A 57,671-nucleotide genomic window follows, 5' to 3' on the forward strand; every position below is an offset into this window, starting at 1 on the left:
TTTCATTGCGCACGGAATTGACCAGCGAGCGCATGGTGGCATCACCGGTCAACGCGGCCGAACCCGTGGCGGCGCCATCGGCCCCGGTGGTTACCTTGGTCTGGGTGTTGATGGTGGTCATCAGCGCGTTGTACGCCGTGACGAAAGACTTGACCGACGTCTTGAGCGTGTCGCTGTTGCTGGTGACTGCCAGGTTGGACTTGCCTTCCTTGACCAGGGTGATATCCACACCACTGATCGCGCCGGTCACGGTGTTGGACGCAGACTCCAGCGCCAGCCCATCGAGGGTGTACTTGGCGTTCTGCGGCTTGGCAATGGTAGACACACCCTGCGCCATGCTCGCGTCGCCCCCCAGCGTCAACTCGGTGCCCTCGCCCATCTTGGTCGACGAGAAGATGAGCCGTGACCCACTGGCATCGGTCACGATGTTGGCCGTGATGCCCTTGGACTGCAGCTGGTCATTGATCGTGTCACGCGCCTGCTGAAGTGTGGCGCCCGCGGCAATGTTTACGCTGTGGGTCGCATTGCCCTGGTTGATGGTCAGGGTCTGGGTTTCACCCGAGTCGTTGACGATTGTCGAGGTCTTTTCATAAATCTGGGTGGAAATTTTCGACGCGGTCGCCAGCTGGGTGACTTCGAGCGCGTAGTTGCCCGAGGAAGCGCCGTCGCCCAGCTTGATCTTGGCGATGGCTTCGTCCGAGGACGAAGAGGCCAGGCCAGAGAAACTCGAAGCGGTGTTGAGCTTGGCGACTGCGGCACGGAACGTTTCGAGCGCGCTCTTGACGGAGCCGATGGCCGAAAGCGAGGTGGTGGCGGTGGTGGTCTGGTTGTTGATCTGGGTTTGCTTGGGCGCCTTCTCGGCACTCGCCAGGGCCTTCACAATGCCGCTGATGTCCAGGCCAGAGCCAAGCCCATTGATGGTCGAGCTTGCCATATCACATCTCCTTTATCGTAACCGCCGGTATTCCGACGAAAAAGCATCCGTGCGCTGGTAAACAAATGCCGTGCCAACTCAAACCTGGGTGCTGAACAACAGGCTGTTGGCGTCTTTTAGGTTTTCCGCAAGCTTTAACGCAGCTTCAGAAGGCAGCTGGCGGATGACTTCACCGCTTTGGCGGGCGATGACCTTGACCACCACCTGGCCGGTGGAGTCATCGATCGAAAAATCCAGTTGTCGCTCCGAAGCCTTGACGAAGTCCTGGATGGCACTGACGGCGCTTTCCAGGTCAGGCCGGGCTACGGGCTTGGAAACTTTGTCGGCGGGCTCGGCCTTGACCGGCTCGCTGGGTGGCCGCGCGCTGGGTGGCGCGTCCGGCGTGATGGCGGCGGGATGGGACAGGCCCAGCTTCATGCTTATATCCACGACTTACACCCTCAAGTGATGAAAAGACGAAAGGGTACGCGAACGTACCCTTCGTCAAACTTAGCCTGCTTTGGCGATTAGCCCAGCAGTTTCAGTACCGAGGACGGCAGCTGGTTGGCCTGGGACAGGATCGCGGTGGATGCCTGCTGCAGGGTCTGCTGCTTGGTCAGTTCGGCGGTTTCCGAAGCGAAGTCGGCGTCCTGTACACGGCTGCGGGCAGCGGTGGAGTTTTCCGAGATGCTGTTCAGGTTGGCAACGGTGCTGTCGAAGCGGTTTTGCACGGCACCGAGCTGAGCGCGCTGGCTGTCGATCTGGGCAATGGCAGCGTCCAGGGCCTGGATCGACTTTTGCGAATCGGCAGCGGTGGTGATGCTCAGGCTCGAAACGGTCGCTTCCTGGGTGATGGCAGTGGTGCTACCTGCGGTCAGGCCTAGGGCTTTCAGACCGGTCCCTTGGCTGCCGTCGGCGATGGTGATGTTCTTGGCCGAGAACAGGTTCAGGGTGTTGTCATCGTTTTTGCTGGCAGTCACGCCGGTGCTGGCGGTGTTGATGGACGTGATGATCGAGTCCAGGGTGTCGCCTTTCTTGAACTTGACTTCGGTGCCGTTCAGCGAAATCGACGTGTCAGCGACCAGTTTAGCTTCGGTGGTGCCTGCGGACAGACCAATCTTGGCCAGAGCACCTTGTCCTTCATCACCTTTACCGTTGGTGAGGCTGATGGCTTTGCCGTCGGTGGAAGTCAGGGTAAGGCGACCATCCTTGAGGGTTGCTGCCACGCCAGTGTTGGTGGTTTCGTCGTTGATGGCGTCGCGCACAGCAGCCATATCGTCGTCTTTTTTAGCGCCGATGGTGGTGCCGTTGATGTTGAAGGAGATGTCGCCAGCCAAGCGATTGATGGGTGTTACAGTCGCAGCGGCCGGAAAACCAGCAGTGTCAGTCGGGTCAGTACCGACAGCAGTGGCGGTAAAGGTAGCCGAGGAAGACATTACGATGTCGCCGTTGGCATCCAGCGCTGCGCTGACACCAGTAGCATTCGCACCGGTGTTAGCGGTGTTGATTTTTCCTACTACAGTGGCGGCAGTATCATTCTCGTCGATTGTGATAGGAGTGGCCGCACCGTTCAAGGTGAGAGCTACAGTCTGGCCAGCAGCGGGAGCTGTGAAGGCCACCGGTGCTGCAGAGTAAGTGGTGGTGCCGGCGGGTGCTACCGCACCGGTAACGACGGCCGACAAATCAGTAGCTGCACCGTCAGCCTTAGCTTCGCTGAACGAACCTTTCAGGCCAGTTGCGCTGATATCAGTCATGCCGAACGAAATGGTTTCGTTGGCGCTAGAACCGATCTGGAAGCCGACGTTCTGGAACGAGCCGTCCAGGATGTTACGACCACCGAAGGTGGTGGTGTTGGCGATACGGGTCAGTTCGCCGGTCAGTGCGGTGAATTCCTGCTGCAGGGAAGTACGGTCGTCATTGCTGTTCGAGCCGTTGGCAGACTGCAGGGACAGTTCGCGCATACGCTGCAGAATGCTGGTCGATTCCTGCATGGCGCCTTCAGCGGTCTGGGCGATCGAGATACCGTCGTTGGCGTTCTTCATTGCCACGCTCAGACCTTTGATCTGGCTGGTCAGACGGTTGGCGATCTGCAGGCCAGCGGCGTCGTCTTTGGCGCTGTTGATTTTCAGGCCAGAGGACAGGCGGGACATCGAAGTACCCAGCGCTTCGGAAGCGCGGTTCAGGTTCTTCTGAACGCCCAAGGAGGTGATGTTGGTGTTGACGGTCAAAGCCATGACGAATTCCTCGTGGTATGGATACTGCGGCTTCCGGCCCTGGCGACAGCCGGGTATGGCCTAGAGAACCTTCGTAATGGTTATCGTCGGATGGCCCGGTTGCTTGAGGGGTTTTTGCAAAAAAAAATGCTGGCATGCGGCCAGCCCTGGAAAATCAAGGGGTTAAGCGCGGAATTTTGGCGTCAAAAAGCGGGTTGGGGAGGTATGAGGGGGATGACGGCGTCTGGAGCGAGTCGAGGGATGGCCTGGCGAACTGGGGGCTGAAGAGGAGGTGGCGAGGGTTCAGGGTATGCAGCTTCGCGTCAGGAAATGTCGGGGCCGCTGCGCGGCCCATCGCGGCGCGAGGCCGCTCCCACAAAGTCCTGCGAACCCGCGAATTCAGGCGTCACGCGGTCGGAGTGGGAGCGGCCTCGCGCCGCGATGGGCTGCGCAGCGGCCCCAGGGTTTGCGCTTAGCAGCTGATCTTGGCACCGTCCGCGATGGGCCTTTAAGCGGCCCTGGAAGTTGGGCTCAACCCATTAAGCACAGGGACCAGCCCGAACAAAGGCAGAACGCCCCTACCCCACCGCGAACACATCAGTCCCGATAAAGAATCGCCGAAGCCCAGGACAGCCCCACCCCAAACCCGCTCACAGCCACCCGCTTCCAGCTGCCGTCGAGCATGTGCTTTTGCAGCAGCAACGGCACGCTGGACGACACGGTATTGCCCGTCTCGAGCATGTCTTTCACGAATTTATCCGGATGATGCTCCTCGAACCGGCGAGCCACCGCATCGACGATCGCCGCACTGCCCTGGTGGATGCAGAACGCATCGATGTCCGACGACTGCAGGCCACTGGCATCGAGCAGCTCGTGCAGATGCGCCGGCACCTTGACCAGGGCAAAGTTGAACACCTGCCGGCCATTCATGAAGAACGTGCCATCGGACACCTTCAGGTGCTCGGCACCCGATCCGTCGGTGCCAAAACGTGCCTCGCCCAGCTTCCAGACTGCACCATCGGCCATCCAGGTAGCCGTGGCCGCGTCGCCGAACAGCATGGTGGTATTGCGATCTTCCGGGTCGACGATCTTCGAATACGGGTCGGCGGTGATCAGCAGCCCGTTCTTCAGACCCGCCGCCTCCATGAAGCCCTTGATCGCATACAGCCCATACACATACCCCGAGCAGCCCAGGGAGATGTCGAACGCTGCCACACGGGTGGACAACCCAAGCTTGCTCTGGACGATGGCGGCCGTGTGCGGCAGGCCTTCTTCATCGCCATTCTGGGTCACCACGATCAACGCGTCGATCGACTGCGGATCGAGGTCGGGGTTGTTGGCGAACAGTGCCCGGGCGGCCTCCACGCACAGGTCGGAGGTTTCCTGCTCCGGGGCCTTGCGTGGCAGGAAGGACGCACCGATCTTGCCGAACATGAACTCTTCGTCCTTGCCGAACTTCGCACCCTGGACGTAGTTGTCCAGGCCAGCGGTGGGCACGTAACTCGCGATACTCTTGATGCCAATCATTCTGGCTTCCCAATGAAAACAGCCAAAGACCACCACTCGATCGATTGAGGGCGCCAAAAACCGGAGCGTCACCGCCTGGGGAGGGGATAAAGCAGAGCCTGCCTGCGCACCGGTAACAAAATGCTGCAACAGCTGCTGCATAGAATACAGGGAAGATGACCGTTTTGACTCATTGGTCACATTGAAATGCAACGAAAGGCAGGTATCGAGGGCGTGGCACGTTGAATTCATCACGCGCCGTGCATGGGGATGTCCCGTCATTGAGGGACAAAGCCGCAGGTTTCAAACAAGCTCGCTTTTGAGGCGCCCGTTGCTGCCAGCGCCATCATTTGAGCGCGCTAACCCAGCAAGGTCACACAATCACAGCAGTGGTCGGTTGCAACGAAGCAGAGCGCGAAGCCTGGCTCCGCGCCCCCGGGCCACTTAAAGCTTATCGAACAAGCTCAACTGCGATATTCGCGCAAATGCCAGCTGAGAGGCTTCGAGCATCGCCTGTTGCAGGGTCAGCTGGATAGTGGCGGTCGCCATGTCGGTGTCGCCAATTGCGCTTTGCGTGCTCTTGTTGGCAAGACCTAGGCTTTCGTTTTCCTGAGCCTGTATCTCAAGCGAATTGGCCCGGGCACCGATCGAGCCTCGGGTGATGTCGATGCGATCACGCGCACTGGCCAGGTTGGAAATCGCCGAGTCCGTTGCGGCCTTCAGAGCAGCCTGCGCTTCAGGCGTATCAAGGGGTTTCTCCAATACGCTTCGCAATTGCCCCAAGGTGTCCAGCGGGTTCTGCGTGCGGTGGGTGTTGGCATTGATGGAGAACTGATCACCCTGGGCCGGCGCCCCGTCGAACTGATAGGTCACACCCGCTACCGTCACGGCATTACCCGCCCCCACGGTGCCCGAGGCAATCGGTTTGCTCTGGGCATCGTAGGGCTGCGCAAAAAGCTGGTACTCGGTGTCGCTGGTGAACCTGAGCACTGCGCCGTTGCTTGGGAAGGTACTGCGATAGGCATCGGGGTCGGTAACGCTTGAGCCTACGACCTGAGAGGTCGAGGGGTTACCTGCACTGCGAGTAGCGGTCAGGGTGTCTGGCTTGGCTTCGAGGGTGAAGACATGCCCTGCCACCACGGCATCAGGATCGTCACCCTCGGCAAGGTTCAGGTTGACCTCGAAATCCACACCCCGCAGCGAGATCATCTTGCCGCCTTCGGTATTGACATCGAACTTGCCCTTGCCAGCGGTTTCGTTGGTGATGTCGTTACCAGCGGCGTCCTTGATGCTGTATTCAGTGGCGCTGGTGAAGGTAACCGTATAAGGCTGGCCCGCAGCGAACTTGTCGCTGTAGGTGTTGGCCGATGTCAGCAACCCACCCGAAAGCAGCACCTTGCCATCATTGGGCGTCGGTGCCTGCAAGGTCGACTGCGTACGGCTGTTGTTGGTGGCCTGGTCGAAAACGCTGAAGCCACTGTCGTTGATGGCCAAATGCAAGGTATCGGATACCTGCAGGCTCATCTGGGTCTGATCGCCCTGATAGCTGTAAGAGCCGTCGGCATTGCGAACATAGGGCGGGGTCGAATTCTTGGACCCTCCAAACATGTAGTCCCCGTTGGCGTCACGGGAATTGAGCAGGCCGAACACGTTGGCCTCGATTTCCTTGATTTCGCTGGCGATGGAGGTGCGGTCAGCGTCGCTTAGACCACCGTTACCCGCCTGAATCGACAGCTCGCTTGCCCGCTGCAGCGCATCGTTGATGGTAGACAGCACGCTTTCCTGCTGCAGCAGGGTGTTCTTGACGGTGGTCATGTTGCCACTGTACTGATCGAGCAACGCGCTTTGCTGTTGCAACAACAGCAAGCGCGCAGCGCCCACCGGGTCGTCGCCTGCGGTCTGAATGCGGGACTTGGAGGTCACCTGGGCCGTGATCTTGGCCAAATCCGAATAATTCTTGGAGTAGGTGTTGGAGCTGGTTTCGTAAAACTGGGCAGTTGAAATTCGCACGATCAGCCTCCTTATAGCGCGTTGATCAAGGTCGAGAACGTTTCTTGCGCCGCCTTGATGATCTGCGACGACGCGGTGTAGTAATGCTGGAACTTGACCAGGTTGGCGGCTTCGTCGTCCAGGTTCACCCCAGAGACGGCGCTGCGGCTTTCACTTGCCGACTTGAGCACCGCGGCCGTTGCAGTGGTATCGATAGACGCTTGACTGGCCTTGGCGCCCACCCGCTCTACCAAGGCGGCATAGGCGGAAGTGAAACTGGTGCCGCCACCGGAATTGGTACCCACGGTCGATTTGGTCTGCAAGCCCAGCAGGGCATTGGCATTGCGGTTATCCGCCTTGCCATCGACATTGAACGACAAGGTAAAGCTGTCGTTGGTCGCCGGGCTGCCGCCGATGGTGGTTTCCAGCGCAAAAGTGCGCGGATTGCCGCTGGGGTCGAGAATCGGGTTGCCCGATGCATCACGCATCGGTATCGACAGCGAGAGCTTATTGTCCTGCCCTGGCACCACGGTCCCGGTGCCGATCTGCGCGCCCTTGGCATCGAACAGCTTGTAGCCCTGGGACCCACCGCTGGCTGCGTCGAACACCACGCGCACCGGCATGGCGTCCTTGATCGCCTGCTGCGTCAGGGCCGTGTCGGCACCGCCATAGATATCCAGCGCTTGTCCAAGGTTAGGTTGGGTGATAGTGCCGGTGCCGCTGTTGCCGCTGCCGACGGCAGCGCTCACTGGGCCGGCGAACGCCAGCTTGTTGGCATCGGAGAGCACTGTGGTGATACCGGTGGCGGCCGAGCGGGTAGGAATCACCTTGAAGCTGTCGCCGGCGGCCAGCGCACCACCCTTGAGGGACAGGCTAAAGCCATCGATGACCGGCGCAGGGTCTGCATTGAGGTCGAACGAGCCCATGTCGGTGCCGTCGGAGCGGCGCACACTGTACTGATTGCCGCTGATGAACTTCACTTCGTAGTCGTAGGTGCTCAGGGCGCCGCTGTTGGCAATGGTGACATCGAGGTTGCCCGAGCCTGCGCTGTTGTTCGACGAGGCCAGGCTGCGCTGGGCGATGGCACTGGCGCTGTTGATGCTGGAGAACAGCGAGCTGCCGAACTGGCCATTGGCGTCCAGACCCTGGCCCAGCTGGCTGTTGATGCTGTCGGCGACGACCAGCGCCACGCGGCCCAACTCGTTCATCGACGGCGTCAGCACGTCCTGGCGGTAGCGCAACAGGCCACCGATGGTGCCGCCGGTGGCTACCGAGGTCACGTCCGAGCTGAACGACTCGTAATTGATGCGCAAGGTCGCCTGGCTTTTGTCGGCCACCCCCGGCTGAACCGACAACGGGTTGGACCTGCTCCCGGTCACCAGCGACTGGCCGCTGCCCAGGATCACATCGTAGTTGCCTTCACGCTCCTGAACGGTCACGCCCACCAGTTCGTTCAACTGGCGCACAGCCTCGCTGCGGGCATCGAGCAGGTTGTTGGGCGTGCTGCCGGTGCCGCTGGCGGCCACGATCTGCTTGTTGTATTCGGCGATGCTGCTGGTGAGCTTGTTGACCTGCCCCGCCAAGGTATCGAGCTGGGAGTTGATGACATCGTTCTGCTGGGTCAATTGGGTGCTGACAGCATTGAAACGGTTGCTCAAGGTCTGCGCCTGGGTCAGCAACAGTTGCCGCGAGGCCACATCGCCGGGCTTGGCCGCTGCGGTTTGCATGGCCGAGAAAAACGCAGTCAGTACCGAGCTGATGCCGGTATCCCGGTCAGCCAGCAGCTTGTCGACACCGGTCACCTGGTCACGGAATGCCGTGGAATCGGCTTGCAGGGACGTCGCCGTCTGCAACTGATTGTCGAGGTAGGCACTGTAGATACGGCGCACGTCTGCCAGCGTGGTCCCACTGCCCAGAAAACCTGCGCCCATGTACTGCGAGGCGCCGGCCACTTGCATGGCCTGCTGGCGCGAATAGCCGCTGGTGGCGGCGTTGGCGATGTTGTTACTGGTGACCGACAGGTGCGCCTGGCTGGCACTCAAGCCACTCAGGCCGATCGAAATCAGGCTCGACATGATTTAGTCCTTTCAAAGGTTCGTGGTGCTGCCAGCCATGGCGTATTGCGGTGTCTTCTGCATTTGCTGGGCGATGCTGATGATTTTCTTCGCATAGCCTGGGTCGGTCGCGTAACCGGCCTTTTGCAACTCGCGTGCAAACTGCTCAGGGTTATCGGCCGACTTGACCGCTTCTTGATAGCGCGAATTGTTCTGCAACAGGCTCACCAGGTCGTGGAAGCTGTCCTGGTAGGAGTCGTAGCTGCGGAACTGGGCGGTTTCCTTGACGAACTGGCCGTCGCGGAATTCGCTGGTGATGGCCCTGGCCTGCTCGCCCTGCCAGTTACCGGTGGCCTTGATGCCGAACAGGTTGTGGCTGCTGCTGCCGTCGCTGTTGCGCATGACCGACTTGCCCCAACCGGTTTCCAGCGCAGCCTGGGCGACCAGGTAGCGCGGGTCGATACCGATGCGCTTGGCGGCCTGCTCGGCCATTGGCAGCATGGTGGCGATGAACGAATCGCTGTCGGTGAAGGCCTTTTTCGGTGCCAGCGGCGGCTGGGCGATGGCACGGCCGGTAATGCGCAGCCCGTTCTCGGGCACGGCAAAGGCCTTGGCCGGCTGCTGGCCGTCGCGCACGGGGGCTGCGGGGGCCGCGCCGACGGGCGCCGTGGCCGCAGTAGGCACGATGCCGGCCAGCAGGCGGTCGGTAAGGCGGCTGGGCAACGCCAGACGCCGCGCATTGAGCGCGGCGACGTCGTTGCGGGTGCTGGCCGCTTGGGTGGCGTGGACCGGGTCTGCGACCTTGCTACCCCACAACACCGGGCCGGCCTGGCCACGCGGGAACGGGCTGGTATTGGCGGCGGCGCTGCGGCTTTTGGTCAGCTGGCGTACCAGCACATCCTGCAGGCCGATACCGCCACCCTCGCGGGACATGCTCACCGACAACTGCTGGTCGTACATGTCCCGGTACTGCTTGACCGTCTCGGTGTTCATCGGGTTGTCGTCGGCCAGGACATCGCTGGCCTTGCGCGAGGCCTTGAGCATCTCGCTGATGAACATCGACTCGAACTCCTGGGCCACCTTGCGCACGTTGGCTTCGCTGTCGCGATCACCGTGCTTGAGGGCATTGAGGCGGTTGAGGTCGGTGAAGGCACCGCTGTCGACACTGCCGGAAACCAGGCTCTTGCTGTTCATCGACGCCGTCCTCAGATCACGATCAGGTCGGCCTGCAAGGCGCCGGCCTGTTTCAGGGCTTCGAGAATGGCCATCAGGTCACCGGGCGCGGCGCCCACCTGGTTCACCGCCCGGACGATTTCATCCAGCGTGGTACCCGGGCCGAACTTGAACATCGGCTTGGCTTCCTGCTCGGCATTGACCCGCGAGCGCGGGACCACGGCGGTCTGGCCATTGGAGAGCGGGCCCGGCTGGCTGACGATGGGGTCTTCGGTGATGGTCACCGTCAGGCTGCCGTGGGTTACCGCCGCCGGCGATACCTTGACGTTCTGGCCGATGACGATGGTGCCGGTACGCGAGTTGATGATCACCTTGGCCACTGCCTGGCCCGGGTCGATTTCCAGGTTTTCCAGGATCGACAGGTAGTCCACCCGCTGGCTGGGGTCCATCGGCGCGCTCACGCGCACCGAACCGCCATCCACGGCCTGGGCCACGCCAGGGCCGAGCAGGTCGTTGACCTTGTCGACGATGTGCTTGGCGGTGGTGAAGTCGGGGCGGTTGAGGTTCAGGGTCAGGGTGTTGCCCTGGTTGAAACCGCTTGGCACTGCCCGCTCGACGCTGGCGCCGCCCGGGATACGGCCGGCAGACGGCACGTTGACGGTGATCCGCGAGCCGTCGCGCCCTTCGGCATCGAAGCCGCCCACCACCAGGTTGCCCTGGGCGATGGCGTAGACGTTGCCGTCGATCCCCTTGAGCGGGGTCATCAACAAGCTGCCCCCACGCAGGCTCTTGGAGTTACCGATCGACGACACAGTGATGTCCACCACCTGCCCTGGCTTGGCGAAGGCCGGCAAGTCGGCATGCACCGATACTGCGGCAACGTTCTTCAACTGCACGTTGCCCGATCCAGGCGGCACCTTGATGCCGAACTGCGACAGCATGTTGTTGAACGTCTGCACGGTGAAAGGCGTTTGCGTGGTCTGGTCGCCGGTCCCGTTCAGGCCGACCACCAGGCCGTAGCCGATCAACTGGTTGGAACGTACGCCCGAGATGCTGGCGATGTCCTTCAGGCGCTCGGCTTGCGCCGCGCAGGCGCAGGTCAGCAGCAAGGTGGCGGTGAGCAGTTGCCTCAGGTTGAGCATGGTCAGGGTACTCAGAAGGGCCAAAGCGGGCTCATGAAGAAGCGGTCCAGCCACCCGGGCTGGCTGGCATCGGCAAACGAGCCGGTGCCGGAATAGGTGATGCGCGCATCGGCCACCCGCGTGGACGGTACGGTGTTGTCGGTGGCGATGTCGTCGGCGCGGATGAGCCCGGCGATGCGCACCAGCTCTTCACCGGTGTTCAGGGTCAGCCACTTCTCGCCGCGCACGGCGATGATGCCATTGGGCAGCACTTCGGCCACGGTGACGGTCACCGAGCCGGTCAAGGTGTTGCCCTGGGTGGCCTTGCTGTCGCCCTTGGTGGTGCGATCACCGCTGTAGCCGGCATCGAGCGACAGGTCGCCGCCGCCGAACGGGTTGTTGGTGTTCGGCCTGGCCCCGAACAGCGACGACAGGCCAAGGCTGGCCTTGCTGTTCTTCTGGATCTGGGAACCTGCGTTTTTGCTGGCCGAGGTGCGCTCGTTCAGGGTGATGGTGATGATGTCACCCACGCGGAATGCCTTGCGGTCGCCATACAGGTTCTGCTCGAAACCGGCCTGGTAGATCGAACCGTTGTTGGCCGCTGCCGGCAAAGGGGTGCGCGGGAGCACCGGCGCATAGTACGGGTCGTTGGGCTTGGCCGCGGGGGCGACGCAGCCTGCAAGCAACACCGCACCGCCCAGGGCGAAAACGGACAACAGACGATTCATGATGCATACCTCACGGGTGCTACGGAAGTTGCTGGGATCACAGCTGCTGGGTAACGGTCTGCAGCATCGAGTTGGCGGCAGAAATGACCTTGGAGTTCATCTCGTAGGCGCGCTGGGTGGTGATCATGTTCACCAGCTCTTCCACGGTGCTGACGTTGGAGTTCTCCAGGGTTTGCTGCAAGGTGGTACCGAAGCCGTTCAGGCCCGGGGTGCCGACCTGGGGGGCGCCGCTGGCGGCCGTTTCCAGGAACAGGTTGCCACCGATGGCCTGCAGGCCCGCCGGGTTGATGAAGTCGGCGGTCTGGATGTTGCCGATCACCTGGGCGGCCGGGTTGCCGGCGGTGGTGATCGATACGGTACCGTCCTGGCCGACGGTGAAGGTCTGCGCGTCGTTGGGCACGACGATGGCAGGCTCCAGGGCATAGCCGTTGGCGGTGACGATCTGGCCATCGGAGTTGAGGTGGAAGGTGCCGTCACGGGTGTACGAAACCGTGCCATCTGGCTGCAGGATCTGGAAGAAACCGCGACCATTGACCGCCATGTCCAGCGGGTTCTCGGTGGTCTGCAGGCTGCCAGCCACGAAGCTTTTCTGGGTGCCGACAATGCGCACGCCAGTACCTACCTGCAAGCCGGAGGGCAGCTGGCTGTCCTGGGTGGACTGGGCACCTGGCTGGCGACGGATCTGGTACAGCAGGTCCTGGAACTCGGCGCGATCACGTTTGAAGCCGGTGGTCGACACGTTGGCCAGGTTGTTGGAAATCACCGTCAGGTTGGTGTCCTGGGCGGACAGGCCGGTTTTGGCGACCCATAGAGCTGGAAGCATGTAAGTTCTCCTCGCGCGCCTGTTTTACGGCACCCGTTCAAATGTCATTAGCCGATTTGCAAAACCCGCGCCATGGCTTCATCGCCTTCCTTGGCCGCGCTCATCATTTTCACGTGCAGCTCGAACTGGCGGGACAACGCCAGCACCGAGGTCATCTCTTCCACCGCGTTGACGTTGCTGCCTTCAAGAAAGCCCGAGACCACGCGAACATTGACGTCGGCATCGGCCGGCTGGCCGCTGGCGGTGTGAATCAGGCCGTCTGCACCTTTGTTCAACCCCTTGGTGTCCGGGTTGACCAGCTTGATGCGGTCGACTTCGGCCATCACCCGCGGGTCTTCGCCCATGGAGCGGATGCTGATGGTGCCGTCGGCACCCACTTCCACCTTCTGCTCAGGTGGAATGGCAATCGGGCCGCCGTTGCCGATCACCGGCATGCCGTTGCCGGCGCGCAACACGCCAAGGGCGTCGATATTCAGGCTACCAGTGCGCACATAGGCTTCGCTGCCGTCGGGGGCCTGCACGGCGATAAAGCCATGGCCGCTCACAGCCACGTCCAGGTCGCGACCGGTTTCGATCATCGGCCCTTCGCTGAAGTCGGTGGCTGGGCGCTCGGTCAGGGCGAAGGCGCGCGCCGGGAAGCTGTCGCCAAAGACCGGCATCGAGCGGGCCTGCTCCAGGTCGCGCTGGAAACCGTTGGTGGAAACGTTCGCCAGATTGTTGGCGTGGGCCTTCTGGGCCAGCGCGTTCTGGCTAGCCCCGGTCATGGCCACGTAAAGCAATTTGTCCACAGCATCTCCTCCGCGCGCCAGTACCGCGCTGTCATCAGGCAGGGTCTAGCAATAATCGAACCAGCTTTGCACCCCGGTGAATCGGGCACTTCAGCGCGACGGCTTTACCGTCGGTGTCAGTTTGTTGGCATCGGATCAAAAGCGCCTGGATCAGTGATCGCGGCAGGCGCCATTTTTGTAGGGGCCAGCAAACCGGGTCCAGCCTGAACCCGGGTTGCCTTGGACGCAGATGTATCGCCCGGTGACCAGGCTTTGCCAAAGGAAGAAAGGCCTTGGGGCGGCCTCTGCCCAGTGGGCACTACCACCCCCTATCACCAGCAGAAAGGACAACAACCAGACATGCTTCATCGACACTGCTCGTAAACCCTGAGTGTCACGCCTCGGCACGCCATCAGCTCATCTGGATGATGGTTTGCATGATGGTGCTTTCGGTTGAAATCGTCTTGGCGTTGGCCTGGTAGTTGCTCTGCGCCTTGATCAGGTTCACCAGCTCGCCAGTCAGGTCGACGTTGGAATCCTCCAGCGAAGAACCTGCAATCTGGCCCAAGGTGCCGGTATCTGGCGCGCCAATCACCGGGACACCCGACGAGAAGGACTCCTGCCAGTTGGTGCCGCCAATCGGCGTCAGGCCCTGCATGTTGGCGAAGCTGGCGATGGCGACCTGGCCGATGACTTTGTTCTTGCCATTGGTGAAGTTGGCGAACAGGAAGCCGCCCTTGTCTACCGACAGGCTGGACAGCTCACCGGTAGCGAACCCGTCCTGATCCTTGGCGGTCACGGCCGAGGCGGCGTTGTACTGGGTCATGCCCAGCATGTCGAGGCTGACGCCGCCGGGGTTGGCGTTGGCACCGTTGGCTGACCACTGGCCGGCAGCGTTCTTCTGCGCGGGGATCCAGTTGTCCAGGTTGAAAGTCTTGTTCGCATTGATCGACAGGCCACCGGCCACCGGCCCTGGCGTGAGGGCATCGGCGTTGAGCGTGCCGTCGGACTTGAATGGCAGGTCATTGATCAGCGGCTGCGTGGAGGTCGGGTCCTGTGGGTTGCGCCCGTCGATGGTGCTGTACATCTTCCAGGAATTGGACGTGTCATCCTTGATGAAGTACTGGTTCAACTGGTGCGCGTTGCCCTGGCTGTCGTACACGTCGCTTGAGAACGTGAAGTTGTAGCTCTTGACGTCGGCTGGGTCGAATGGGGTGACCGTAGGCGCGCCATCGCTGGACTTGAGGTTGACCGTCTGATCGATCTTGGACGTGGCCTTGGGGGTGAGGTTGGCCGTGTCGATCTGAAGGTTGGTCAATACGCCCTGCACCACCTGGCCATTTTCGTCGACGCCATAACCTTGCAGGTTGGCGCCGCCGGCGTTGACGACGAAGCCCTGCTTGTCACTGTAGAACGCACCGGCCCGGGTATAGATCTTCGAGCCGTTGTCATTGAGCGCGAAGAAGCCGTTGCCGTCGATGGCCATGTCCAGCGCCTGGCCGGTGCCGTTGATGTTGCCGGAGCTGAACTGCTGGGAAATGGCGGCTGTTCTTACGCCGGTACCAATGGTGGTACGGCCGGCGCTGGTGCCGCGAATGGAGCTTGAGTACTGGTCGGCGAATTCGGCGCGCGAGGACTTGAAACCGGTGGTGGCGACGTTGGCAATGTTGTTGCCGGTTACGTTCAGGGCCTTGTTGGCTGCATTGAGGCCACTTAAGCCAATGTTGTAAGACATACGCTAACTCCTGAAGATGTGCGCTAGGCCCTAGATGCCGATGCTTTGAATGGTGGAAAGTGGAACGCTGCCCAGCCCTGCCAGGTTCAGCGACATTTCGCCGCCGTTGGTGCCCATGGTCACGCTGGTGACGGTGGCCGGCAGGTTGGTGGTCATGGCCGTGGACGTGCCGTTGATCGAGGCGGTGGCCTTGAAGCTGTAGGTGCCGGCCGGCAGGGCCTCACCGGCGTCATCCTTGCCATCCCAGGTGAAGTCCACCTTGCCGCCTGCCTGGCTGCCCAGGTCGAGAGTGCGCACCAGCTTGCCGTCCTTGTCGTACACCCCCACCGAGGTGGCGGTGCTCGAGCCGGTGAGGTTCACCGAGCCCTTCATGTCCTTGCTGGTGTCGACCATGGCCTTGTCGGTTTGCACGATCACGTTGCGCCCGACCAGCGACGACGCCTGCAAGGCCTGGGACGACTGGAACGCACCAGCGATGTAGCCGACCGAGCTGTTGAGGGTCTGGATACCTTCCAGGCTGCTGAACTGGGCCAGCTGCGCCACGAACTCGCCGTTCTGCTGCGGGTCCAGGGGGTTCTGGTTCTTCATCTGGGTGACCAGCAGCTGCAGGAAGGCATCTTTGCCCAGTGCACTGCCGGCGGCGCCGGTCTTTTCGTCGTTCTTGCTTTCTTTTCGCTGCAGCGAGTTCAGGTAGCTACTACCGACTTCGCCTGTGGCATTGGTGGTGGTCATGTCGGCGTCCTATCACTGACCCAGGGTCAGCACCTTCTGCATCATGCTCTTGGCCGTGTTCATCAACTCGGCATTGGTCTGGAACGCGCGGCTGGCCGAGATCATGTCAGCCATCTCCTCGACCACGTTGACGTTGGGGTAATACACGTAGCCGTCCTTGTTCGCCGCCGGGTGGCTAGGCTCGTAGCGGGCCTCGAGGTTGCTCTGGTCCTCGACGATGCCGGTCACTTGCACGCCCTGCCCTGCCTCGCCCTGGTCCTCGAACAGCGACTGGCTGGTGCCGGCCTGGGTGTTCTGGAACGTGGTGGCGAACACGGGGTGGCGAGCGCGGTAGGTCTGGTCGATGCTCGACGAGACCGTCTCGGCGTTGGCAATGTTGGAGGCGACGGTGTTCAGGCGCGTGTTCTGCGCGCTCATGCCGGAACCGGCAATGTTGAAGACGCTGGAAAGGGACATGGTCATTCTCCCCGAAGGGCTGACACCAGCCCTTTGAATTTACTGTTGAGCAACGTGAAGCTGGCCTGGAAGCCAATCGCGTTTTCGGTGTAATTCGACTGCTCGATCTGCGCGTCCACGGTGTTCTGGTCGATCGAAGGCTGCATCGGCGTGCGGTACTTGAGAGCTTCGTCGCTCAGCGCCACGCCGTCGGCCTCGATGTGCCGGCTGTTGGTGCGCTCCAGGCCGAAGCGGCCGCCGTTGTGCTGCTTGTCGCTTTCGGCGGCCAGCACCGAGGCGAAGTCCAGGTCACGGGCCTTGTAGTTGGGGGTGTCGGCGTTGGCAATGTTGTTGGCCAGCACTTCGGCGCGTTGCGCACGAAAGCCCAGGGCCTTTTCATGGATGCCTAGCGCCTTGTCGAAGCTGATGCTCATGTCGGGGAAACCTTCAGCGGTTGACCAAAGTGTCGTTGCCGAAGGTTTTAGCAAGGCTTGTGCCAACATCGGCAAAGCCCGTATTCAAGGCCTTGCAGCCCTTTTCAAAGGGGCGCTATGCCAGAAAAGCGGCAAACCGCACGCGGCCCAATGGCCACAAGCGGCAAAAACAAGAGCACATGAGCGGCAAAACAAAAAATTGACGTCAGCGACAGGGCCGACTCATTGAAAGCCGCTGACAAGGCATCGCCCGGCCAGCGGCACATACGGCATGGGCCTATTTGGCCTGGTAGATGATGCCCGGGCTGCACTGCACCATCTGGTAATGGTCCGGCAGGCCGTTGAGGGCCTCAGATGCGCCCAGGAACAGGTACCCGCCTGGCTTGAGGGTGCTGTGAATGCGCAGCAGGATGTCTTTCTTGACCTGGGCCGAGAAGTAGATCAGCACGTTGCGGCAGAACACGATGTCGAACTTGCCCAGGCTTGCATAGCTGTCGAGCAAGTTGAACGAGCGGAACTCCACCCGATTGCGAATCGCCGGCTTGATCGCCCAGCGCCCCGGCCCCTTGGGGTCGAAGTAGCGCTGCAGGCGCTCGGCCGACAAGCCGCGGGCGATCGCCAGGCTGTCGTACTCGCCAGTCTTGCAGTTGTTGAGCATGGTGCCCGACAGGTCGGTCGCGACGATCTGCGCGCCCATTTTCAGCTGGCCCAGGTTGCTGCGTTCGAACTCGTCGATGGCCATGGAGATGGAGTACGGCTCCTGGCCCGAAGAGCACGCCGCCGACCACATGCGCAGGCGCTGGCCGGGGTTGTTGCGGATGAACTCGGGGATGACCTTGTTCTTGAGCACCTCGAACGGGTAGGTATCGCGAAACCACAGGGTTTCGTTGGTGGTCATGGCATCGACCACCTGCTCGCGCAGGCCGCCACGCGGCTGGGCCTGGATGCGCTGCACCAACTCGCCCAGGCTCTTGATGCCCTGCTGCTCCATCAACTTGTTGAGGCGGCTGGACACCAGGTACTGTTTATTCTCGCCCAGCAAGATGCCACAGGCTTTTTCCAGAAACACCCGGAACTGTTCGAAATCCAAATTACCCGTAGACACTGCTGCCGCCTCTTTTCAATCACTGTGGCCGGGGCGAGCCCCGGCGCCTTTCAATGTGCTGCCTTGATCCGGTCAACCACGCGCTGGGCCAGATCATCCGGCCGGAACTTGGCCAGGAAATCATCGGCGCCCACTTTCTTGACCATCGCCTGGTTGAACACCCCGGACAGGGAAGTATGCAGGCAGATGTGCAGCTTTTGCATGCGCGGGTCGCTGCGAATTTCCGCTGTCAGGGTATAGCCGTCCATTTCCGGCATTTCGATGTCGGAAATCATCATCAGAAACTCTTCTTCGGGCTTCTTGCCTTCGTCCACCAATTGGCGCAGGTAGTTCAAGGCCTGGCGACCGTCATTGAGGGCCACCACCTCGACGCCAACCGTCTGCAGGCAGCGGCTGACCTGCTTGCGTGCCACCGACGAATCGTCGACGGTCAACACCCGTAGCATCACGGCCTTGTCCTGCACCTCGGCGTCCACCACCCCCGCCGACACCGCCTCCGAAGACGGCGCGACCTCGGCCAGCACCTTCTCCACGTCGATGATCTCGACCATGCGGTTGTCCACCCGCGTGACTGCCGTCAGGTAATGATCGCGGCCGGTCCCCTTGGGTGGCGGGTGGATTTCTTCCCAGTTCATATTGACGATGCGCTCGACCGAGTGCACCAGAAAGCCCTGGGTCTTGGTGTTGTACTCGGTAATGATCACGAAACTGCTGCGCGTGTCCTCCTGCAACGGGCGCAGGCCGGTGGCCATCGACAAGTCAAGGATCGGAATCGTCGCCCCGCGGATGTTGGCGACGCCGCGCACCACAGGGTGCGCCTTGGGCAGTATGGTCAGCGCAGGGCATTGCAGCACTTCCCTGACCTTGAAAACGTTGATGCCATAAAGCTGTTCGCCGTTGAGGCGGAACAGCAGCAGTTCCAGGCGATTCTGCCCTACCAGCTGTGTGCGCTGGTTGACCGAATCCATAACCCCCGCCATGCCGAACTCCTTACCTGTCAGCCATTCGTTGCCACTTACTCAAGAAGTCGGCACGGGCTTTGCTTTTTTGAGCGCCATGTACATGAAAACGACAGTTTCCCGACGATTGACGCGCCTGCTGGCTGGCTTGCTGGCCGCATTGTGCCTGCTGGTACCGGTTCGCACCTGGGCGGACGCGTTCACCATGCCTGAACAGCTTATCGGTGTCACCCAAGGGTTTCTTGAGTTCACCGTCGAAGATTATCTCGCCACGACCCAAACGGCCGGCCGCTACGAGATCCAGGTGAACCCGTTGGACCCAAGGTTGCGCATGCCCTTGTGCAGCCAGGCGCTCGACGCTTCGCTGGAAAGCCCGAGCGTGCCGCTGGGGCGGGTGACGGTGCGTGTACGTTGCGACGGCGCGGCGCCCTGGACCGTGTTCGTGCCCGCCACCGTTCGCCTGTTCCGCGAGGTGGTCGTGGTCACCCGCCCGCTGCGACGGGACAACGTGGTGAGCGAAGGCGATGTGGCCCTGCGCGAACGGGACGTCGGCACGCTGGGCCAAGGGTTTCTGACCGATGTGGGCCAGGCGGTCGGCATGAAGATGCTGCGCCCGACGGTGATGGATCAGGTGCTGACGCCTCAGCACCTGGAGCAGGCGGAGGTAGTACGCAAGGGCGATCATGTGGTGATCGTTGCCCGCAGTGGCACATTGAGCGTGCGCATGCCTGGCGAGGCGCTGAGCAAAGGCGGCATCAGCGAGCAGATTCGGGTGCGCAATCTCAATTCGAAACGCGTGGTCAAGGCCATGGTGACCGGCCCGGGCCAGGTCGAGGTGAGCATGTAGGCCAGCGGGCGGAAGCCGCTGGCGCCGGGGAACCGCTTTTTTTAGACTGTGTCAGAAAACGGGTAACAGGCTGTCGCTCAAGACAGCCACGCATTTGTGCCTAAAGTTTATCGTGAGTTGGCCGAAAACAAGGCAAGCGTCCATAAACCCAGAGGTTTTCTGATCATGGTCATCGACTTCAGTCGTTTGAATAATTCCCCGGCCGTCACCGGCGGTGTACGCGGCAGCAATGCCCCTGGCAGCACTGAAAAGCCGGCTGCCAGCCAGGAAACAGTAAAGGGCACGGGTGCAAGTGGAGAAGCCGTGCACCTGAGCCCAGAGGCCCAGCAGTTGCAAAAGATCAGCGACAAGCTGCGCGATGAACCCGTCGTCAACAGCGCCAAGGTAGCCCAGCTCAAACAGGCCATTGCCGATGGCAGCTACAAGGTCGATGCCGGCCGTGTCGCCAGCAAGCTGCTCGATTTCGAAGCACAGCGTTGACCGTCGGGTGCGCTGACTTCAATGGACGCTTGAAAACCGGGAGTTAGCCATGCACGACACCACCCTGCTGCAATTGATCGAACAAGACATCGCCCCGATGCAGGAGCTGCTCGAGCTGCTGCAGAACGAGGCTGTCGCGCTGCACGGTCGCGACATGCAGTTGCTCGAGCAGATCCTGGCGCGCAAACAGTCGCTGATCATCCTGCTCGAGCAGCACGGCCAGCGCCGTGGCCAGTTGCTGAGCGACCTGGGCCTGAGCGCAGACCGCGCCGGCGTACAGGCGGTGGCGGCGCAATCGCCGCATGGTGACGTAATGCTGGAGCGACTCGATACGCTGGCGCAACTGATGGACGCCTGTCAGCAGGTCAACTCGACCAATGGCCGTATCATTCAGGTCCAGCAACAGGTCACCAACAATCAGGTCCGCATCCTCATGGGCGGCGACTCGCCGTCGCTCTACAACAGCCGTGGCAGCACCTCGCCCCTGACCAAGCCGCGCGCCCTCAGCCAAGTGTGATTTCCCTATCAAGGCACCGCACATACTGGCAAAATGCTGTTAATTGCCTGTGTCGCTTTTGCCTGGAGAACGTCAAGCCGTGTTCAATGAATCCGATGCCCCGCAACCGCCCAAGGTGCTGAGCACACCCTTGGAAATTGCGGCCAATTTACGGCAGCTCCAGGAAAGCCACGACCCCCTGATCATCACCTTCCATGACCGAGGCCATCGCTTCCAGAGTTACGTGGTGGACGTGGATCGGGAAAACAATGTGCTGGCGCTTGACGAGCTGATTCCCCGTGACGGTGAGAAATTCATCGAAAACGGCGAGCATTTCCGGGTGGAAGGCTTCCACGACGGTGTGCGCATTGCCTGGGAATGCACCCACAGCCTGCGCATCAGCGAAGTGGACGGTCATCGCTGCTACCGCGGCGGGCTGCCGTTGGAGATGACCTATCACCAGCGCCGCAACGCATTTCGTGCTGCGCTGAAGCTGTCGCAGCTGGTGGACATCATGCTCGATGGCACGCACCTCAAGGGCAACGGTGCCTTGCGGGGCAAGTTGCTGGATGTTTCGGCTACCGGGTGCAAGCTGCGCTTTGATGGGAATGTCGAGGATCGCCTGCAGTTGGGTCAGGTATATGAACGCTTCAAGGCCGGCGCACCGCTTGGGTTGGTAGATACCATGGTCGAGTTGCGCCATCTGCATTATGAAGAGCGGATCAATACCACGTTTGCTGGGGTTCGCTTTCATAACCTCAGTGGGCCTGCCCAGCGCAAGGTGGAGAGTTTTGTGTATCAGCTGCAGCGTGAAGCGCGGCGGTTTGATAAGGACGATTATTGATTTGCAGCTGGCGGGAGGGCCACTGCGGCCTTTCAATGATGTTGCTGCTACCACGTAGTTTTTCGTTGGTGTGGGCGGTTGAAACCGTTTAGGTATTCATTGGCGAGGGTGGCGCACAGTCACCCTTCCGCCCTTACGGCGGCTCACTTTTTGTCTTGTCAAAAAGTGAGCAAAAACCGCCTGCTCCTGTCATCCGGCCCCTGCGCTGCGCTCCGGGGTTCCCTCGCTCCGGGCTTGCTCCCGGGAGGACCGCGCTGCAGGCCCCATCCTGGGGCCCAGCGCTTGACAGGCATCCATGCCTGTCACCTCCCTTCGCAAGCCCTGCGCTCGGCCTCCTGAAGTCGCGATCTGCGGCGCCTGGGCTACCGCGCGCTTAAAAGCAAACGCAACGGCTACGTCTACGTCTACGTCTACGTCAAGAAGGCTGGCGAATTTCGGGTAGTGCGGCATCGCAGGAGCGCTGGACCGGCCGCGATGGGCCGTGCAGCGGCCCTAGGCGATATGCTGGAATACAGAAATTACCAGATCGGGATGCGTCGCCTGGCACACGTCACGCTCAACGTGCTCCAGACGCGTTACGGCCACCTTCAAGCCGGCTTGTCCCCCTGCACCTCCTCCAGCGGCGGCTCGCCGTCTTTCTCGGCTTCCTCGGTGTCCTCGGCCGCCACCGGCGTCTGCATCACATCCTGCACGGTCTGCTCATCCACACGCGGGTCCAGCGCTGCCGACAGGGGCGAGCCGGCGGCGGGCATGGCGACGTGGCCCAGGGGGGCATCCTGGACCTGGTGCAAGCCGGTGACAGCTTTTGGACGGATGCGCCAGACCAGTACCAGGGCAAAGAACACGAAGAAGGCGTACAACATCTGTACGCCCAGCACTTTCATCAGCACGCCAGCAGCCAGGGGCCCGATGCACGCCCCCACGCCGTAAGTCACCAACAGCATGGCAGTCAGCGAAACGCGGCGCTCGCTCTCCACGTGGTCGTTGGAAAAAGCCACGGCCAGCGGGTACAGGCTGAACTGCAACAGCGATACCACAAAGCCCATGGCGAACAGCAACTCCAGCGGCACGTCGGGCAGGATCGCCAACGGCGCGGCGGCTACGGCCAGCCCCACCGCGACACTGCGAATCAACACCGCCCGGTCGTAACGGTCAGACAACCAGCCCAGCGGCCACTGAACCACCAGCCCTGCAAAGATGCAGCAGCCCATGAACAGACCGATCTGCTCGGTGCTAAGACCCTGACTGGCGGCATACAGCGGAGCAAGGCCGTAGAACGAGCCGACGATCAGCCCGGAACCCAGCACCGTACTGAGCGACTGCGGCACGCGCTTGATGAAGAACTTGGGCTCCATGGGTGCCGGACGCAGTGGCGCGGGGTGGATGCGGCGGGTCATGGCCACCGGCACCAGGCACAGGGCGAAGCACATCGCGACCAGCATCAGCAGCTCAAGCCCCAGCTCAGGGTGCACCACCAGTATCAGCTGACCCAACACCAGGCCCAGGTAGGACGCGATCATGTACCCGCTGAATACTGCGCCCCGGTACTTCACGTCCGCCTGCTCGTTGAGCCAGCTTTCGATGACCATGTACTGGCACATCATGCCCAGGCCTACAATCATCCGCAGCCCGACCCAGGCCGGCAGCCAGTTGGTCAGGCCGTGCCCGAGCACGGCGGCGCCGACGATACCGGCGCAGGTGGCATAGGCACGTATGTGCCCTACTCGGCCGATGAGCCGGTGGCCGACCTTGCCGCCCACGGCCAGGCCGAAGTAGTTGGCCGCCATCAAGGCACCGACCCACAGGCTATCGACGTTGTCGGCAGCCAGGCGCAGCGCCAGGTAGGTACTGAGCAGGCCCGAGCCGATCAGCATCATCAGTGCAGCGAAATACAACGACTGAAACGGCTTCCAGATAGTGCGCATAAATCCCTTCGGCTCCCGGGTTGAGCTGGCAGTTGTTGGTGCAGAATAAAGGCTAACGCCAAGCGTTGCAGGCCCCGTGCTGCAAAATCGAATGGTCCCTTGCCCATGGCCAGGTAAAAAATGGATCAGGCCAGGCCACAGGGCGTCGACGAGCTTGGACAGCAGTCATTCGCGCAAGGTCATCCCGTTTGCCGGCAATGGCAACGCCGTTTTGTAGCGCACCTGCTTGAGCGCGAAGCTGGAGCGAATGTTGGCAACGCCCGGCAGGCGGGTCAGGTAATCCAGAAACCGCTCCAGCGCCTGGATACTGGGCAGTAGCACACGCAGCAGGTAGTCCGGGTCACCGGTCATCAGGTAGCACTCCATGACCTCGGGCCGCTCGGCGATCTCCTCCTCGAAGCGGTGCAGTGCCTGCTCGATCTGTTTTTCCAGGCTCACATGGATGAATACGTTCACATCCAGCCCCAGCACCTCGGGCGACAACAGCGTGACCTGCTGGCGAATGACGCCCAGCTCTTCCATGGCCCGCACTCGGTTGAAACAAGGCGTAGGCGACAGGTTGACCGAACGTGCCAGTTCGGCGTTGGTGATGCGGGCGTTTTCTTGAAGGCTGTTGAGAATGCCGATGTCAGTACGATCGAGTTTGCGCATGAGACAAAATCACCGGTTTATTGTGTTTATGAGGAATGTTTATCTGGCCTGCTTACCAAAGGCAATCAACTAGAGAGAAATATTCTGCGCCAGGGCAACTAACATGTAGCTAACGCTGACCTGCTGGTCACGAGCCGGCACTCAGCGGCGACCGCTTCAAAGCTCACAAAAACAAATACCCGAGCGAGCGTAAACAGCATGAACGAGTACGCCCCCCTGCGCCTGCATGTTCCCGAGCCTACCGGCCGGCCAGGCTGCCAGACCGATTTTTCCTACCTGCGCTTGAACGACGCAGGCCAGGTTCGTAAACCCCCCATCGACGTAGAAGCCGCCGACACCGCCGACTTGTCCGGCAGCCTGGTGCGCGTACTGGATGAACAGGGCAATGCCCAGGGCCCCTGGGCCGAGGACATAGACCCGCAGATACTGCGCCAAGGCATGCGCGCCATGCTCAAGACCCGCATCTTCGACAGCCGCATGGTCGTCGCCCAGCGCCAGAAGAAGATGTCGTTCTACATGCAGAGCCTGGGCGAGGAAGCCATCGGCAGCGCCCAGGCCCTGGCGCTCAACCGCACCGACATGTGCTTCCCGACCTATCGCCAGCAAAGCATCCTGATCGCCCGTGACGTTTCGCTGGTGGACATGATCTGCCAACTGCTCTCCAACGAGCGCGACCCGCTCAAGGGTCGCCAGTTGCCGATCATGTATTCGGTACGCGAGGCGGGCTTTTTCACCATCAGCGGCAACCTGGCGACCCAGTTTGTGCAAGCGGTGGGCTGGGCCATGGCCTCGGCCATCAAGGGCGACACCAAGATCGCCTCGGCCTGGATCGGCGATGGCGCCACTGCCGAGTCGGACTTCCATACCGCCCTCACCTTCGCCCACGTCTACCGCGCCCCGGTCATCCTCAACGTGGTCAACAACCAGTGGGCGATTTCCACGTTCCAGGCCATCGCTGGCGGCGAGTCCACCACCTTCGCCGGCCGCGGCGTGGGCTGTGGCATCGCCTCGTTGCGCGTGGACGGCAACGATTTCGTGGCCGTCTACGCGGCCTCGCGCTGGGCAGCCGAACGCGCACGCCGCGGCCTTGGCCCCAGCCTGATCGAGTGGGTGACCTACCGTGCTGGCCCGCATTCCACGTCCGATGATCCGTCCAAGTACCGCCCTGCGGACGACTGGAGCCACTTCCCGCTGGGCGACCCGATCGCTCGCCTGAAGCAGCACCTGATCAAGATCGGCCACTGGTCCGAAGAAGAACACCAGGCCACCACGGCCGAATTCGAGGCTGCCGTGGTCGCCGCGCAGAAGGAAGCAGAGCAGTACGGCACCCTCGCCAACGGACACATTCCCAGTGCCGCTTCGATGTTCGAGGACGTGTACAAGGAAATGCCGGACCACCTGCGTCGCCAACGTCAGGAACTGGGGGTCTGAAATGAACGATCACAACAACAGCATCAACCCGGAAACCGCCATGGCCACCACCACCATGACCATGATCCAGGCCCTGCGCTCGGCCATGGACATCATGCTCGAGCGCGACGACAACGTGGTCGTGTATGGTCAGGACGTCGGATACTTTGGCGGCGTCTTTCGCTGCACCGAAGGCCTGCAGAACAAGTACGGCAAATCACGGGTGTTCGATGCCCCGATCTCCGAAAGCGGCATCGTCGGCACGGCCGTGGGCATGGGTGCCTACGGCTTGCGGCCGGTGGTGGAGATTCAGTTCGCCGACTATTTCTACCCAGCCTCGGACCAGATCGTGTCGGAAATGGCGCGGCTGCGTTACCGCTCCGCTGGCGAATTCATCTCGCCGCTGACCCTGCGCATGCCCTGCGGCGGGGGCATTTATGGAGGCCAGACCCATAGCCAGAGCCCGGAAGCGATGTTCACCCAGGTGTGCGGGCTGCGCACGGTCATGCCGTCCAATCCCTATGACGCCAAGGGCCTGCTCATTGCCTCGATCGAGTGCGATGACCCGGTCATCTTCCTTGAGCCCAAACGCCTGTACAACGGCCCCTTCGATGGCCACCACGACCGCCCCGTGACGCCATGGTCCAAGCATCCGCAAAGCGCCGTGCCTGACGGTTATTACACCGTGCCGCTGGACAAGGCAGTGGTGACTCGGCCCGGCAACGACGTCACGGTCCTCACCTATGGCACGACGGTCTATGTCGCCCAGGTCGCGGCCGAAGAGACGGGCGTCGATGCCGAGGTGATCGACCTGCGCAGCCTGTGGCCGCTTGACCTGGAAACCATCGTCGCGTCGGTGAAGAAGACCGGGCGCTGCGTGGTGGTGCATGAAGCTACGCGTACTTGCGGGTTCGGCGCCGAACTGGTCTCGCTGGTGCAGGAGCATTGCTTCCACCATCTGGAAGCGCCCATCGAGCGCGTTACGGGTTGGGACACCCCCTACCCCCATGCACAGGAATGGGCGTATTTCCCAGGGCCATCGCGGGTGGGTGCGGCATTGAAAAAGGTCATGGAGGTCTGAATGGGCACGCATGTCATCAAGATGCCGGACATTGGCGAAGGCATCGCGCAGGTTGAGTTGGTCGAGTGGTTCGTCAAGGTAGGTGACCTGATCGCCGAAGACCAGGTCGTGGCCGATGTCATGACCGACAAGGCGACGGTGGAGATCCCCTCCCCGGTCAGCGGCAAGGTCATGGCCCTGGGCGGGCAGCCTGGGGAAGTGATGTCGGTCGGCAGCGAACTGATCCGCATCGAGGTCGAAGGCAACGGCAACCATGTGGACGCCCCACAAGCCAAGGCGGCCGAAACACCGCCTGCCAGCCAAGCACCCGAGCAGGCAGTACAGGAACAACCCGTGCCGGCCGCCTTGACGCCCCCGGCCAGCCGCCCGGCCGCACCGCTGGCTCCACGCCAGGCCAGCGATAAACCCCTCGCCTCGCCCGCCGTACGCAAGCGCGCGCTGGATGCTGGCATTGAATTGCGTTACGTGCACGGGAGCGGCCCTGCCGGGCGCATCCTGCATGAAGACCTCGATGCCTTCCTCAGCCAGCCTCAACGCGCCGGTGAGCAGGCCCCCAGCGGCTATGCCAAGCGCACCGACAGCGAGCAAGTCCCGGTAATCGGCCTGCGGCGCAAGATCGCCCAGCGCATGCAAGACGCCAAGCGTCGCGTGGCCCATTTCAGCTATGTCGAAGAAATCGACGTCACCGCCCTCGAAGCGCTGCGCCAGCAGCTCAACAGCAAGCATGGCCAAGACCGGGGCAAGCTCACCCTATTGCCGTTCCTGGTCCGCGCACTGGTCGTGGCACTGCGTGACTTTCCGCAGATCAACGCCACGTACGACGACGAAGCACAGGTCATCACCCGCCACGGCGCGGTGCACGTCGGCATCGCCACCCAAGGGGACAACGGCCTGATGGTGCCAGTGCTGCGCCATGCCGAGGCGGGCAACCTGTGGGCCAATGCAGCGGAAATTGCACGGGTGGCCAATGCCGCTCGCACCAACAAGGCCAGCCGCGAGGAGCTGTCGGGCTCGACCATCACCCTGACCAGCCTCGGCGCACTGGGCGGCATCGTCAGCACGCCGGTGGTCAACACCCCAGAAGTGGCCATCGTGGGGGTCAACCGCATGGTCGAGCGGCCTGTGGTCGTCGACGGCCAGATCGTGGTGCGCAAGATGATGAACTTGTCCAGCTCGTTCGATCACCGGGTGGTCGATGGCATGGACGCCGCACTGTTCATCCAGGCCGTGCGAAGCCTGCTGGAACAACCCGCCTGCCTGTTTGTGGAGTAAGCATGCAACCGATCATCGAAACTACGCTGCTGATCATCGGCGGCGGCCCCGGCGGCTACGTGGCCGCCATCCGCGCCGGCCAACTGGGCATCCCCACGATACTGGTCGAAGGGCAGGCGCTGGGCGGAACGTGCCTGAACATCGGCTGCATTCCGTCAAAAGCGCTGATTCATGTGGCCGAGCAGTTCCATCAGGCCACCCGGCTTGCCGAGGGCTCCCCACTGGGCATCCGCGTAGCCTCCCCCGAGCTGGACATCCGTCAGAGCGTCGCGTGGAAAGACGGTATCGTCGACCGACTGACCACTGGTGTGGCCGCCCTGCTGAAAAAGCACGGGGTCAAGGTCATCCAGGGCTGGGCGAAGCTGCTCGACGGCAAGCACGTGGAAGTCGACGGCCAGCGCATTCGCTGCGAGCACCTGCTGCTGGCTACGGGCTCGAGCAGCGTCGAGCTGCCCATGCTGCCCCTGGGGGGCGCTGTCATTTCATCGACCGAGGCGCTGACCCCCGCTACGGTGCCGCGCCATCTGGTGGTGGTCGGTGGCGGGTACATCGGTTTGGAACTGGGCACTGCGTACCGCAAGCTAGGTGCGCAGGTGAGTGTGGTGGAGGCCCGCGAGCGGGTGTTGCCCACCTACGACGCCGAGCTCACCGCCCCCGTGGTCGAGTCGCTGAAAAAGCTGGGCATCGCCGTTTACCTTGATCACAAGGTGGAAGGCTATGAACAAGGTACCCTGATGGCCCGGAACAGCGAAGGTTCGCCCCTGCGCCTTGACGCCGACAGGGTGCTGGTAGCGGCCGGCAGGCGCCCGCGCACCCAGGGCTTGAACCTCGAATGCCTGGACCTACGCATGAATGGGGCGGCGATTGCCATCGACGCGCAGTGCCAGACCAGCATGCGCAACGTGTGGGCCATTGGTGACGTGGCGGGCGAGCCCATGCTGGCGCACCGGGCGATGGCCCAGGGCGAGATGGTCGCCGAACGCATCGCGGGCAAGTCACGTCGCTTCGAGCCGGCCGCCATCGCCGCGGTGTGCTTCACCGACCCGGAAGTGGTCGTCGCTGGCCTGCCCCCTGATCAGGCGGTGGCGCAAGGGCTGGACTGCATCGTGGCGCAATTTCCCTTTGCCGCCAACGGTCGGGCCATGAGCCTGGAGTCCAGGACGGGGTTTGTGCGGGTGGTGGCACGCCGCGACAACCATCTCGTGCTGGGTTGGCAAGCGGTGGGCGTGGCCGTCTCTGAACTGTCCACCGCATTCGCCCAATCGCTGGAAATGGGCGCGCGCCTGGAAGATGTGGCGGGCACGATTCATGCCCATCCGACCCTGGGCGAGGCGGTGCAGGAGGCCGCCCTGCGCGCGCTGGGCCACGCACTGCACATTTGACCCCTGGCGCGGCCTGGGGTCGTTGGTCACTGGGCGACGGCGTTCTTGCCTGCGCCCTTGGCCCGGTAAAGCGCCTGGTCGGCGCGCGCCAGCAGGCTGTGGGTGTCATCGCCTTCGCGCCACTGCACTACGCCGTAGCTCAAGGTCAATCGACACTCGCCAATGGGCTCCAACTGCGCCACTACCTGGCGCAGTTGTTCGGCGCAGGCGCAGGCTTGCTCCAGGCTCGTCTGGGGCAGAACCAGGACAAATTCATCACCTCCCCAACGGGCCAGCAAGTCACTTGTGCGCTGGCGCAATCGCAATGCCTCGGCCACACGAATCAAAGCGGCGTCGCCCTGCGCATGCCCGTATTGGTCGTTGATCGGCTTGAAGTCATCCATGTCCATGGCGATGACCGACAGTGGCTGCCGAAAGCGCTTGGCCCGCTCGCACTCCTGCTTCAGCACGCTCTCCAGCCGATAGCGGTTGGCGATACGCGTCAGCGAATCCCGCTCGGCAAGCTCGCGGTTCTCGTCCAGCTGGCGCTGGAGCTGCTCGTTTACCCAGGACAATTCGCGCGTGCGCTCGGCGACCAGGCATTCCAGCGATTGGTTACGCCGCTCAAGCTGCGCCAGTTGGCGCTTGCCGCTGTCGATGTTGCGATGGGCCCCCAGCATGCGTGCAACCGAGCCATCGGGGTTGCGTGCGATCACGTACCCACTGTCCTCGACCCACAGGTAGGTGCCGTCGGCGCAGCGGCACCGGTACTCGACCAGGTAACGCTCGTTGCGCTGGTGGACATAGGCATCGAAGTGGGCCATGACACGCTGGAAATCGTCGGGGTGGATCAACCGCTCCCAGGTCAGTACCGAGTTTTCCTGGGAGTGAGGCGTATAGCCGAGCATGAGGTACCAGCCAGGGTTGCGATAGACATAACCCGTATTGGCATCCCAATCCCAGATACCGTCGCTGATCAGGTCAAACAGCGTATGCAGCTGCTCTTGGGTAAAACCCGTGGGCACGGGGGTGACGTGCTGGCTCATGCAAACTCCTGGATAACCAGCAACTGCGCCCAAAATCCAAGGGCTGCTGAGGTGAAGAAAGACGGCGCGCGCCTTGTGAGGGTGACCGTTGACGGGGCCAAGCATAGGGGTACGGACGTAGGGCTGAAATACGTCTTAAGGCGTAGATTTGTAACGGGCGATTAGCGAAGGAGAGCGGCGTGCTGGAGGCACTGGGGGGAAATGGCGTCCCAGGCAGGAATTGAACCTGCAACCTTCCCCTTAGGAGGGGGATGCTCTATCCAATTGAGCTACTGAGACACGGCAACTGGCAGCAGGCGCTGCTCAGCGGGACGGCGTGCATGTTAACCAGCGTGTGGCCGTTTGTCATGTGTTGCAGTGCCATTTGAGCGTAAACCTTTTCCGAAGCCCTAGTGCGCCTGGATAACACCCTCTTCTCGCAACACTGCCAGCAAGGCCTCGACTGCCGAGGACAGCGTAGTCGAGTTGTCCACCGTGCGGGCGCCATCGTCGGCCGTATCGCTCAGGCTGACATGCCGAGCCAGACGCTGGTCGATCTCGTTTTGGGTCTCCCGCCCGCGGGCCTGCAGGCGCCGACGCAGGATATCGAGACTGACGTCCACACGGATGGCCAGCAAATCAGGGTAGCGGGTACGAGCCTGCGCCAGGTGGCCGCGCGAGCCGTTTACCAGCACCGACCTGCCTTGCTCCAGCCACTCATCTACCTGCCGGGGGATGCCGTACTGCAACCCGTTGGCCTGCCAATGCATGGCGAATGCGCCTTGCTGCTTCATACGTTCGAACTGCTCGACACTGACACCTACCGCTGCCTCCCCCCTGGCTTCAGGCGAGCGCGTGATGACCCGACGGGCTATTTCGACATGCGCTGCCGCCAGCTGCAGGCGCGCTGCGTCGATCAATGAATCTTTGCCCGCGCCAGACGGTCCGATCAACAGAATCAGCCTGCCCTTTAGCGGCGAAGCGCAGCTTGCATCATGGTGCATTGCCACTATGCTCTCTGATTAAGAACCTGTGCGTTTGACGCTACTTTCGGCGCAGGTTTCAGGTTTTTTGCAGGATTCGCGGGGATACGTCTGACGTGAGGCCATGACTGCACATGTGAAAATTTTAACCAGTGCTCATTTCTGACAATTGGTACTGGCATAAAGCCTTTATGCAGATCACTATTTGTCACAGAATTGACGCCAAGGAAACGGCAGCATTGAGGCAAGATGAGCGTCCATCTGCACAACCGGTTGAACATTTTGGCGATAAGGCGGTCGTATTTCCACCCCGCGCGGCCAATTTGAGAACCGCTTCCCCTGAACCAAAATCTGGTCAATTTATATGCGCCCAATGAAACAGGCTATTTATTCGAGCCGCACTGCTGACAAGTTCGTCGTTCGCCTGCCAGACGGGATGCGTGAGCGCATCGCCGAGGTAGCACGCAACCACCACCGCAGCATGAACTCGGAGATCATTGCACGCCTGGAACAGAGCCTTATCCAGGAAGGTGCCCTGGGTGAGGAATTGAGCATGCGCCTGGACAGCCCTGAACTGTCATTGCACGAACGCGAGCTGCTGCAGCGCTTCCGCCAGCTGTCCCATCGTCAGCAGAATGCGCTGGTTGCCCTGATTGCCCATGACGTGGAAATGGCTGCTGACGCTTCCTGACGCAAACCATTGCTGCCATCCACAAAAAAGCCAGCTGATGCTGGCTTTTTTTTGAAGTGATGGCCTCTTCGCTGCCTTTATCATCCAGACAAACCGGGCGTCACGCACGGCGTAACGCCCCGAGCCGTTAGAGCAAGAACACGGTGGCGAGCCCCAGGAAGATGAAGAAGCCGCCGCTGTCGGTAACTGCGGTGATCATCACGCTCGACCCCATTGCCGGGTCGCGCCCCAGGCGCGTCAGGGTCATCGGTATCAGCACGCCCATCAGGGCCGCGAGCAGCAGGTTCAAGGTCATCGCGGCTGTCATCACCAAGCCCAGCGACCAGCTGCCATAAAGCCAGAAGGCCACCGCGCCGATGACGCCACCCCAGATCAACCCGTTGATCAAGGACACCGCCAGCTCCTTGCGCATCAGGCGCGAGGTATTGCCTGGGGACACTTGGTCAAGGGCCATGGCGCGCACGATCATGGTGATGGTCTGGTTGCCGGAGTTGCCACCGATGCCCGCCACGATCGGCATGAGCGCGGCCAGGGCAACCAGCTTTTCGATGGACCCTTCGAACAAGCCGATGACCCGGGATGCGACGAAAGCGGTAATCAGGTTTACGGCCAGCCATGCCCAACGGTTGCGCAGCGACCGCCAGACCGACGCGAAGATGTCTTCTTCTTCGCGCAGACCCGCCATGTTCAGCACTTCGGTCTCACTCTCTTCGCGAATCAGGTCGACCATTTCGTCGATGGTCAGACGCCCGATGAGCCGATCGCTCTTGTCCACGACTGGTGCCGATACCAGGTCGTACCGCTCGAAGGCCTGGGCTGCGTCGTAGGCGTCTTCGTCGGGATGGAAGGACACGGGATCGGTGGCCATGACGTCGGCCACTTGCTTGTCCGGGTCGTTGACCAGCAGGCGCTTGATCGGCAACACACCCTTGAGAATGCCATCGTGATCGACCACGAACAGCTTGTCGGTGTGGTTGGGCAATTCCTTGAGGCGGCGCAGGTAACGCAATACCACTTCCAGGCTGACGTCTTCACGGATGGTCACCATCTCGAAGTCCATCAGCGCGCCGACTTGTTCCTCGTCATAGCTCAGCGCGGAGCGTACGCGCTCGCGTTGCTGAGCATCGAGGGTCTCCATCAGCTCATGAACCACGTCCCGTGGCAACTCAGGCGCCAGGTCGGCCAGTTCGTCGGCGTCCATTTCCTTGGCAGCGGCCAGCAGCTCGTGATCGTCCATATCGGCGATCAGGGACTGGCGCACGGCGTCTGACACTTCAAGCAGAATGTCGCCGTCACGATCCGAGCGCACCAGCTGCCAGACCGTCAAGCGGTCTTCGAGAGGCAAGGCTTCGAGGATATAGGCGATATCGGCGGGGTGCAGATCATCGAGCTTGCGTTGCAACTCGACAAGATTCTGCCGGTGGACGAGGTTTTCTACCAAGTCGTTGTGTGCACCTTCCTGGCGGTGCGTGACATCTTCAACCAGGCGCTGGCGCTGAAGCAGGTCGACGACCTGGGACAGACGATCCTGGAGGCTTTCTTGCGCTTTCTTTACTTCTACTTCCGTCATAGGCGAACTCCACTCCCAGCCGCGGAGCACGCCGGGAGAATCAATCGATTAGATCTATCTGTACGAAACGGTTTGGCGAGTAACTACTGGGTAAGTCCATGGTGGTGATCCACAAGCCCCGGCGGGGCTGACGGGCGCAATCATACACTGCTCAAGCTGACAGATCGCTTAAATTTTTGGCTATAACAATCGTTTGCGCGTCATTGCTCTGACAACGCATGAAACCATCGGTGCAATAGTTTGGGCGAGGTTGCGCGTGCGCCCTGCCAAGCGCTTGGCGTGCAGGCACAGAGCCCCAGAGCCCGTACAGAGGGCATGGCTGAACAAACAATTGAATGCGCAAAGGTGGGGGAAAACAAAAAGCCCGCTCAGTGAGCGGGCTTTCTGTTTGGGTATGGCGGACTCAGCAGGATTCGAACCTGCGACCGCTCGGTTCGTAGCCGAGTACTCTATCCAGCTGAGCTATGAGTCCGTTTGGTAGTTTTAGACCAGATTACCACTGGTTTTTGAAGCAGCCTTGATAACAAAACCACTTCGAAAGTGGCGGACTCAGCAGGATTCGAACCTGCGACCGCTCGGTTCGTAGCCGAGTACTCTATCCAGCTGAGCTATGAGTCCGTTTGGTAGTTTTAGACCAGATTACCACTGGTTTCTTGAAACAGCCTTGATAACAAAGCCACTTCAAAAGTGGCGGACTCAGCAGGATTCGAACCTGCGACCGCTCGGTTCGTAGCCGAGTACTCTATCCAGCTGAGCTATGAGTCCGTGTCTTGCCGCGCATTATAGGCTGCTGAAACATTTTTGCAAGAACTTTTTCGTTTAAAATCAACTACTTAGCGTTCTTACAACTTACAGCAACCTAAGCGAATAATGGCGGTGAAGGGGGGATTCGAACCCCCGATACCCTTATGAGGTATACTCCCTTAGCAGGGGAGCGCCTTCGGCCACTCGGCCACCTCACCGCAACACGAGGCGAATATTAAACAGGTTCTTCCTCGTCTGCAACCCTTTTTTTGAAAAAAACTTCAAAAGAATTAAAGGCTTGGCTCCTCGTCCTTCTCGTTCTTGATCCGCAGGTAGATTTCCTCGCGGTGAACAGCCACTTCTTTTGGCGCGCTGACGCCGATACGTACCTGGTTGCCTTTGACGCCGAGCACCGTCACGGTGATCTCGCCATCGCCAATGATCAGGCTCTCCGCACAGCGACGAGTCAGAATCAACATAGCTTTCTCCTTACGCAAAACATTCAGGGGTAACAGTCTTTTGGGTTTCAGCCCGGTCGTGGACGTCGACACAGGCTGCTGTGCTTCATACGCGGACCTGGACGGGGCCTGCGCAACGAGCAGAAACGCGAAGGGCGCGGCAAGCCGCGCCCTCCCAGGCAAGGCCTTACTCGCTCTGTCGAGCCGGGGCGTCAAGCTCGAAGGCGGTGTGCAGGGCGCGCACCGCCAGTTCCAGGTATTTCTCCTCGATCACCACCGACACCTTGATCTCGGAGGTGGAGATCATCTGGATGTTGATGCTCTCCTTGGCCAGCGCTTCGAACATGCGGCTTGCAACACCTGCGTGTGAACGCATGCCGACGCCGACGATGGAAACCTTGGCGATCTTGGTATCACCGATCACTTCACGGGCACCGATTTCGCGCGCGGTATTCTGCAGCACGCTCTGAGCCTTCTCGTACTCATTGTGCTGTACGGTGAAGGTGAAATCGGTGGTGTTATCGTGGGCGACGTTCTGCACGATCATGTCCACTTCGATGTTCGATGCACTGATCGGGCCGAGAATCTTGAACGCCACGCCTGGGTTGTCCGGTACGCCGCGAATGGTCAGCTTGGCTTCATCACGGTTGAAGGCGATACCGGAAATGATCGGCTGTTCCATGGATTCCTCTTCATCGATGGTAATGAGGGTACCCGGACCCTCCTTGAAGCTGTGCAGCACGCGCAGCGGGACGTTGTACTTGCCGGCGAATTCCACCGAGCGAATCTGCAGCACCTTGGAACCGAGGCTGGCCATTTCCAGCATCTCTTCGAAGGTGATCTTCTCCAGGCGTCGTGCCAGCGGCACTACGCGAGGGTCGGTGGTGTAGACGCCATCGACATCGGTGTAGATCTGGCATTCCTGCGCCTTGAGCGCAGCGGCCAGGGCGACACCTGTGGTGTCGGAACCACCCCGACCGAGGGTGGTGATGTTGCCGTGCTCATCCACACCCTGGAAGCCCGCCACCACGACCACACGCCCGGCCTTGAGATCAGCACGGATCTTCTGGTCGTCGATCTGCAGGATGCGCGCCTTGTTATGGGCACTGTCGGTAAGGATGCGTACCTGGTTGCCGGTGTACGACACGGCAGGCACACCGCGCTTGGTCAATGCCATGGCCAACAGCGCGATGGTGACTTGCTCGCCCGTGGACACGATCACATCCAGCTCGCGCGGAACCGGATGCTCGCTGATCTGCTTGGCCAGGTCGATCAGTCTGTTGGTTTCGCCGCTCATGGCAGAGAGCACGACCACCAGGTCGTCGCCTGCCTCACGGTGCTTCTTGACCTTGTCGGCTACCTGCTCGATCCGCTCGATGGAACCGACAGAGGTGCCGCCAAATTTCTGTACGATCAACGCCATTTCAATGGTGCCTCAGCCCATACAGGGCCCCAAAAAACAATCCAACCTGAAGGACAGGACGACTCACCCCAACGGGGCCAGGAGCGCAGTTCGCGCTCAAGCCGCCCTGCCCTTCATCTCAAAGTCCCTGCTCTGCGAACGGCACGGCCAGCGCCAGGGCCTGGTCCAGGGCCGCGACGTCGACGCCGCCACCCTGTGCCATGTCCGCACGCCCGCCGCCCTTGCCACCCACTGCCGCAGCGGCTTGCTTCATCAGATCGCCAGCCTTGAGTTGGCTGGAGAGGTCTTTGGTCACGCCGGCCACCAGCACGACCTTGCCCTCATGCTCGCTGCCCAGCAGGATCACTGCATGGCCGAGCTTGTTCTTAAGCTGATCGACCAGGGCGAGCAAGGCCTTGCCATCCTGCCTGTCTACACGGGCGGCGAGCACCTTGGCACCCTTGACCGCCACAGCCGCGTTGGAGAGATCATCCCCGGCGGCGCTGGCGGCCTTGGCCTGCAGCTGCTCGAGCTGCTTCTCCAGCTGGCGGTTGCGCTCAAGCACAGCCGACAGCTTGTCGATCAGGTTGTCGCGGTTACCCTTCACCAGTTGCGCCGCTTCCTTGACCTGCTCCTCGGCAGCGTTCAGGTAAGCCAGCGCAGCGGCACCGGTCACGGCCTCGATACGACGCACGCCCGACGCCACGCCGCCTTCGCTGATGATCTTGAAGACGCTGATGTCGCCTGTGCGCTTGGCATGAATGCCACCGCACAGCTCTACCGAAAAGTCGCCGCCCATGGTCAGCACGCGCACCGTATCGCCGTACTTCTCGCCAAACAGCGCCATGGCACCCTTGGCCTTGGCCGTCTCGATGTCGGTCAGCTCGGTTTGCACAGGCGTGTTGCGGCGCACTTCGCGGTTGACGATGTCTTCCAGCGCCTTGATCTGCTCAGGCTTCACTGCTTCGAAGTGGCTGAAGTCAAAGCGCAGGCGCTGGCTGTCCACCAGCGAGCCTTTCTGCTGCACATGCTCGCCCAGCACCTGGCGCAAGGCTTCATGCAACAGGTGGGTAGCCGAATGGTTCAGGGCGGTGGCGTGCTGCACATCCGCGTCGACCTTGGTTTGCACCGCAGAGCCTACGACCAGCGCACCGGTGGCGACCACGCCGTGATGCAAGAAGGCGCCACCGGTCTTGGTGGTGTCGCGCACGTCGAAGCGCGCCGAGCCTGCCTGGATGTAACCGGAGTCGCCCACCTGGCCACCGGACTCGGCGTAGAAAGGCGTGCGATCTAGCACGATCACGCCTTCCTGGCCCTCGCCCAGTTGGTCAACCGACTGGCCATCGTGGTACAGCGCAATGATCCTGGCCGAGGCCTCGGTGGCCTCGTAGCCCAGGAACTCGGTTGCACTGTCGACCTTGACCAGGCTGTTGTAGTCCATGCCAAACGCGCTGGCAGAGCGTGCACGCTCGCGCTGGGCCTCCATTTCACGTTCGAAACCGGCCTCGTCGATGGTGAGCTCACGCTCACGGGCGATATCGGCAGTCAGGTCCATGGGGAAGCCGTAGGTGTCGTAGAGCTTGAACACCACATCGCCCGGCACCACGTTGCCCTGCAACTGGGCCAGGTCCTGCTCGAGAATGCGCAGGCCCTGCTCAAGGGTCTTGGCGAACTGTTCTTCTTCGGCTTTAAGCACACGCTCGATGTGCGCCTGTTGGCTGCCCAGCTCCGGGAATGCTTCACCCATTTCGGCAACCAGCGCGGCGACGATCTGGTAGAAGAAGCTGCCCTTGGCGCCCAGCTTGTTGCCGTGACGGCAAGCACGACGAATGATGCGGCGCAGCACATAGCCACGGCCTTCGTTCGAAGGCAGCACACCGTCGGCAATCAGGAAGCCGCAGGAACGGATGTGGTCGGCCACCACTTTCAGTGAGGCCTGCCCCTCGTTGCTGCAACCGATGGCCGTGGCCGCCGCTGACAGCAGGTTCTGGAACAGGTCGATCTCGTAGTTCGAATGCACATGCTGCAATACGGCGCTGATGCGCTCCAGGCCCATGCCGGTATCGACCGACGGCGCCGGCAGCGGGTGCAGCACGCCGTCGGCAGTACGGTTGAACTGCATGAACACGTTGTTCCAGATCTCGATGTAACGGTCGCCGTCTTCTTCGGGCGAGCCGGGCGGGCCACCCCAGATGTCTGCACCGTGGTCATAGAAGATTTCGGTGCACGGCCCGCATGGACCGGTGTCGCCCATGGTCCAGAAGTTGTCCGACGCATAGGGCGCGCCCTTGTTATCACCGATGCGCACCATGCGCTCGGCGGGCACCCCTACTTCCTTGGTCCAGATATCGTAGGCTTCGTCGTCGGTGGCATAGACCGTGACCCAGAGCTTGTCCTTGGGCAGGTTCAGCCACTTCTCCGACGTCAGGAAAGTCCAGGCGAAGGTGATGGCGTCGCGCTTGAAATAATCACCGAAGCTGAAGTTGCCCAGCATTTCGAAGAAGGTATGGTGACGTGCGGTGTAACCGACGTTTTCCAGGTCGTTGTGCTTGCCACCGGCGCGCACGCACTTCTGGCTGCTGACAGCACGGGTATAGGCGCGCTTCTCCGCTCCGAGGAAACAGTCCTTGAACTGGTTCATGCCGGCATTGGTGAACAACAGGGTCGGGTCGTTGTTCGGAATCAGCGAACTGGACGCGACTCGGGTATGCCCCTGTTCTTCGAAGAAGCGAAGGAAGGCTTCACGGATTTCTGCGCTTTTCATAGGATCTTCCACGGAAACGGCGGCCCATCAGGGCAAAGCGTCGACGAAACGACGGCAAAGGGCCGCATTATATCGGGCCTGCAGGCTTGGTGCAGTGAGTTTGTGCTATTGAAATGGCCGAATCGGCTATTGGCAGCGTCAAACGCATCAATCATTCATCACGCCTGATGCTAAATCCCTGGCTTCCTGGCTGGCAACTCCTGAAACCGCTGTCTGCCAACGGTAGACCCGACATGCGGCCCGAACACCGAGGGTCATCAAGCAAACGCAGTAGCCGATTACCGCTGAGCCGCCCTGGCCGGGGCTTAAGGTGCTTTCCTCGAAACCAGAAGGATATCGCCAATGCCTCAAGCCAATCTCGTCGTATATACCCCCGCCGGCCTAGTGGAGCAGCATGTGCTTCCCTATCAGGACCAGGCGTTCATCATCGCGCGTGAAGATCGAATCGTGCGGGTGCAGGCGCTGCAACCCAGTGTCACGCTGTCTGTCGAAGCGCACGCCAGCGGCGTGATGCTACGCAGCAGCGGCTTGCGCTACGAACTAGCGCTGATGGGCGACGACATCCTTCACGTACGCACAGGCCCTGGGAATGACCGTGTACACGTGGCCACCGCGGTCGCCAACCAGGTAGTGGTGGAAACCGGTGATGGCGATGACATCGTTCAAGTGGAAGGTCTGGCCACTGCTGACAGCACCGCCGTCGGGCGAGTGGTGGTCGATGCAGGCCCAGGCAACGACCTGATCGAAACTACGCGCCTGCAGCAAGTGGAGATCGATGCCGGTACCGGCAACGACACCGTGCACAGCGGCGCAGCCCATGCCTTCATCTACGCAGGCGAAGGCGAGGATATCGTCAAGGTTGTCGAAGGCAGGGCCGTGATCGAGGCACTCGACGGCCATAACCGCCTCACTACCGGCATGCTGGACGACCGCTTGTACGGTGACGCACGCGCTATCACGCCAGAAGGCGGCTTCACAGCGCCTGTACTTTATGACCTTGCCCAGACAACCCTACCCGCCGACTACCTCAAGACATTCCTGGTGCAGGGCGAGGCGCACTACATCGAGAAGGTGAACCGTCAACTCAACCTGCTCCGGGCCAGCCCCACCGCCTCGGTCTTGCTCCATGACCTGGTGACCAACGGTGCGCGGGTGGTCATCTCAAGCATAGAGTCGATGGACAACGCCTATGCCGGCTATGACCCTGGCCAGGGTGATCCAACGATTCGCAACGGCAAGCGCGGTGCACGCGCACTCAATTGCCGCATCGGCTATAACCCGCTGGCTCAGCGCCCTGACACACCTTCATTGGTCATGCTCTATCACGAGCTCTGTCATGTCTGGAATTTCGTCACCGGCAGCGTCATGGACGAGCCGGAACGGCAGGCCGTTGGTTTGGAGGCGGGGCCACAAGGCTTCGACTACGACGACGATCCGGCCACCCCGCCAGACACCAGCAACCCCTTCCCCTTCAATGAGAATGCACTGCGCTTGGAGCTTGGCCTGCCAGCCCGGCAGACCTATCCGTAGGCAGGATTGGACACAGACTCCGGTGGATCACCGGCCCATTCAATACAGCTTCGGCTGAGCCTAAATAACTACTGCACCCAGCAAAGCCGGCAGGCTTAGCCTGAATGCTCTTGAACAGGAGATCATGCCCATGACTGCAGTAACCCAAACCTTCAATATCGACGGCGGCGACAAAAGCGAGCGTTTGAGCTTCGGGGAAATGGACGAAGCGTTAGCCTACGATGCTACAGACGGCGAAGAACGTTTCGGGTCTCGTGTTTATTTTGGTTACGAGCTGTACAAACTCTATTCGGCTAACAAGTTCAACATCCAACGAAGGCTGATCGAGGCTTTCGACGACGATGTGAAGGTTGGCACTCTCGATGAAATCCAGGTCTGGCTCAATACTGCGAATGTTAGCCTGAGCCAGGAGTGCGGCCTGGATCTGGAAGTGGACGGGGTGTCGCTGAGACTGAACAGGTCCACACCCGATCAGCGTGTGCACTTGCTGTTCAGCGGCGAGGAGATTCCAGCAGGGTTGGCCGATAACGCCGATGGCACACTGCGCGTGGATGCCAATGCTAGCGATAATGCGCGTTTCGAAACCACTGCCATCGACCACCTCTTCATCTACGGCACTCCGCAGTTCCAGAACCGGGTGTATGAGCAGCTCGCATTGCTGTCGGGCTACCCTGATTTGAAAAAGGCATTGGACGCTGCCCGTCAAGGCTACGCCGCCGTACCCGACATCGTGCTCATGCAATGCCATGCAGGCCCGGCGCAACAGGGACCAGGCTTCGACCTGAGCCGCGTCATCCCAGCCAAATACGCCGATTTGCTACCCGGTGAGTACACCGCTGTACTGTACGACCCTTACCAAGCCAAGGGCTTGGACGGCCTGACTGCACTTGCCAGGCTGCTGCAGGACGCATACGAAGCCTTGGCTCCGGGCGTACTGCTACCGGCTCCGGGTACCGACATCTAAGGTTCAGGCCAGATTTTCACCCTCATCAGGCACCACGATGATCCCCGCCCTGAGGCCATTACGCACCTTGGGGTTGGGGAAGATGATCCGTGCGCCCTCTTCTTCGATTACCCAGCGCACGCCGGCCAGGTCATCGGCCAGCAGGTAGCCTTTGTCCAGCGGGGAGAAATTCTGGATGTCTGCTGGCAGGTGCAAGCGGAAACCGTCGCTGTGCTTGATGACCTCACGCGCCACGCGAAACAACTCCAACCCCTCCAACGACCCGTCGTCATCGGGCTCGGTGGCCTGAAGGATGTGCACCAGCCTGGCTTCGAGCTTGTCCAGATTCACCACGTCGTTCTGGCCAAAAGGGCGGGCCTTGCCGAGCTCAAGCGTAAAGGCCTCGGCATCGAGCTGCTCGTAGGTAAAGGCACTGAACGTGATCGAAGGCTTGCACTGCAACAGCACCGCCTCCATGCCAGCTGCTGCCAGGCGGGCCAGTTCACGCCGGGAATGTGTGCGCCCTTGCTTGAAGGGATACAGCGCGAACTGCTCGATCCTGGAGCCTCGAATGGCCGTGTGCAGGTCGTAGTGCAGGCGACTACGCCCAGGCTTGCTGAAAAAGACCCGCGCGAACTGTTCGAGCTCGGCAGCGCGCAACGCCTCCGGCCCGCTGGATTGCTCGTGGCGGCCATTGAACAGGCGGTTGATGTCCTGTTCGACGAACCGCTCACCTTTGACGATGGCCGCCGGGTTGCCGAACAGGAACAGCACGCGCGCCCGAGGCACGATGTCTCCACGTGCAACACCATGCAGCAGACGTTCGAGCAACTCGATCGGGGCGGTCTCGTTGCCGTGAATTCCTGCAGACAGCAACAGGTCCAGGCCGCAGTCGTCAGCGGCGCTGGGGCTCACTTCCAGGGCTCCCTGCCCCAGCCAGCGAAGGCGCACGCCCCTGGACGTCACTTGGGTCTTCTCGGCCGGTTCATGGCCGGTGAGGGTCAGCTCAAGCAATTTGCCAAGGGCGAGCATGGCGGACGTCCTCAGTGATGGTGGCCGCAGTCCGGACCGTGAACGTGGTCGTCGTCTTCGCCGACGTCGGCCGGCTCCATTTCCAGTTGCAGGCTGACCAGGTTGGTCGCCAGGGGGCGCAGCAGCAGGTTGGCATATTCGGCGTCGCCCTCCTCCACATCCACCCCGATCAGCAGTTGGCCGCGGCCATCCTGCTGGATCCATACTTCCTTGCCTTGCCACATCACGGCAAAACGCGTGCACGAAGTTTCCAGCTGAGTGCCGTCTTCATCTTCCAGGATCAGGCGCAGGGCGTCGGTCATTGCAATTCTCTCTTCAAGGTTGGCGTTGGAACGGGTATACCGAGCCCAACTTGAGTATCTGGGTCAATTCGTCCAGTGCCGTACGGCACTCCTGCAGCAACAGAGGATCGGCCAGGTCAGCGTCGACCAGACGGTCACGGTAGTGCCGATCGACCCACTGCAGCAGTGTCTCGTACAACGGGGCGCTCATGATAACGCCTTGGTTCACCGCCGCCAGTTCCGTTTCGTTCAGGGCCACACGCAGGCGCAGGCAAGCCGGCCCGCCACCGTTTTGCATGCTCTGCTTGAGGTCGAACACCTGCACCTCCCGCACCGCCGTGCCCAGGCTGGTAAGCTGCTGCAGATACGCCCAGACCCGCTCGTTGTTGCGGCACTCTTCCGGCACCACCAGCAGCATCGAACCATCGTCGCGGCTGAGCAGCTGGCTGTTGAACAGGTAGGAGCGCACGGCATCCTCTACCGATACGGTGGCACGCGGCACGCAAATGGCCTGCAACTCACCGCCCTTGGCCGCCAGCTTGGCACGAAGCTCGGTGAGCACGGCCTCGGTGTCGAGAAACGCATCCTCATGGTAGAACAGCACCTCCCCATTGCCGACCGCGATCACATCGTTGTGAAACACACCCTGGTCGATCACCGCGGGGTTTTGCTGAGCATAGACCACCGCGTCGGCGCTGAGCCCGTGCAGGCGGGCCACGGCCTGGGACGCTTCGAGGGTTTGCCGGGCCGGGTATTTCTGAGGTGCCGGGTAGCGGCTGTCGAAGGCACTGCGGCCATAGACGAAGAATTCGACCCCAGCCTGCCCATAATCGCGGCAGAACCGCGTATGGTTCGCGGCGCCCTCATCGCCAAATTGGGCGACGCTCGGCAAGGCGGGATGGTGACTGAAATGAGCCTCGTCCCCGAACATGGCTGCCAGCACGCGACTGGTAGTGGGGTGCTCGATACTGCGGTGGTATTTGCAGTTGAGGTTGGCAGCAGTGAAGTGCACCCGCCCATCGGCCGTATCGGCGCTGGGGCTGACCGTCGCGGCGTTGGCCACCCACATGCTCGACGCCGAGCAACTGGCAACCAGCAGCGGCATGGCCTCCCGTGCGGCGCGCTGGATCACCTGGGCATCGGTGCCGGCGAAGCCAAGCTGGCGCAGCGCGGCCACATCGGGGCGCTCCTGGGGCGCCAGTACCCCCTGCTTGAAGCCGAGGTCGGCCAGCGCCTTCATTTTCGCCAGCCCCTGGCGCGCCGCTTCGCGCGGGTTGGACCCTTGGTGGCTGTTGCTCTGGGAGGCCACGTTGCCGTAGGACAAGCCACCGTAGTTGTGGGTAGGCCCTACCAGGCCGTCAAAATTCACTTCGTATGCTTTCATCGGCAAGGCTCCGACCATCGTTATAGTGTGACGCCCGGCGCCAGGGTGGCCGGCAAGGTCAGGCTGGTGGCCTCCAGCGACGCGACGGGGTAGGCGCAGTAGTCGGCTGCGTAGTAGGCGCTTGCCCGGTGATTGCCACTGGCGCCCACCCCACCGAACGGCGCGCTGCTGGCTGCACCGGTGAGCTGGCGGTTCCAGTTGACGATGCCTGCGCGGCTGTGTAGCCAGAAATGCTCATAGCGGGCCTGGGAATCGCTGAGCAACCCGGCAGCCAGGCCATAACGGGTGTTGTTGGCTTCGGCGATGGCCGCCTCGAAATCGGGGTAGCGCAGCACCTGCAGCAGCGGCCCGAAAAACTCCTCGTCCTTGCACAGCGCAACGCCCGTGACATCGACGATACCCGGGGTCAGCAAGGCGGCATCATGCTGCGGCTGCGTCATCTCCAGCAGGCTGACGCCGCCCTCTGCAATCAGCTCAGCCTGGGCGGTCAGCAGCGCCTGCGCCGCCTGCAGGGAAATCACCGACCCCATGAACGGGGCCGGTTGCTGATCGAAAGCACCTACGGCCAGGGTACGGCTCACCTGGACCAGCCGCTCCAGCAACTGATCGCCCCATGGGCCCTGCGGCACCAGCAGACGGCGCGCGCAGGTGCAGCGCTGGCCCGCCGAAATGAAGGCCGACTGAACGATGGTATAGACCGCCGCGTCAAGGTCCTGGACTTCGTCCACTACCAACGCGTTGTTCCCGCCCATCTCCAAGGCCAGAATCTTGTCGGGGCGGCCGGCGAACTGCTGGTGCAGAAGGTGCCCGGTACCACTGGAGCCAGTGAAGAACAACCCATCGATACCGGGGTCGGCGGCCAAGGCCACGCCCGTTTCACGACCACCTTGCACCAGGTTCAACACCCCGGCGGGCAGGCCGGCGGCAATCCAGCAATTGACGGTTAGCTCGGCCACCTTGGGCGTCAGCTCACTGGGTTTGAACACCACGCAGTTTCCAGCCAGCAGCGCCGGGACGATATGCCCGTTCGGCAAATGACCGGGAAAGTTGTAAGGCCCGAATACCGCCACCACGCCGTGGGGCTTGTGGCGCAGCACCGCAGTGGCGTCAGCCAGGGGGCCGCTCTTCTCGCCGGTGCGCTCACGGTAGCTCTGCACCGAGATTGCCACTTTGTTGATCATGCTGGTGACTTCGGTAGCCGATTCCCACAAGGGCTTGCCGGTTTCCTCGCCAATGCAATAGGCCAGCGCGTCGGCATGCCGTTTTAGCTGCGCCGCAAACTGTTCCAGCACCTCGATGCGCGCCTGCAGGCTCATGTGCGCCCAGGCAGGAAAAGCCTGGCGAGCAGCCTGTACGGCAGCCTGGACCTGGCCTGCATCAGCCCCCTGCCCTTGCCAGACGCTCGCCTGACTCACCGGGTTGAGCGATGCCAAGTGCTCGCCGCGCCCTGCTACCCAGTTACCGCCGATGTAATGCGTGGTCATTTACTGGCCCTCCCGGGCGGCCGACAGGGGCACGGCCCGCACGTTGTCGCCTGCACCCATGCGCAGGCGCTTGGCCGTCAGCGGGTCGACCACCAGCGTACCCGCCGCCAGCCGAGCCGGGGCGGCCGTGATGCGGCAGTCGTCGCGCTTACGGTTGTGGATGATGAATGGCGTGGCATCCTCACCCGGCGTACCGATGGCCAGTACCAATGTCTGGCTGTCGCGTACCGCGCGGATGCGGGCCGTGTCGCATTCGATGGCAGGCCCTGCGTCGAAAATATCCACGTACCCCTGATAGGTGAAACCTTCCTGCTTGAGCATGGCCAATGCCGGCTCGGTGTCGGCATGCACCCGGCCGATCACGCTGCGCGCCGCTTCGGACAGGAAGCAGGTGTAAAGCGGGAACCTGGGCATCAGCTCGGCGATGAACGACTTGTTGCCTACCCCCGTCAGGTAATCGGCCTGGCTGAACTCCATCTTGAAGAAATGGCGGCCCAGGCTCTCCCAGAACGGCGAGCGCCCCTGGGCATCGGACATGCCCCGCATCTCCGCCATGATCTTCTGGCCGAACAGTTCGGGAAACTCGGCGATGAACAGCATGCGTGCCCGGGACAGCAGCCGACCATTGAGCCCTGAGCGGTAGTCATGGCGCAGGAACAGCGAGCACAGCTCGGAATTGCCGGTCAGATCGTTAGCCAGGAACAGCGTGGGGATCTCGCGGTAGATCTTCAATTCCTGGGACGCGCTGACGGTAAGCCCGACGCGGTAGTTGTACCAGGGCTCGCGCAGGCCTACGGCGCCAGCGATGGCACTGATACCCACAACCAGCCCTTCGTCGTTTTCCAGCACGAAGAGGTAGTCGGTATCACCGCGCTCGGCTTCACCGCGGAAGCTCTTTTCCGCCCACCCGACGCGATGCTCCAGGCGTTCCTCGTTGGCAGGCAGCGTGGTCAGCCCCGTGGTGCCGGTGCTGCGTGCCAATTCGATCAACGCAGGCAGGTCGCTACTGCGTACAGGACGAACGATCATGCTATCTCCTTGTGCGGCGGCATCAACCGGCGCGAAACTCTGCTAATCCTGCAAGATGGCGGGCGGCGCTCAGGCCGCGACCAGCCGCACACTGGCACCCTCACCCACCCCCAGGGCGTCGGCCACCTCCTGGCTCAGGCTGACGGGCTTGCCAGGTACCCAGTCCAGTTCCACCAGCACGGCACGGTAATCTTGCAGCTGGCCGTTGCAGACCAGGTACGGCCGTGTGCCGCGGGCCGCAACCGGCTCGATCTTCACGGGCGCCACGCGGCTTTGCGCAATCGAACGAATACCCGAGGTACGGGCATGCAGGGTCGGACCGCCATCGAAGATGTCGATGTAGTGCTCGGTTTCGAAGCCTTCGCGCATGAGGATGTCGAAGGTGATCTGTGCCCGCGGATGCACCTGGCCCATGGCTTCCTGCGCAGCGTCAGGCAGCAAGGGCACATAGATGGGGTAATGGGGCATCAGCTCGGCCAGGAACGTGCGGCTCTTGAGGCCGCACAGGCGCTCGGCATCGGCGTAGCTCAAGTCGAAGAAGTTGCGCCCGATGGCGTCCCAGAAGGGCGACTCGCCCTGCTCGTCGCTAAAGCCGACGATTTCCGTCACAACCGACTCGGCAAAACGCTCGGGGTGCGATGCCATGAACAACAGGCGACCCCGTGAATTGAGCTCGGCCCACCCACTGCCCACAAGCTCGGGCAGCACGTAGAAACTGGTCAGCAAGCTGTTGCCGGTCAGGTCGTGACACAGCGACAGGACGTGAATCTTGTTGTGGATCTTCAGTTCCCGCGAGGCGTGGACGAAAGTTTCGTTGCGAAAACTGTAGAAAGGCTCGGAATACCCTGCCGAGGCGACTATGGCCGAGCAGCCAGCCAGCTTGCCGGTCTCGCTGTCTTCGAGCACGAAGAAGTAGCGCTCCTCGCCATTGAAGCTGACCTCGGCGGCGAAGGAGGTCTCGGAGGCGGCGATCTTGTCGCCCAGCCGAGCGCTGTCGTCCGGCAACGAGGTGACACCAATGGGGCTGTCCGCAGCCATTCGCTGCACTTCGTTCAGATCAGCCATTTGCGCCGGGCGCATCACCAGCATGGTGTCACTCCTTGGAGAACGCGCTGCCGATGGCGGCGCGTGAAAAAGGCAGGCGCCAGGCGCCTGCGTTGGAATCCGGGCTCACCGGCCGGTGTTGCAACCAGCGCGGCGCCAAACCTGCGAGCCGGCTCAGCCTTGGGTCAAGGTGATCACGGCACGTTCGAAGCGCTGCAGGCCTTCGTCGATGTCGGCATCCTCGACCACCAGGCTAGGTGCGAAACGCACCACGTCAGGCCCTGCCTGCAACACCATGACGCCTTCCTTCTCAGCGGCGTTGAGCACGTCCTTGGCCTTGCCCTGCCAAGCCTCGGAAAGCACACAACCGATCAGCAGGCCCACGCCGCGCACATGACTGAACAGCCCATTGTCGCGGCCGATCTGCTCCAGACGAGACTTGAAACGCTCATGCTTGGCCTTGATGCCTGCCAGGGTCTGCGGGGTGTTGATCACGTCCAGCACGGCGCAGGCCACCGCGCAGCCCAGCGGGTTGCCGCCATAGGTCGTACCGTGGGTGCCGACAGCCAGGTGCTTGGCCAAGTCATTGGTGGTGAGCATGGCGCCGATGGGGAAGCCGCCGCCCAGGCTCTTGGCGCTGGTCAGGATGTCGGGCGTCACGCCATAGTGCTGGTAGGCGTACAGCGACCCGGTACGACCGACACCGGTCTGCACCTCGTCGAATATCAGCAGGGCATTGTGCTGGTCGCACAAGGCGCGCGCGCCTTCCAGGTAGGCCTTGTCAGCCGGCACCACACCACTTTCGCCCTGGATCGGCTCGATCACCACAGCGCAGGTCTTGTCGGAGATATGCGCTTTCAACGCTTCCAGGTCGTTGTAGGGCACGTGGCTGATACCAGTGATTTTCGGCCCGAAACCATCGGAATACTTTGGCTGGCCGCCCACGCTCACGGTAAACAACGTGCGGCCGTGGAAACTGTTGAGCGTTGCGATGATCTCGTGCTTTTCAGGGCCGAAGCGGTCGTGGGCTACACGGCGGGCCAACTTGAACGCCGCCTCGTTGGACTCGGCGCCAGAGTTGCAGAAGAACGCTCGATCGGCAAACGTGGCCTCCACCAGCTTGTGAGCCAGGCGCAGGGCCGGCTCGTTGGTGAAGACGTTGGATACATGCCACAGGGTATTGGCCTGATCGGTCAGTGCCTTGACCAAGGCCGGATGGCAGTGGCCCAGGGCATTGACAGCGATGCCACCGGCAAAGTCGATCAATTCACGGCCAGTCTGGTCCCAGACACGGGAGCCCTCGCCTCGCACAGGAATGAAGGCCGCCGGGGAATAGTTGGGGACCATGACCTGATCGAAATCGGCACGTAGCACCGGGGCTTGCTCAACGGACATCTGAGTCTCCTGAAGAGGATCGCTGACCTGGAAGTGGCGAGCGATGGGGGGATTGTAAGGAACGATCAGCGCGTGGCCTTGCGGCCAAGCGACAACTTGTTACAGCGCAAAACCGGCATTCGGGCGGGCTTTCGGCAATGCGACAAACACTGTCGCAATCGCGCAGTGTACGGCAGAGAAGAAGCTGGGTGAACGGGTGTTCACCTCGTTGTGCAGCCCGGGCGTGCCGGCACGTCGACTAGCCTTTTTCAGCCGGCGCGGAGCTCAGTTCGAACGGGCTGCTGTTGCGTCGCTGATTGCGGTCTTCACGGGGGGTAGCGCCAAAGAAGTTACGGTAGGCGCTGGAGAAATGCGGGCCGGAGGAGAAGCCGCACGACAGGCCTATCTGGATGATGGACTTGCTGGTCTGCATCAGCATCTGCCGTGCCTTGTTCAAGCGCAGCTCCAGGTAATACTGGCTCGGCACCCGGCTCAGGTACTGCTTGAAGATTCGCTCGAGCTGTCGCCGTGACACGCAGACATGTTGGGCAATTTCATCGGTGGTCAGCGGCTCCTCGATGTTGGCCTCCATCAACAGCACCGCCTGGGTGAGCTTGGGGTGGCTCGAGCCCAGCCGGTTCTGCAGCGGGATGCGCTGGCGCTCACCGCCCTCGCGGATACGCTCGACCACCAGTTCCTCGGACACCGCGCCTGCCAGCTCCGCGCCATGGTCACGGGCCAGCACTGCCAGCAACAGGTCGGTTACCGCCATACCGCCGCAGGCCGTCAGGCGATCACGGTCCCAGTCGAATAGATGACTAGTGGCGATGACCTTGGGGAAACGCTCGGCAAAATCGTCCTGCCAGCGCCAATGCACGGCTGCGCGGTAGCCGTCGAGCAGGCCAAGCATGGCCAGTGGGTAGACCCCGGCAGACAGCCCGCCAATCATGCAGCCGCTGCGGGCCAATTGCTTGAGCGCCGTCGACAGCGCAGCCCCGATGTTGCCCGGCGCCTCATCGGCCATCAAAAACAGCTTGTGGCACCCTTCCAGGCGCCCGTTCCAAGGTTCGCCGGGCATACGCCAGCTGCCTTCGACCGGGGCTTCGGCCTGCAGGAACAGGGTTTCGTAAACCACGTCGGGATGGACCCGCTGCGCCACCTGCAGGACTTCTTCGGCCAGCGCCAGGGTCAGTGGCCGGGTGCTGGGCCAGATGAGAAAACCAATTCGCTGGGTGGTCATAGGGTAAGGTCCGAAACCTGAGGTCGTTCGATTCGATGCGCCGGGTCAGGCTGCGCGTGACACGCAGCATGCCCTATCGTGGTGCAAAAAAGCAGCTTTTACTTCAGGCTGCCGGACAGGAACTGCTTCAGGCGTTCCGAACGCGGGTTGGCCAGCACCTCACGGGGGCAGCCGGTCTCTTCGACCAGACCCTTGTGCAGGAACACCAACTGGTTGGACACCTCGCGGGCAAAACCCATTTCGTGGGTCACCACCACCATGGTCCGGCCTTCCTGGGCCAGTGCCTGCATCACCTTGAGCACATCGCCGACCAGTTCAGGGTCCAGGGCCGAGGTCGGTTCGTCGAACAGCATGACCTCTGGTTCAACGGCCAGTGCCCGCGCAATGGCCACACGTTGCTGCTCGCCACCGGACATGTGCCCCGGGAAGGCATCCTTGCGGTGGGCAACCCCGACCTTCTCAAGGTAGTGCTCGGCCTTTTCCAGTGCCTCCTTGCGGCTGACCCCCAGCACATGCACCGGCGCCTCGATGATGTTCTCCAGCGCCGTCATGTGCGACCACAGGTTGAAATGCTGGAACACCATCGCCAGGCGCGAGCGCATGCGTTGCAGCTGGCGCGCATCGGCTGCCTTGAGCGCGCCATCCTTGCCGGGGGTCAGTTTCAGCTCTTCGTTGTTGAGCAGTATCTTGCCTGCATGGGGCTGCTCCAGCAGGTTGATGCAGCGCAGGAAGGTGGACTTGCCCGATCCACTGGAGCCGATGATGCTGATGACGTCGCCTGCCTTGGCCGCCAGGGAAACGCCCTTGAGGACCTCATGGCTGCCGTAGCGCTTGTGCAGGTCTTGGACTTGGAGTTTGTACATGCTGTCGATTCTCACAGAGCGGTCAGTGCTTGCGCGGCGCCAGGTAGCCGAGCCAACGGCGTTCGGCCATCTTGAACAGGCGCACCAGGATGAAGGTCAGGCACAGGTAGAACACGCCCGCCGTGATGTAGGCCTCGAAAGGCAGGTAGTACTGGGCATTGACCGTGCGCGCGGCACCGGTGATGTCGATCAGTGTCACGATCGACGCCAGGCTGGTGGTTTGCAGCATCATGATCACTTCATTGCTGTATTGCGGCAGCGCACGGCGCAGCGCAGACGGCAGCAGGATGCGTCGGTACATCTTCATGCGCGACATGCCCATGGCCTTGGCCGCCTCTATCTCGCCATGGGGCGTGGCTTTGAGGCTGCCGGCAACGATCTCGGCGGTATAGGCGCTGGTGTTGATGGCAAAGGCCAGGCACGCGCAGAAGGTTGCGCTGGACAACAAGGGCCAGAACACGCTGGCCCTGACGGCCTCGAACTGCGCCAGACCGTAGTAGATCAGGAACAGCTGTACCAGCATGGGCGTGCCACGAATGACGTAGGTGTAAAGCCAGGCCGGCAGGTTGACCCACGGGCGCTTTGACACGCGCATCAAGCCCAGCGGAATGGCCGCCAGCAAGCCGAAGAACAACGAGACTGCCAGCAGCTTGAGGGTGGTGAGCAGGCCGTCGAAATACATCGGCAACGCTTCCCAGACCACGTTGTAGTCGAAGATCATAATTCGGTCACCTTGACACCCACCGAGTAGCGGCGCTCCAGATACTTCAGCGCCAGCAACGAGACGCTGGTCAGCACCAGGTACAAGGCGGCCACTGCCAGGAAGAAGGTGAAGGGTTCACGGGTGGCATCGGCCGCCTGCTTGGCCTTGAACATCATGTCCTGCAGGCCGACCACCGAAATCAACGCCGTGGCCTTGGTCAGCACCAGCCAGTTGTTGGTAAAGCCTGGAATTGCCAGGCGAATCATTTGCGGCACCTGGATGCGGAAGAACACCTGCCGGGCATTCATGCCGTAGGCGACTCCCGCCTCGGCCTGGCCCTTTGGAATGCCCAGGAATGCACCCCGGAACGTTTCCGAAAGGTAGGCGCCGAAAATGAAGCCCAGCGTACCGATACCTGCCAGCAGCGGGTTCAGGTCGATATAGTCGTCGTAGCCCACCAGCGGCGCCACGCGGTTGATGATGTCCTGCCCGCCATAGAAGATCAGCAGGATCAGTACCAGATCCGGTATGCCGCGAATGACCGTGGAATACAGGTCGCCCAGCCAGGCCAGCCAGCGCACGGGCGACAAGCGCAGCGCCACGCCGATCAGGCCGAGCACGATGGCCAGGGCCATCGACGAAAGGGCAAGCTGTAGCGTCAGCCACGCCCCATCGAGGATGACTGCCCCGTAGCCTTTCAACATGTTGAGGTCCTCGACCTAGAGAATGAAAAATGGTGCAAACCTCAGCGCTTCTGCTGTTTGCACCATTGCATAGCGATTGACGGCTGACTCAGTTCGCGTCTGGGCCGTAGATGTCGAAGTTGAAGTATTTCTTCTCGATCTCTTTGTACTTGCCATTGGCACGGATGGCATCGATGGCCGCATTGATGCGATCGACGTTGGCCTTGTCACCCTTGCGCACGGCAATGCCGACGCCGTCACCGAAGTACTTCACATCGGTGAAGGCAGGGCCTACGAACGCGAAGCCCTTGCCGGCATCGGTCTTGAGGAAGCCATCTTCCAACAGCGTGGCGTCGGCCACGGTGCCGTCCAGGCGACCAGCCGCCACGTCCAGGTAGATTTCGTTCTGCGTGCCGTATGGCACCACGGTGGCGCCTTTGGGCGCGAGCACTTCCTTGGCGAAGCGATCGTGGATCGAGCCACGCTGCACGCCAATCTTCTTGCCCTTGAGCTCATCGAGGCTGTCGGTGACCGCGGTACCTTCCTTCATCACCAGGCGCGCCGGGGTGAGGTAGTAACGCTTGGTAAAGTCCACCGACTTCTTGCGGTCCTCGGTGATGGACATCGAAGACAGGATGGCGTCGATCTTGCGCACTTTCAGCGCAGGAATCAGGCCGTCGAACTCCTGCTCGACCCACGTGCACTTGGCCTTCATCTCTTCGCACAGGGCGTTGCCGATGTCGTAGTCGAAGCCGGCGATGCTGCCATCGGGCTGCTTGAAGGCAAAAGGAGGGTAAGCCGCTTCGATACCGATTTTCAGCGGTTTTTCATCGGCCTGCGATACCAGGGAAAACACGGACAGCGCCAGGGCGCCAAGCAGTGCGAGCTTCTTCATCAGGTAACTCCATCGGTACGGGGCAATACAAGGCAGGTAACAGCTGCCCGATATGCGAATGGTTACAACGCGAGCCGCGCAGGGTTCGACCAAGGTCGCAGACCACGAGCGAGTGAATGGCATTTTAACGACAGCCCGGTAGTCGAAATTTCTTCAAAGCGACAACTACTTACAGAAGCGCCTGAAACCGCTGCGGGCGATGTTGACAGCCAATGCAGAATATGCAAAAGCGCAAGAAATTGAACCCATGAATCTAGCAAATCCTGGGCCTATTATTGGCAAACCCTTGTGGGACGGCAAGTGTAGCGTGATGGACCGTCCTACAAGACAGCCAGAATGCCCCTAAACAGCGCCAAGTGTTTCCAGGCGCCCCGCCATAGCGCATTGCTGGTGACAGAAAAGTAACCGATCACTGCCGGGTAACAGGCCCAGCGGTCTATAAAGCAAAAACCCCGCCGGTTAACCCGGCGGGGCCTGTGCGGGACGCTGGCGCACTGTCGGCGCGACCCAAATCAGCGTGTCATCAAGCTTGAATCTCGGGCCGCGCGCAGTGCCGTCAAGCCGTGGCCAGGCTCATGGCCTTGTGCGTGTCGATCAGGTGCTGCACGACACCTGGGTCTGCCAAGGTCGAGATGTCCCCCAGCGCGTCGTACTCGGCGGTTGCAATCTTGCGCAGGATGCGGCGCATGATCTTGCCCGAACGGGTCTTTGGCAATCCAGGTGCCCACTGAATCACATCCGGCGAGGCGATCGGGCCGATTTCCTTGCGCACCCAGTTCTTCAGTTCAAGGCGCAGTTGCTCGCTTGGCTCGACGCCAGCATTGAGGGTGACGTAGACATAGATACCCTGGCCCTTGATGTCGTGCGGCACGCCCACCACCGCGGCCTCGGCCACCTTGGCGTGCGCCACCATGGCACTTTCGATCTCGGCGGTGCCCATGCGGTGGCCCGAGACGTTCAGCACGTCATCCACGCGACCGGTGATCCAGTAGTAGCCGTCCTCGTCGCGGCGGGCGCCGTCACCGGTGAAGTACATGCCCCGGAACGTCTTGAAGTAGGTATCGACAAACCGGTCATGGTCACCGTACAGCGAGCGCGACTGGCCTGGCCATGAATCGAGGATCACCAGGTTGCCCTCGGTCGCGCCTTCGATCAGGTTGCCCAGGTTGTCCACCAGGGCCGGTACCACGCCAAAGAATGGGCGCGTGGCCGAGCCTGGCTTGAGCGCCGTCGCACCTGGCAATGGGCTGATGAGGATGCCGCCGGTTTCGGTCTGCCACCAGGTATCGACGATGGGGCAACGCTCCTTGCCCACAGTCTTGTAGTACCAGTTCCAGGCTTCGGGGTTGATCGGCTCGCCCACAGAGCCCAGCAGGCGCAGGCTGGAACCGTCGGCGCCGTCTACCGCCGCCTGCCCTTCGGCCATCATGGCGCGGATGGCGGTGGGTGCGGTGTAGAGGATGTTGACTTTGTGCTTGTCGACGATCTTCGACACGCGGGTGATATCCGGGTAGTTCGGCACACCTTCGAACAATACGGTGGTGGCGCCGTTGGCGAGCGGACCGTAGACGATGTAGCTGTGGCCCGTGACCCAGCCGACGTCGGCGGTGCACCAGTACACCTCGCCCGGGCGGTAGTCGAACACGCGCTCATGGGTCAACGCCGCGTATACCAGGTAGCCACCGGTGGTGTGCAGCACGCCCTTGGGCTTGCCGGTCGAGCCGGAGGTGTAGAGGATGAACAGGGCTTCCTCAGCCCCCATTTCCTTCGGCGCGCAGTGGCTGGAAGCCACTTTCATCAGGTCTTCGTACCAGATGTCGCGGTGCTGGTGCCAGGCAATGTCGCCGCCGGTGCGCTTGCAGACGATGATCTTCTGCACGCTGCTGGTTTCAGGGTTGGTCAGCGCCAGGTCGACATTGGCCTTGAGCGGTGTACGGCGACCGCCGCGCACGCCTTCGTCAGCAGTGATCACCACCTTGGATTTGCAATCGATGATGCGCCCTGCCAGGGCCTCGGGCGAGAACCCACCGAATACGACCGAATGGATTGCACCGATACGGGCGCATGCCAGCATGGCGACCACAGCCTCGGGAATCATTGGCATGTAGATGGTGACCACATCGCCGCGGTGCACGTCTTGCCCGCGCAAGGCGTTGGCGAACTTGCACACTTGCTCGTGCAGTTCGCGGTAGGTGATGTTGCGGTGCTCGGAGGGGTCGTCGCCTTCCCAGATAATGGCCAGTTGATCGCCACGCTCTTCCAGGTGACGGTCCAGGCAGTTGGAGGAAACGTTCAGAGTGCCGTCGGCAAACCATTTGATGTCCACGTGGTGGTCATCGAAGGAAGTCTGCTTGACCTTGGTGAAGGGCTTGATCCAGTCGATGCGCTGGGCCTGCTCACGCCAGAAGCCGTCCGGGTTGATCACCGACTGCTGGTACATGGCCTTGTAGGTGGCCTCGTCTGTCAGGGTAGTGGCCGCGATCTCGGGACGAACGGGATACAGTGGAGCCGCACTCATCGTGTTTACCTCGGTGTAATAGTTGTTTTTGTATGGGACCGATGTAACTGTACCAGAGCGATAACCGCCATTCGACGTTGGTAGTAATTTGCCAGTGGATCGGGTCGTAACCGCTCAGGCGCGGGCATTGTGCTGCCCTGCAAGGTGCAGGCCTGGTGGATTATTACCAATTTCACCAACAGACTTTATCAAAAGCCCCACTGTTTCAGCCTGGGTCACAGTTCTAGAATTGATCTCGCCAGCAACGGCAAGAAGATTGACAACCTGTAACCGCCCCCACGAAGGCAACTGTCACTTCTATGCAAACTTGATCAATACCTTAACGGTTGTCGTAGTGCCTTATGCACGGCGCGCACCGTCACGACCTTAAATAGGCAGATAAAACATGAAAGCTTTAATGGTAGTACTGCTGGGCAGTCTGTGCGGGACGGCCATGGCCGACGAAGCCCAGGCCGCCGAACAGGCACCGGTTGAACAGTACAGTTACTCGCAACACCTGGACATCGACCACGTCATTTCCATGAGTGAAATCCCCAATGTCTGCGGCGTAGTGCCCGCTCGCATGACCTACGCCGACTCGCAAGGCCACACCCACGTGCTGGAATACCGCGTGATGGGCAACGGCTGCTCCAACGGCTGACAGCGCGGCGACCAAGGGGGCCGAATGACCCCCTTCGCAGCCATCTGCACACAACTAACAGCAGCAAGTTAAAGCGACAGGAGACTACGCTTAGCACTGTCCAATCAGTGCCCTGACGATTTGCCCAGTGAATAGTCTTTTAACTTATTGGCAATGGTCGTATGCGATACACCCAAGCGTTTGCCCAATGCACGGCTACTTGGAAACTCTTTAAGCAAACTTTCCAATACGGCTTTTTCAAAACGCCCGACAATATCGGACAATGCACCGTCCAGTGAAAAATCCCCCAACGGCTGTCGCACGCCATAATCGGGTAACCGCACATGCTCAGTCTTGACCACACCGTTTTCACATAACGACACCGCCTGGAATACCACGTTTTCCAACTGCCGAACGTTTCCCGGCCAATCGTAGCCGGCCAACTTTTGCATCGCCCCTGGCGCCAGGCGCGGCATGGCGCATCCGATCTGCCGACTGGCCTGATCGAGAAAATACTGCACCAGCCCATCGAGCCCATCCATGCATTCGCGCAAGGGCGGAATGTGCAACGACAGCACGTTGAGCCGGTGGTACAAGTCCTGGCGGAATTCGCCCCGGGCGCAGAGCTCGGACAGGTCCACCTGCGTGGCGCAGATCACCCGTACATCCAGATAGACCTCTTCGTCGCTGCCAACACGGCGAAAACATCCGTCCTGCAAGAACCGCAACAACTTCACCTGAAGCCGCGGGCTCATTTCAGCCACGCCATCGAGAAACAGCGTGCCGCCGGCCGTCAGCTCCAGCAGACCCAGTTTGCCTTCGGCGCGGGCGCCCTCGAAGGCGCCCGGCCCGTAGCCGAACAGCTCGGTCTCGGCCATCGACTCAGGCAGGCCGGCACAGTTGAGCGCCATCAGCGGCGACTGCCCACGCGGGCTCGCCAGGTGGCACGCCCTGGCCAGAAGCTCCTTGCCGGTGCCGGTTTCCCCTTCGATCAACAGCGGCGCATCCAGCGGCGCCATTCGCCTTGCTTCACGGACAACGGCAGCCATCAGGCGTGAGCTCTGGAAAATGCTGTCGAACCCCCGCAACTCCTGCTTGCGCACATTGTAGATACGTTCACCGATGCGATCGGCACGGTGCAGGGTGAGCACGGCGCCAGCCAACGCTTCGCTGTCATCGTGCTCGGACTGCAACGGCGCGATGTCGGCCAGGAACACATGGCCCTTGACCTGTACCCGCAGACCGTTGATACGCGACTTGTTGCTGCGCACCAGTTCCGGCAAGTCGAAGTCGTCCACGTAGCGAGCCAGTGGCAGGCCGGGCACTTCGTCGACCCGCACCCCCAGCAATTGGGCTGC

Annotated in this window: 51 protein-coding genes and 5 tRNA genes (2 of these 56 running past the window's edge); 12 read left to right on the plus strand and 44 right to left on the minus strand. The window is 61.5% G+C overall.

Annotated elements, in window-relative coordinates:
- From fliD to FS767_RS06710, 17 genes are all read right to left on the minus strand, one after another.
- On the minus strand, positions 1–934 hold the 5' portion of the coding sequence (fliD, locus tag FS767_RS06625) for a flagellar filament capping protein FliD (RefSeq protein ID WP_144964636.1). The gene continues 422 nt to the left of window position 1, outside the view; the window shows 934 of its 1,356 coding nt (coding positions 1–934); the start codon lies at positions 932–934; the stop codon falls past the left edge of the window.
- Positions 935–1,012: 78 nt separating this feature from the next.
- A complete protein-coding gene (locus FS767_RS06630) occupies positions 1,013–1,363 on the minus strand; it encodes a flagellar protein FlaG (RefSeq protein WP_144964637.1) in 351 nt (116 codons plus the stop codon).
- 77 nt (positions 1,364–1,440) lie between these two features.
- The gene (locus FS767_RS06635) at positions 1,441–3,147 is read right to left on the minus strand and encodes a flagellin (RefSeq protein WP_144964638.1); all 1,707 of its coding nucleotides are present in this window, start codon (positions 3,145–3,147) and stop codon (positions 1,441–1,443) included.
- Between the two features lie 576 nt (positions 3,148–3,723).
- Positions 3,724–4,653, minus strand: coding sequence for a ketoacyl-ACP synthase III (locus FS767_RS06640; protein ID WP_144964639.1), 930 nt, complete (start codon positions 4,651–4,653; stop codon positions 3,724–3,726).
- 423 nt (positions 4,654–5,076) lie between these two features.
- On the minus strand, positions 5,077–6,642 hold the full coding sequence (locus tag FS767_RS06645; protein WP_144964640.1) for a flagellar hook-associated protein 3: 1,566 nt from the start codon (positions 6,640–6,642) through the stop codon (positions 5,077–5,079).
- Between the two features lie 11 nt (positions 6,643–6,653).
- On the minus strand, positions 6,654–8,696 hold the full coding sequence (gene flgK, locus FS767_RS06650) for a flagellar hook-associated protein FlgK (protein ID WP_144964641.1): 2,043 nt from the start codon (positions 8,694–8,696) through the stop codon (positions 6,654–6,656).
- Positions 8,697–8,708: 12 nt separating this feature from the next.
- Positions 8,709–9,869: a flagellar assembly peptidoglycan hydrolase FlgJ gene (gene flgJ, locus FS767_RS06655; RefSeq protein WP_058606132.1), complete on the minus strand. Its 1,161-nt coding sequence runs from the start codon at positions 9,867–9,869 to the stop codon at positions 8,709–8,711.
- 11 nt (positions 9,870–9,880) lie between these two features.
- Positions 9,881–10,990: a flagellar basal body P-ring protein FlgI gene (locus FS767_RS06660; RefSeq protein WP_058606144.1), complete on the minus strand. Its 1,110-nt coding sequence runs from the start codon at positions 10,988–10,990 to the stop codon at positions 9,881–9,883.
- An 11-nt stretch (positions 10,991–11,001) separates the two neighbouring features.
- On the minus strand, positions 11,002–11,697 hold the full coding sequence (gene flgH / locus FS767_RS06665; protein WP_058606133.1) for a flagellar basal body L-ring protein FlgH: 696 nt from the start codon (positions 11,695–11,697) through the stop codon (positions 11,002–11,004).
- 37 nt (positions 11,698–11,734) lie between these two features.
- Positions 11,735–12,520 carry a flagellar basal-body rod protein FlgG gene (gene flgG, locus FS767_RS06670; RefSeq protein ID WP_023533986.1) on the minus strand — a complete coding sequence of 262 codons (786 nt, stop codon included), beginning with the start codon at positions 12,518–12,520 and terminating at the stop codon, positions 11,735–11,737.
- A 47-nt stretch (positions 12,521–12,567) separates the two neighbouring features.
- Entirely contained in the window at positions 12,568–13,308 is a 741-nt protein-coding gene (locus FS767_RS06675; protein ID WP_023533964.1) for a flagellar basal body rod protein FlgF, read from the minus strand.
- 391 nt (positions 13,309–13,699) lie between these two features.
- The gene (gene flgE / locus FS767_RS06685; protein WP_144964643.1) at positions 13,700–15,022 is read right to left on the minus strand and encodes a flagellar hook protein FlgE; all 1,323 of its coding nucleotides are present in this window, start codon (positions 15,020–15,022) and stop codon (positions 13,700–13,702) included.
- A gap of 30 nt (positions 15,023–15,052) precedes the next feature.
- A complete protein-coding gene (gene flgD / locus FS767_RS06690; protein ID WP_144964644.1) occupies positions 15,053–15,754 on the minus strand; it encodes a flagellar hook assembly protein FlgD in 702 nt (233 codons plus the stop codon).
- A 12-nt stretch (positions 15,755–15,766) separates the two neighbouring features.
- Positions 15,767–16,210: a flagellar basal body rod protein FlgC gene (flgC, locus tag FS767_RS06695; protein ID WP_023533977.1), complete on the minus strand. Its 444-nt coding sequence runs from the start codon at positions 16,208–16,210 to the stop codon at positions 15,767–15,769.
- A 2-nt stretch (positions 16,211–16,212) separates the two neighbouring features.
- Complete coding sequence (gene flgB, locus FS767_RS06700; protein WP_058606138.1) at positions 16,213–16,623, minus strand: flagellar basal body rod protein FlgB; 411 nt, start codon at positions 16,621–16,623, stop codon at positions 16,213–16,215.
- 277 nt (positions 16,624–16,900) lie between these two features.
- Complete coding sequence (gene cheR / locus FS767_RS06705; RefSeq protein WP_023533991.1) at positions 16,901–17,728, minus strand: protein-glutamate O-methyltransferase CheR; 828 nt, start codon at positions 17,726–17,728, stop codon at positions 16,901–16,903.
- Positions 17,729–17,778: 50 nt separating this feature from the next.
- Complete coding sequence (locus FS767_RS06710; RefSeq protein WP_058606139.1) at positions 17,779–18,708, minus strand: chemotaxis protein CheV; 930 nt, start codon at positions 18,706–18,708, stop codon at positions 17,779–17,781.
- Between the two features lie 76 nt (positions 18,709–18,784).
- On the opposite strand from FS767_RS06710, the gene flgA reads away from it, so the two are divergent.
- The 4 genes from flgA to FS767_RS06730 all read left to right on the plus strand — a co-directional run bounded on the left by flgA (position 18,785) and on the right by FS767_RS06730 (position 21,354).
- Complete coding sequence (gene flgA, locus FS767_RS06715) at positions 18,785–19,534, plus strand: flagellar basal body P-ring formation chaperone FlgA (RefSeq protein ID WP_078478895.1); 750 nt, start codon at positions 18,785–18,787, stop codon at positions 19,532–19,534.
- A gap of 165 nt (positions 19,535–19,699) precedes the next feature.
- Entirely contained in the window at positions 19,700–20,014 is a 315-nt protein-coding gene (gene flgM, locus FS767_RS06720) for a flagellar biosynthesis anti-sigma factor FlgM (RefSeq protein WP_058639147.1), read from the plus strand.
- A gap of 49 nt (positions 20,015–20,063) precedes the next feature.
- Positions 20,064–20,531, plus strand: a complete 468-nt coding sequence (locus FS767_RS06725; protein ID WP_058606142.1) for a flagella synthesis protein FlgN — start codon at positions 20,064–20,066, stop codon at positions 20,529–20,531.
- A gap of 79 nt (positions 20,532–20,610) precedes the next feature.
- Positions 20,611–21,354: a flagellar brake protein gene (locus FS767_RS06730; RefSeq protein WP_144964645.1), complete on the plus strand. Its 744-nt coding sequence runs from the start codon at positions 20,611–20,613 to the stop codon at positions 21,352–21,354.
- 587 nt (positions 21,355–21,941) lie between these two features.
- On the opposite strand, the gene FS767_RS06735 is transcribed toward FS767_RS06730, so the two are convergent.
- Together FS767_RS06735 and bkdR are read right to left on the minus strand one after the other, a co-directional pair.
- The gene (locus tag FS767_RS06735) at positions 21,942–23,279 is read right to left on the minus strand and encodes an MFS transporter (protein ID WP_144964646.1); all 1,338 of its coding nucleotides are present in this window, start codon (positions 23,277–23,279) and stop codon (positions 21,942–21,944) included.
- Between the two features lie 165 nt (positions 23,280–23,444).
- Positions 23,445–23,930: a Bkd operon transcriptional regulator BkdR gene (gene bkdR, locus FS767_RS06740; protein WP_023533792.1), complete on the minus strand. Its 486-nt coding sequence runs from the start codon at positions 23,928–23,930 to the stop codon at positions 23,445–23,447.
- A gap of 198 nt (positions 23,931–24,128) precedes the next feature.
- Between bkdR and FS767_RS06745 the strand changes: the two genes are divergently transcribed.
- From FS767_RS06745 to lpdA, 4 genes are read left to right on the plus strand one after another with little or no spacing between them, the layout of a single operon-like run.
- Positions 24,129–25,361, plus strand: a complete 1,233-nt coding sequence (locus tag FS767_RS06745) for a 3-methyl-2-oxobutanoate dehydrogenase (2-methylpropanoyl-transferring) subunit alpha (protein ID WP_058605562.1) — start codon at positions 24,129–24,131, stop codon at positions 25,359–25,361.
- 1 nt (position 25,362) lies between these two features.
- Positions 25,363–26,421 carry an alpha-ketoacid dehydrogenase subunit beta gene (locus tag FS767_RS06750; RefSeq protein WP_144964647.1) on the plus strand — a complete coding sequence of 353 codons (1,059 nt, stop codon included), beginning with the start codon at positions 25,363–25,365 and terminating at the stop codon, positions 26,419–26,421.
- Positions 26,422–27,693: a dihydrolipoamide acetyltransferase family protein gene (locus tag FS767_RS06755; protein ID WP_144964648.1), complete on the plus strand. Its 1,272-nt coding sequence runs from the start codon at positions 26,422–26,424 to the stop codon at positions 27,691–27,693. It begins immediately after the preceding gene.
- A 2-nt stretch (positions 27,694–27,695) separates the two neighbouring features.
- Positions 27,696–29,075, plus strand: a complete 1,380-nt coding sequence (gene lpdA, locus FS767_RS06760) for a dihydrolipoyl dehydrogenase (protein WP_144964649.1) — start codon at positions 27,696–27,698, stop codon at positions 29,073–29,075.
- 26 nt (positions 29,076–29,101) lie between these two features.
- Here the strand turns inward: lpdA and FS767_RS06765 are convergent, their stop codons facing one another.
- From FS767_RS06765 to phnN, 3 genes are all read right to left on the minus strand, one after another.
- Entirely contained in the window at positions 29,102–30,100 is a 999-nt protein-coding gene (locus tag FS767_RS06765) for a diguanylate cyclase (RefSeq protein WP_144964650.1), read from the minus strand.
- 202 nt (positions 30,101–30,302) lie between these two features.
- Positions 30,303–30,379, minus strand: a tRNA-Arg gene (locus tag FS767_RS06770).
- 110 nt (positions 30,380–30,489) lie between these two features.
- Positions 30,490–31,083: a phosphonate metabolism protein/1,5-bisphosphokinase (PRPP-forming) PhnN gene (phnN, locus tag FS767_RS06775; RefSeq protein WP_144964651.1), complete on the minus strand. Its 594-nt coding sequence runs from the start codon at positions 31,081–31,083 to the stop codon at positions 30,490–30,492.
- 343 nt (positions 31,084–31,426) lie between these two features.
- Here phnN and FS767_RS06785 point away from each other — a divergent pair, with 343 nt between their 5' ends.
- Positions 31,427–31,753, plus strand: a complete 327-nt coding sequence (locus FS767_RS06785; protein WP_027915923.1) for an Arc family DNA-binding protein — start codon at positions 31,427–31,429, stop codon at positions 31,751–31,753.
- Positions 31,754–31,880: 127 nt separating this feature from the next.
- Here FS767_RS06785 and mgtE read toward each other — a convergent pair whose 3' ends face one another.
- The 8 genes from mgtE to alaS all read right to left on the minus strand — a co-directional run bounded on the left by mgtE (position 31,881) and on the right by alaS (position 38,691).
- Entirely contained in the window at positions 31,881–33,323 is a 1,443-nt protein-coding gene (gene mgtE, locus FS767_RS06790) for a magnesium transporter (protein WP_058605568.1), read from the minus strand.
- A gap of 395 nt (positions 33,324–33,718) precedes the next feature.
- Positions 33,719–33,795: transfer RNA gene (locus FS767_RS06795), tRNA-Arg, on the minus strand.
- A gap of 69 nt (positions 33,796–33,864) precedes the next feature.
- Positions 33,865–33,941 (minus strand) — tRNA-Arg (locus FS767_RS06800).
- A gap of 70 nt (positions 33,942–34,011) precedes the next feature.
- Positions 34,012–34,088: transfer RNA gene (locus FS767_RS06805), tRNA-Arg, on the minus strand.
- 106 nt (positions 34,089–34,194) lie between these two features.
- Positions 34,195–34,285 (minus strand) — tRNA-Ser (locus FS767_RS06810).
- Positions 34,286–34,357: 72 nt separating this feature from the next.
- A complete protein-coding gene (csrA, locus tag FS767_RS06815; RefSeq protein ID WP_023533771.1) occupies positions 34,358–34,546 on the minus strand; it encodes a carbon storage regulator CsrA in 189 nt (62 codons plus the stop codon).
- A 166-nt stretch (positions 34,547–34,712) separates the two neighbouring features.
- Positions 34,713–35,948, minus strand: coding sequence for an aspartate kinase (locus tag FS767_RS06820; RefSeq protein WP_023533761.1), 1,236 nt, complete (start codon positions 35,946–35,948; stop codon positions 34,713–34,715).
- 118 nt (positions 35,949–36,066) lie between these two features.
- A complete protein-coding gene (alaS, locus tag FS767_RS06825) occupies positions 36,067–38,691 on the minus strand; it encodes an alanine--tRNA ligase (protein ID WP_144964653.1) in 2,625 nt (874 codons plus the stop codon).
- Between the two features lie 342 nt (positions 38,692–39,033).
- Here alaS and FS767_RS06830 point away from each other — a divergent pair, with 342 nt between their 5' ends.
- Positions 39,034–40,221, plus strand: a complete 1,188-nt coding sequence (locus FS767_RS06830) for a M91 family zinc metallopeptidase (protein ID WP_144964654.1) — start codon at positions 39,034–39,036, stop codon at positions 40,219–40,221.
- Positions 40,222–40,351: 130 nt separating this feature from the next.
- Positions 40,352–41,185 carry a hypothetical protein gene (locus tag FS767_RS06835; RefSeq protein ID WP_144964655.1) on the plus strand — a complete coding sequence of 278 codons (834 nt, stop codon included), beginning with the start codon at positions 40,352–40,354 and terminating at the stop codon, positions 41,183–41,185.
- A 3-nt stretch (positions 41,186–41,188) separates the two neighbouring features.
- Here the strand turns inward: FS767_RS06835 and astE are convergent, their stop codons facing one another.
- The 13 genes from astE to acs all read right to left on the minus strand — a co-directional run bounded on the left by astE (position 41,189) and on the right by acs (position 55,694).
- Positions 41,189–42,196 (minus strand): succinylglutamate desuccinylase, encoded by a 1,008-nt coding sequence (gene astE, locus FS767_RS06840; protein WP_144964656.1) that lies wholly within the window; start codon positions 42,194–42,196, stop codon positions 41,189–41,191.
- Positions 42,197–42,207: 11 nt separating this feature from the next.
- On the minus strand, positions 42,208–42,498 hold the full coding sequence (locus FS767_RS06845) for a type IIA topoisomerase (DNA gyrase/topo II, topoisomerase IV), A subunit (RefSeq protein ID WP_023533754.1): 291 nt from the start codon (positions 42,496–42,498) through the stop codon (positions 42,208–42,210).
- Between the two features lie 13 nt (positions 42,499–42,511).
- Complete coding sequence (gene astB, locus FS767_RS06850) at positions 42,512–43,861, minus strand: N-succinylarginine dihydrolase (RefSeq protein ID WP_144964657.1); 1,350 nt, start codon at positions 43,859–43,861, stop codon at positions 42,512–42,514.
- A gap of 20 nt (positions 43,862–43,881) precedes the next feature.
- Positions 43,882–45,345 (minus strand): succinylglutamate-semialdehyde dehydrogenase, encoded by a 1,464-nt coding sequence (gene astD, locus FS767_RS06855; protein WP_144964658.1) that lies wholly within the window; start codon positions 45,343–45,345, stop codon positions 43,882–43,884.
- A complete protein-coding gene (astA, locus tag FS767_RS06860) occupies positions 45,346–46,374 on the minus strand; it encodes an arginine N-succinyltransferase (RefSeq protein WP_023533743.1) in 1,029 nt (342 codons plus the stop codon).
- A gap of 69 nt (positions 46,375–46,443) precedes the next feature.
- Positions 46,444–47,463, minus strand: a complete 1,020-nt coding sequence (gene aruF, locus FS767_RS06865; protein WP_023533801.1) for an arginine/ornithine succinyltransferase subunit alpha — start codon at positions 47,461–47,463, stop codon at positions 46,444–46,446.
- A 129-nt stretch (positions 47,464–47,592) separates the two neighbouring features.
- Complete coding sequence (locus FS767_RS06870) at positions 47,593–48,813, minus strand: aspartate aminotransferase family protein (protein ID WP_144964659.1); 1,221 nt, start codon at positions 48,811–48,813, stop codon at positions 47,593–47,595.
- A gap of 238 nt (positions 48,814–49,051) precedes the next feature.
- Positions 49,052–50,032, minus strand: coding sequence for a transcriptional regulator ArgR (argR, locus tag FS767_RS06880; protein WP_058637610.1), 981 nt, complete (start codon positions 50,030–50,032; stop codon positions 49,052–49,054).
- A gap of 98 nt (positions 50,033–50,130) precedes the next feature.
- Positions 50,131–50,895 carry an ABC transporter ATP-binding protein gene (locus tag FS767_RS06885; RefSeq protein WP_027915914.1) on the minus strand — a complete coding sequence of 255 codons (765 nt, stop codon included), beginning with the start codon at positions 50,893–50,895 and terminating at the stop codon, positions 50,131–50,133.
- A gap of 22 nt (positions 50,896–50,917) precedes the next feature.
- Positions 50,918–51,616 carry an ABC transporter permease gene (locus FS767_RS06890; RefSeq protein ID WP_023533799.1) on the minus strand — a complete coding sequence of 233 codons (699 nt, stop codon included), beginning with the start codon at positions 51,614–51,616 and terminating at the stop codon, positions 50,918–50,920.
- Positions 51,613–52,302 carry an ABC transporter permease gene (locus tag FS767_RS06895; protein ID WP_023533806.1) on the minus strand — a complete coding sequence of 230 codons (690 nt, stop codon included), beginning with the start codon at positions 52,300–52,302 and terminating at the stop codon, positions 51,613–51,615. Before FS767_RS06895 ends, FS767_RS06890 begins: the two co-directional genes overlap by 4 nt.
- Positions 52,303–52,390: 88 nt before the next feature.
- Positions 52,391–53,176 (minus strand): ABC transporter substrate-binding protein, encoded by a 786-nt coding sequence (locus FS767_RS06900; protein ID WP_027915913.1) that lies wholly within the window; start codon positions 53,174–53,176, stop codon positions 52,391–52,393.
- Between the two features lie 556 nt (positions 53,177–53,732).
- On the minus strand, positions 53,733–55,694 hold the full coding sequence (gene acs, locus FS767_RS06905; RefSeq protein WP_058605578.1) for an acetate--CoA ligase: 1,962 nt from the start codon (positions 55,692–55,694) through the stop codon (positions 53,733–53,735).
- Between the two features lie 385 nt (positions 55,695–56,079).
- On the opposite strand from acs, the gene FS767_RS06910 reads away from it, so the two are divergent.
- Entirely contained in the window at positions 56,080–56,334 is a 255-nt protein-coding gene (locus FS767_RS06910; RefSeq protein WP_027915912.1) for a DUF2790 domain-containing protein, read from the plus strand.
- A gap of 104 nt (positions 56,335–56,438) precedes the next feature.
- On the opposite strand, the gene FS767_RS06915 is transcribed toward FS767_RS06910, so the two are convergent.
- Positions 56,439–57,671, minus strand: the 3' portion of a protein-coding gene (locus FS767_RS06915) for a sigma-54-dependent transcriptional regulator (protein ID WP_144964661.1). It continues 330 nt past the right edge of the window; the window shows 1,233 of its 1,563 coding nt (coding positions 331–1,563); the start codon falls outside the window, past its right edge; the stop codon is at positions 56,439–56,441.

This window comes from Pseudomonas sp. DE0010 (assembly GCF_007680745.1).
Taxonomy (GTDB): domain Bacteria; phylum Pseudomonadota; class Gammaproteobacteria; order Pseudomonadales; family Pseudomonadaceae; genus Aquipseudomonas; species Aquipseudomonas parafulva_B.

Bases quoted from the DNA above. Each gene is read 5' to 3' on its own strand.
- FS767_RS06635 (WP_144964638.1), bottom strand. From the start codon at position 3,147: ATGGCTTTGACCGTCAACACCAACATCACCTCCTTGGGCGTTCAGAAG.
- FS767_RS06640 (WP_144964639.1), bottom strand. From the start codon at position 4,653: ATGATTGGCATCAAGAGTATCGCGAGTTACGTGCCCACCGCTGGCCTG.
- flgK (WP_144964641.1), bottom strand. From the start codon at position 8,696: ATGTCGAGCCTGATTTCGATCGGCCTGAGTGGCTTGAGTGCCAGCCAG.
- flgJ (WP_058606132.1), bottom strand. From the start codon at position 9,869: ATGAACAGCAAGAGCCTGGTTTCCGGCAGTGTCGACAGCGGTGCCTTC.
- FS767_RS06660 (WP_058606144.1), bottom strand. From the start codon at position 10,990: ATGCTCAACCTGAGGCAACTGCTCACCGCCACCTTGCTGCTGACCTGC.
- flgH (WP_058606133.1), bottom strand. From the start codon at position 11,697: ATGAATCGTCTGTTGTCCGTTTTCGCCCTGGGCGGTGCGGTGTTGCTT.
- flgG (WP_023533986.1), bottom strand. From the start codon at position 12,520: ATGCTTCCAGCTCTATGGGTCGCCAAAACCGGCCTGTCCGCCCAGGAC.
- flgE (WP_144964643.1), bottom strand. From the start codon at position 15,022: ATGTCTTACAACATTGGCTTAAGTGGCCTCAATGCAGCCAACAAGGCC.
- flgD (WP_144964644.1), bottom strand. From the start codon at position 15,754: ATGACCACCACCAATGCCACAGGCGAAGTCGGTAGTAGCTACCTGAAC.
- flgC (WP_023533977.1), bottom strand. From the start codon at position 16,210: ATGTCCCTTTCCAGCGTCTTCAACATTGCCGGTTCCGGCATGAGCGCG.
- flgB (WP_058606138.1), bottom strand. From the start codon at position 16,623: ATGAGCATCAGCTTCGACAAGGCGCTAGGCATCCATGAAAAGGCCCTG.
- FS767_RS06710 (WP_058606139.1), bottom strand. From the start codon at position 18,708: ATGGCGGGGGTTATGGATTCGGTCAACCAGCGCACACAGCTGGTAGGG.
- flgA (WP_078478895.1), top strand. From the start codon at position 18,785: ATGTACATGAAAACGACAGTTTCCCGACGATTGACGCGCCTGCTGGCT.
- flgM (WP_058639147.1), top strand. From the start codon at position 19,700: ATGGTCATCGACTTCAGTCGTTTGAATAATTCCCCGGCCGTCACCGGC.
- FS767_RS06725 (WP_058606142.1), top strand. From the start codon at position 20,064: ATGCACGACACCACCCTGCTGCAATTGATCGAACAAGACATCGCCCCG.
- FS767_RS06735 (WP_144964646.1), bottom strand. From the start codon at position 23,279: ATGCGCACTATCTGGAAGCCGTTTCAGTCGTTGTATTTCGCTGCACTG.
- bkdR (WP_023533792.1), bottom strand. From the start codon at position 23,930: ATGCGCAAACTCGATCGTACTGACATCGGCATTCTCAACAGCCTTCAA.
- FS767_RS06745 (WP_058605562.1), top strand. From the start codon at position 24,129: ATGAACGAGTACGCCCCCCTGCGCCTGCATGTTCCCGAGCCTACCGGC.
- FS767_RS06750 (WP_144964647.1), top strand. From the start codon at position 25,363: ATGAACGATCACAACAACAGCATCAACCCGGAAACCGCCATGGCCACC.
- FS767_RS06755 (WP_144964648.1), top strand. From the start codon at position 26,422: ATGGGCACGCATGTCATCAAGATGCCGGACATTGGCGAAGGCATCGCG.
- lpdA (WP_144964649.1), top strand. From the start codon at position 27,696: ATGCAACCGATCATCGAAACTACGCTGCTGATCATCGGCGGCGGCCCC.
- FS767_RS06765 (WP_144964650.1), bottom strand. From the start codon at position 30,100: ATGAGCCAGCACGTCACCCCCGTGCCCACGGGTTTTACCCAAGAGCAG.
- phnN (WP_144964651.1), bottom strand. From the start codon at position 31,083: ATGCACCATGATGCAAGCTGCGCTTCGCCGCTAAAGGGCAGGCTGATT.
- FS767_RS06785 (WP_027915923.1), top strand. From the start codon at position 31,427: ATGCGCCCAATGAAACAGGCTATTTATTCGAGCCGCACTGCTGACAAG.
- mgtE (WP_058605568.1), bottom strand. From the start codon at position 33,323: ATGACGGAAGTAGAAGTAAAGAAAGCGCAAGAAAGCCTCCAGGATCGT.
- csrA (WP_023533771.1), bottom strand. From the start codon at position 34,546: ATGTTGATTCTGACTCGTCGCTGTGCGGAGAGCCTGATCATTGGCGAT.
- FS767_RS06820 (WP_023533761.1), bottom strand. From the start codon at position 35,948: ATGGCGTTGATCGTACAGAAATTTGGCGGCACCTCTGTCGGTTCCATC.
- alaS (WP_144964653.1), bottom strand. From the start codon at position 38,691: ATGAAAAGCGCAGAAATCCGTGAAGCCTTCCTTCGCTTCTTCGAAGAA.
- FS767_RS06830 (WP_144964654.1), top strand. From the start codon at position 39,034: ATGCCTCAAGCCAATCTCGTCGTATATACCCCCGCCGGCCTAGTGGAG.
- FS767_RS06835 (WP_144964655.1), top strand. From the start codon at position 40,352: ATGACTGCAGTAACCCAAACCTTCAATATCGACGGCGGCGACAAAAGC.
- astE (WP_144964656.1), bottom strand. From the start codon at position 42,196: ATGCTCGCCCTTGGCAAATTGCTTGAGCTGACCCTCACCGGCCATGAA.
- FS767_RS06845 (WP_023533754.1), bottom strand. From the start codon at position 42,498: ATGACCGACGCCCTGCGCCTGATCCTGGAAGATGAAGACGGCACTCAG.
- astB (WP_144964657.1), bottom strand. From the start codon at position 43,861: ATGAAAGCATACGAAGTGAATTTTGACGGCCTGGTAGGGCCTACCCAC.
- astD (WP_144964658.1), bottom strand. From the start codon at position 45,345: ATGACCACGCATTACATCGGCGGTAACTGGGTAGCAGGGCGCGGCGAG.
- astA (WP_023533743.1), bottom strand. From the start codon at position 46,374: ATGATCGTTCGTCCTGTACGCAGTAGCGACCTGCCTGCGTTGATCGAA.
- aruF (WP_023533801.1), bottom strand. From the start codon at position 47,463: ATGCTGGTGATGCGCCCGGCGCAAATGGCTGATCTGAACGAAGTGCAG.
- FS767_RS06870 (WP_144964659.1), bottom strand. From the start codon at position 48,813: ATGTCCGTTGAGCAAGCCCCGGTGCTACGTGCCGATTTCGATCAGGTC.
- argR (WP_058637610.1), bottom strand. From the start codon at position 50,032: ATGACCACCCAGCGAATTGGTTTTCTCATCTGGCCCAGCACCCGGCCA.
- FS767_RS06885 (WP_027915914.1), bottom strand. From the start codon at position 50,895: ATGTACAAACTCCAAGTCCAAGACCTGCACAAGCGCTACGGCAGCCAT.
- FS767_RS06890 (WP_023533799.1), bottom strand. From the start codon at position 51,616: ATGATCTTCGACTACAACGTGGTCTGGGAAGCGTTGCCGATGTATTTC.
- FS767_RS06895 (WP_023533806.1), bottom strand. From the start codon at position 52,302: ATGTTGAAAGGCTACGGGGCAGTCATCCTCGATGGGGCGTGGCTGACG.
- FS767_RS06900 (WP_027915913.1), bottom strand. From the start codon at position 53,176: ATGAAGAAGCTCGCACTGCTTGGCGCCCTGGCGCTGTCCGTGTTTTCC.
- acs (WP_058605578.1), bottom strand. From the start codon at position 55,694: ATGAGTGCGGCTCCACTGTATCCCGTTCGTCCCGAGATCGCGGCCACT.
- FS767_RS06910 (WP_027915912.1), top strand. From the start codon at position 56,080: ATGAAAGCTTTAATGGTAGTACTGCTGGGCAGTCTGTGCGGGACGGCC.